The 57,671-nt window shown below is 35.1% G+C and carries 49 protein-coding genes, 5 tRNA genes and 3 pseudogenes (1 of these 57 running past the window's edge); 37 read left to right on the forward strand and 20 right to left on the reverse strand.

Annotation, left to right across the window (positions count from 1 at the left end):
* Nucleotides 1-2,376: YidC/Oxa1 family membrane protein insertase (locus C6H17_RS01645; protein WP_104731316.1), on the forward strand; the 2,376-nt coding region annotated here is incomplete at its 5' end.
* 482 nt (nucleotides 2,377-2,858) lie between these two features.
* Here C6H17_RS01645 and C6H17_RS01650 read toward each other — a convergent pair.
* Complete coding sequence (locus C6H17_RS01650) at nucleotides 2,859-4,364, reverse strand: hypothetical protein (RefSeq protein ID WP_005219353.1); 1,506 nt, start codon at nucleotides 4,362-4,364, stop codon at nucleotides 2,859-2,861.
* A gap of 183 nt (nucleotides 4,365-4,547) precedes the next feature.
* On the opposite strand from C6H17_RS01650, the gene C6H17_RS01655 reads away from it, so the two are divergent.
* From C6H17_RS01655 to C6H17_RS01680, 6 genes are all read left to right on the forward strand, one after another.
* Nucleotides 4,548-5,384, forward strand: a complete 837-nt coding sequence (locus C6H17_RS01655) for a hypothetical protein (protein WP_005219351.1) — start codon at nucleotides 4,548-4,550, stop codon at nucleotides 5,382-5,384.
* Between the two features lie 257 nt (nucleotides 5,385-5,641).
* A complete protein-coding gene (locus C6H17_RS01660; RefSeq protein ID WP_020995548.1) occupies nucleotides 5,642-6,370 on the forward strand; it encodes a hypothetical protein in 729 nt (242 codons plus the stop codon).
* A 122-nt stretch (nucleotides 6,371-6,492) separates the two neighbouring features.
* Nucleotides 6,493-7,173, forward strand: coding sequence for a response regulator transcription factor (locus C6H17_RS01665; protein WP_005219348.1), 681 nt, complete (start codon nucleotides 6,493-6,495; stop codon nucleotides 7,171-7,173).
* 271 nt (nucleotides 7,174-7,444) lie between these two features.
* Nucleotides 7,445-8,086, forward strand: coding sequence for a hypothetical protein (locus tag C6H17_RS01670; RefSeq protein ID WP_005219346.1), 642 nt, complete (start codon nucleotides 7,445-7,447; stop codon nucleotides 8,084-8,086).
* A 2-nt stretch (nucleotides 8,087-8,088) separates the two neighbouring features.
* Complete coding sequence (ung, locus tag C6H17_RS01675; RefSeq protein WP_005219345.1) at nucleotides 8,089-8,790, forward strand: uracil-DNA glycosylase; 702 nt, start codon at nucleotides 8,089-8,091, stop codon at nucleotides 8,788-8,790.
* Between the two features lie 339 nt (nucleotides 8,791-9,129).
* Nucleotides 9,130-9,207 (forward strand) — tRNA-Met (locus C6H17_RS01680).
* 215 nt (nucleotides 9,208-9,422) lie between these two features.
* Here the strand turns inward: C6H17_RS01680 and htpG are convergent.
* Nucleotides 9,423-11,261, reverse strand: a complete 1,839-nt coding sequence (gene htpG / locus C6H17_RS01685) for a molecular chaperone HtpG (RefSeq protein WP_005219343.1) — start codon at nucleotides 11,259-11,261, stop codon at nucleotides 9,423-9,425.
* 384 nt (nucleotides 11,262-11,645) lie between these two features.
* Between htpG and C6H17_RS01690 the strand changes: the two genes are divergently transcribed.
* The 5 genes from C6H17_RS01690 (at nucleotide 11,646) to C6H17_RS01710 (ending at nucleotide 16,539) form a co-directional block, all read left to right on the forward strand.
* Entirely contained in the window at nucleotides 11,646-12,665 is a 1,020-nt protein-coding gene (locus tag C6H17_RS01690) for an aspartate-semialdehyde dehydrogenase (RefSeq protein WP_005219342.1), read from the forward strand.
* Nucleotides 12,666-12,944: 279 nt separating this feature from the next.
* On the forward strand, nucleotides 12,945-13,358 hold the full coding sequence (locus C6H17_RS01695) for a toxin-antitoxin system YwqK family antitoxin (protein ID WP_005219341.1): 414 nt from the start codon (nucleotides 12,945-12,947) through the stop codon (nucleotides 13,356-13,358).
* 60 nt (nucleotides 13,359-13,418) lie between these two features.
* Nucleotides 13,419-14,102 (forward strand): toxin-antitoxin system YwqK family antitoxin, encoded by a 684-nt coding sequence (locus C6H17_RS01700; protein ID WP_005219339.1) that lies wholly within the window; start codon nucleotides 13,419-13,421, stop codon nucleotides 14,100-14,102.
* Between the two features lie 427 nt (nucleotides 14,103-14,529).
* Complete coding sequence (locus C6H17_RS01705) at nucleotides 14,530-15,354, forward strand: hypothetical protein (protein WP_005219336.1); 825 nt, start codon at nucleotides 14,530-14,532, stop codon at nucleotides 15,352-15,354.
* A gap of 9 nt (nucleotides 15,355-15,363) precedes the next feature.
* Nucleotides 15,364-16,539 (forward strand): sigma-54-dependent transcriptional regulator, encoded by a 1,176-nt coding sequence (locus C6H17_RS01710; protein ID WP_005219334.1) that lies wholly within the window; start codon nucleotides 15,364-15,366, stop codon nucleotides 16,537-16,539.
* Between the two features lie 91 nt (nucleotides 16,540-16,630).
* Here C6H17_RS01710 and mutY read toward each other — a convergent pair whose 3' ends face one another.
* Nucleotides 16,631-17,701 (reverse strand): A/G-specific adenine glycosylase, encoded by a 1,071-nt coding sequence (gene mutY / locus C6H17_RS01715; RefSeq protein ID WP_005219332.1) that lies wholly within the window; start codon nucleotides 17,699-17,701, stop codon nucleotides 16,631-16,633.
* 121 nt (nucleotides 17,702-17,822) lie between these two features.
* On the opposite strand from mutY, the gene ribH reads away from it, so the two are divergent.
* From ribH to C6H17_RS01810, 20 genes and pseudogenes are all read left to right on the forward strand, one after another.
* Nucleotides 17,823-18,290, forward strand: coding sequence for a 6,7-dimethyl-8-ribityllumazine synthase (ribH, locus tag C6H17_RS01720; protein WP_004083981.1), 468 nt, complete (start codon nucleotides 17,823-17,825; stop codon nucleotides 18,288-18,290).
* A complete protein-coding gene (nusB, locus tag C6H17_RS01725) occupies nucleotides 18,290-19,540 on the forward strand; it encodes a transcription antitermination factor NusB (protein WP_020995547.1) in 1,251 nt (416 codons plus the stop codon). Before ribH ends, nusB begins: the two co-directional genes overlap by 1 nt.
* A complete protein-coding gene (pyrF, locus tag C6H17_RS01730) occupies nucleotides 19,537-20,223 on the forward strand; it encodes an orotidine-5'-phosphate decarboxylase (protein ID WP_005219328.1) in 687 nt (228 codons plus the stop codon). Before nusB ends, pyrF begins: the two co-directional genes overlap by 4 nt.
* Before the next feature lie 34 nt (nucleotides 20,224-20,257).
* Nucleotides 20,258-20,443 carry a hypothetical protein gene (locus tag C6H17_RS01735; protein ID WP_004083978.1) on the forward strand — a complete coding sequence of 62 codons (186 nt, stop codon included), beginning with the start codon at nucleotides 20,258-20,260 and terminating at the stop codon, nucleotides 20,441-20,443.
* Between the two features lie 152 nt (nucleotides 20,444-20,595).
* Nucleotides 20,596-20,955: pseudogene (locus C6H17_RS13365) on the forward strand (DNA repair protein RadA); the annotation flags it as partial.
* A gap of 432 nt (nucleotides 20,956-21,387) precedes the next feature.
* Nucleotides 21,388-22,386, forward strand: a pseudogene (gene radA, locus C6H17_RS13370) (DNA repair protein RadA); the annotation flags it as partial.
* An 83-nt stretch (nucleotides 22,387-22,469) separates the two neighbouring features.
* On the forward strand, nucleotides 22,470-25,109 hold the full coding sequence (locus C6H17_RS01745; protein WP_005219321.1) for a PD-(D/E)XK nuclease family protein: 2,640 nt from the start codon (nucleotides 22,470-22,472) through the stop codon (nucleotides 25,107-25,109).
* Between the two features lie 165 nt (nucleotides 25,110-25,274).
* Entirely contained in the window at nucleotides 25,275-25,682 is a 408-nt protein-coding gene (locus tag C6H17_RS12730) for a hypothetical protein (protein WP_020995545.1), read from the forward strand.
* A gap of 677 nt (nucleotides 25,683-26,359) precedes the next feature.
* The gene (locus C6H17_RS01755; protein ID WP_051355095.1) at nucleotides 26,360-26,632 is read left to right on the forward strand and encodes a hypothetical protein; all 273 of its coding nucleotides are present in this window, start codon (nucleotides 26,360-26,362) and stop codon (nucleotides 26,630-26,632) included.
* Nucleotides 26,629-26,976: a restriction endonuclease subunit S gene (locus C6H17_RS01760; RefSeq protein WP_051355094.1), complete on the forward strand. Its 348-nt coding sequence runs from the start codon at nucleotides 26,629-26,631 to the stop codon at nucleotides 26,974-26,976. The genes C6H17_RS01755 and C6H17_RS01760 overlap by 4 nt, the downstream gene beginning before the upstream one ends.
* A 68-nt stretch (nucleotides 26,977-27,044) precedes the next feature.
* Nucleotides 27,045-27,284: a hypothetical protein gene (locus C6H17_RS01765; RefSeq protein ID WP_040462827.1), complete on the forward strand. Its 240-nt coding sequence runs from the start codon at nucleotides 27,045-27,047 to the stop codon at nucleotides 27,282-27,284.
* Nucleotides 27,285-27,435: 151 nt separating this feature from the next.
* Nucleotides 27,436-27,876 carry a restriction endonuclease subunit S gene (locus C6H17_RS12405; RefSeq protein WP_005219316.1) on the forward strand — a complete coding sequence of 147 codons (441 nt, stop codon included), beginning with the start codon at nucleotides 27,436-27,438 and terminating at the stop codon, nucleotides 27,874-27,876.
* Nucleotides 27,877-28,097: 221 nt separating this feature from the next.
* A complete protein-coding gene (locus tag C6H17_RS01775; protein ID WP_148374288.1) occupies nucleotides 28,098-28,346 on the forward strand; it encodes a hypothetical protein in 249 nt (82 codons plus the stop codon).
* Nucleotides 28,347-28,628: 282 nt separating this feature from the next.
* The gene (locus C6H17_RS01780; protein WP_004083969.1) at nucleotides 28,629-29,216 is read left to right on the forward strand and encodes a thioredoxin fold domain-containing protein; all 588 of its coding nucleotides are present in this window, start codon (nucleotides 28,629-28,631) and stop codon (nucleotides 29,214-29,216) included.
* A 95-nt stretch (nucleotides 29,217-29,311) separates the two neighbouring features.
* Complete coding sequence (locus tag C6H17_RS01785; RefSeq protein WP_004083968.1) at nucleotides 29,312-29,917, forward strand: thioredoxin fold domain-containing protein; 606 nt, start codon at nucleotides 29,312-29,314, stop codon at nucleotides 29,915-29,917.
* A 51-nt stretch (nucleotides 29,918-29,968) separates the two neighbouring features.
* Nucleotides 29,969-33,175, forward strand: a complete 3,207-nt coding sequence (gene ccsA, locus C6H17_RS01790) for a cytochrome c biogenesis protein CcsA (RefSeq protein WP_020995543.1) — start codon at nucleotides 29,969-29,971, stop codon at nucleotides 33,173-33,175.
* A 17-nt stretch (nucleotides 33,176-33,192) separates the two neighbouring features.
* A complete protein-coding gene (locus C6H17_RS01795) occupies nucleotides 33,193-34,140 on the forward strand; it encodes an arginase (RefSeq protein WP_005219312.1) in 948 nt (315 codons plus the stop codon).
* Between the two features lie 160 nt (nucleotides 34,141-34,300).
* A complete protein-coding gene (locus tag C6H17_RS01800; protein ID WP_005219309.1) occupies nucleotides 34,301-36,505 on the forward strand; it encodes an NADP-dependent isocitrate dehydrogenase in 2,205 nt (734 codons plus the stop codon).
* Nucleotides 36,506-36,517: 12 nt separating this feature from the next.
* Complete coding sequence (locus tag C6H17_RS01805) at nucleotides 36,518-37,339, forward strand: LysE family translocator (protein WP_005219307.1); 822 nt, start codon at nucleotides 36,518-36,520, stop codon at nucleotides 37,337-37,339.
* An 83-nt stretch (nucleotides 37,340-37,422) separates the two neighbouring features.
* Entirely contained in the window at nucleotides 37,423-37,584 is a 162-nt protein-coding gene (locus C6H17_RS01810) for a hypothetical protein (protein ID WP_223808333.1), read from the forward strand.
* 298 nt (nucleotides 37,585-37,882) lie between these two features.
* Here C6H17_RS01810 and rmuC read toward each other — a convergent pair whose 3' ends face one another.
* From rmuC to C6H17_RS01865, 11 genes are all read right to left on the reverse strand, one after another.
* Nucleotides 37,883-39,316: a DNA recombination protein RmuC gene (gene rmuC, locus C6H17_RS01815; protein ID WP_020995542.1), complete on the reverse strand. Its 1,434-nt coding sequence runs from the start codon at nucleotides 39,314-39,316 to the stop codon at nucleotides 37,883-37,885.
* Between the two features lie 31 nt (nucleotides 39,317-39,347).
* Nucleotides 39,348-40,814, reverse strand: coding sequence for a tRNA pseudouridine(13) synthase TruD (truD, locus tag C6H17_RS01820; RefSeq protein WP_005219303.1), 1,467 nt, complete (start codon nucleotides 40,812-40,814; stop codon nucleotides 39,348-39,350).
* Nucleotides 40,815-40,890: 76 nt separating this feature from the next.
* Nucleotides 40,891-41,823 carry a hypothetical protein gene (locus C6H17_RS01825; protein WP_223808332.1) on the reverse strand — a complete coding sequence of 311 codons (933 nt, stop codon included), beginning with the start codon at nucleotides 41,821-41,823 and terminating at the stop codon, nucleotides 40,891-40,893.
* Nucleotides 41,824-41,835: 12 nt separating this feature from the next.
* Nucleotides 41,836-42,054 (reverse strand): hypothetical protein, encoded by a 219-nt coding sequence (locus tag C6H17_RS01830; protein ID WP_005219301.1) that lies wholly within the window; start codon nucleotides 42,052-42,054, stop codon nucleotides 41,836-41,838.
* Between the two features lie 292 nt (nucleotides 42,055-42,346).
* Complete coding sequence (locus tag C6H17_RS01835; RefSeq protein ID WP_020995540.1) at nucleotides 42,347-42,775, reverse strand: hypothetical protein; 429 nt, start codon at nucleotides 42,773-42,775, stop codon at nucleotides 42,347-42,349.
* Nucleotides 42,776-42,985: 210 nt separating this feature from the next.
* Nucleotides 42,986-43,678: a Bax inhibitor-1 family protein gene (locus C6H17_RS01840; RefSeq protein ID WP_005219299.1), complete on the reverse strand. Its 693-nt coding sequence runs from the start codon at nucleotides 43,676-43,678 to the stop codon at nucleotides 42,986-42,988.
* Between the two features lie 214 nt (nucleotides 43,679-43,892).
* Nucleotides 43,893-44,147, reverse strand: a complete 255-nt coding sequence (locus tag C6H17_RS01845) for an HP0268 family nuclease (RefSeq protein ID WP_005219298.1) — start codon at nucleotides 44,145-44,147, stop codon at nucleotides 43,893-43,895.
* 154 nt (nucleotides 44,148-44,301) lie between these two features.
* Nucleotides 44,302-44,378, reverse strand: a tRNA-Arg gene (locus C6H17_RS01850).
* A gap of 6 nt (nucleotides 44,379-44,384) precedes the next feature.
* Nucleotides 44,385-44,461 (reverse strand) — tRNA-Arg (locus C6H17_RS01855).
* A gap of 43 nt (nucleotides 44,462-44,504) precedes the next feature.
* Nucleotides 44,505-44,581: transfer RNA gene (locus C6H17_RS01860), tRNA-His, on the reverse strand.
* A 29-nt stretch (nucleotides 44,582-44,610) separates the two neighbouring features.
* Nucleotides 44,611-44,688, reverse strand: a tRNA-Pro gene (locus C6H17_RS01865).
* Nucleotides 44,689-45,068: 380 nt separating this feature from the next.
* On the opposite strand from C6H17_RS01865, the pseudogene dxs reads away from it, so the two are divergent.
* The 3 genes and pseudogenes from dxs to C6H17_RS01875 form a co-directional block, all read left to right on the forward strand.
* Nucleotides 45,069-46,676 (forward strand): annotated as a pseudogene (gene dxs / locus C6H17_RS12735) (1-deoxy-D-xylulose-5-phosphate synthase); the annotation flags it as partial.
* A gap of 288 nt (nucleotides 46,677-46,964) precedes the next feature.
* On the forward strand, nucleotides 46,965-47,417 hold the full coding sequence (locus C6H17_RS12740; RefSeq protein ID WP_223808336.1) for a transketolase C-terminal domain-containing protein: 453 nt from the start codon (nucleotides 46,965-46,967) through the stop codon (nucleotides 47,415-47,417).
* Between the two features lie 147 nt (nucleotides 47,418-47,564).
* A complete protein-coding gene (locus tag C6H17_RS01875) occupies nucleotides 47,565-48,860 on the forward strand; it encodes a hypothetical protein (RefSeq protein ID WP_005219296.1) in 1,296 nt (431 codons plus the stop codon).
* 356 nt (nucleotides 48,861-49,216) lie between these two features.
* On the opposite strand, the gene C6H17_RS01880 is transcribed toward C6H17_RS01875, so the two are convergent.
* The 3 genes from C6H17_RS01880 to alr form a co-directional block, all read right to left on the reverse strand.
* A complete protein-coding gene (locus C6H17_RS01880) occupies nucleotides 49,217-50,557 on the reverse strand; it encodes a glycosyltransferase family 9 protein (RefSeq protein WP_005219295.1) in 1,341 nt (446 codons plus the stop codon).
* Between the two features lie 12 nt (nucleotides 50,558-50,569).
* On the reverse strand, nucleotides 50,570-51,082 hold the full coding sequence (locus C6H17_RS01885) for a shikimate kinase (RefSeq protein ID WP_005219293.1): 513 nt from the start codon (nucleotides 51,080-51,082) through the stop codon (nucleotides 50,570-50,572).
* Nucleotides 51,083-51,180: 98 nt separating this feature from the next.
* Entirely contained in the window at nucleotides 51,181-52,308 is a 1,128-nt protein-coding gene (alr, locus tag C6H17_RS01890) for an alanine racemase (RefSeq protein ID WP_005219292.1), read from the reverse strand.
* A gap of 175 nt (nucleotides 52,309-52,483) precedes the next feature.
* Between alr and nikR the strand changes: the two genes are divergently transcribed.
* On the forward strand, nucleotides 52,484-52,954 hold the full coding sequence (gene nikR / locus C6H17_RS01895) for a nickel-responsive transcriptional regulator NikR (RefSeq protein ID WP_005219290.1): 471 nt from the start codon (nucleotides 52,484-52,486) through the stop codon (nucleotides 52,952-52,954).
* A 555-nt stretch (nucleotides 52,955-53,509) separates the two neighbouring features.
* Here the strand turns inward: nikR and tig are convergent.
* Nucleotides 53,510-54,802: a trigger factor gene (gene tig, locus C6H17_RS01900; protein ID WP_005219289.1), complete on the reverse strand. Its 1,293-nt coding sequence runs from the start codon at nucleotides 54,800-54,802 to the stop codon at nucleotides 53,510-53,512.
* An 80-nt stretch (nucleotides 54,803-54,882) separates the two neighbouring features.
* Between tig and fliI the strand changes: the two genes are divergently transcribed.
* Nucleotides 54,883-56,250 carry a flagellar protein export ATPase FliI gene (gene fliI / locus C6H17_RS01905; protein WP_005219287.1) on the forward strand — a complete coding sequence of 456 codons (1,368 nt, stop codon included), beginning with the start codon at nucleotides 54,883-54,885 and terminating at the stop codon, nucleotides 56,248-56,250.
* A gap of 192 nt (nucleotides 56,251-56,442) precedes the next feature.
* Here the strand turns inward: fliI and C6H17_RS01910 are convergent, their stop codons facing one another.
* Both C6H17_RS01910 and C6H17_RS01915 read right to left on the reverse strand, forming a co-directional pair.
* Complete coding sequence (locus tag C6H17_RS01910; protein ID WP_005219285.1) at nucleotides 56,443-56,625, reverse strand: hypothetical protein; 183 nt, start codon at nucleotides 56,623-56,625, stop codon at nucleotides 56,443-56,445.
* Nucleotides 56,626-56,931: 306 nt separating this feature from the next.
* A protein-coding gene (locus C6H17_RS01915) for a hypothetical protein (protein ID WP_005219283.1) crosses the window boundary here: on the reverse strand, nucleotides 56,932-57,671 show its 3' portion. The gene runs 547 nt beyond the window's last position; the window shows 740 of its 1,287 coding nt (coding positions 548-1,287); the start codon falls outside the window, past its right edge; it ends in the stop codon at nucleotides 56,932-56,934.

Below are 57,671 nucleotides of genomic sequence, written 5' to 3' on the forward strand. Positions count from 1 at the left end.
GCTCTGCGTAGTCTTGGCGGGTTGGCTTTGCAGATTCCATTCTTTTTTGCAATGTATGAGATTATTAACAAAGCTGAATATCTACAAAGTGTCCGCTTTCTATGGATAGATGATTTAAGCAAGCCAGATTCTATTATGCTGTTTGGCTTAAGCATTCACATACTGCCTTTACTGATGACAGCTTTTACTTTAATCAATGTCTTTTATAGCTCAAAAGAGCTAGGTGCAAGAATACAAGGGAGTTTGATTGCTTTATTGTTCTTGGTGCTACTTTATAGTATGCCAAGTGCGTTAGTATTATATTGGACTTGTAATATGGCGTTTGCGTTGTTTAAAGAGATATTTAAACACAAAAAACATTCATCTTTGAGTAATCATTCGCAAGATTGTGTGTCTTTGGAGGCAGTCATTACCACTAAGGTAACTCCTGCCCCCAAATCCACACAAAACTCACAAAGCAATACTGCAATTACTAGAATGTGTGAAAGTGCGGATAGGGTTGACGTAGAATGCCAAGTTTCTAATGTTTCAAATCTTAACCAAGATACTAGAATTGCGGATTCTCAAATAGATTCTAAAATTACACAAACACCAAATCAAAATCTCTACAAACTCATTCAATATATAATTATCAGCCTAAGCTTTATGATATGCGTATCTAGCCCCTATGCCCTGTATGTAACGGATTTAAACGCCTTTGCACTAGAGACAATACCACCAACTTTAGCAGCATTGTTTGGGTTTTTTATACTTACTTCATTTATGCTTATCTACATCATAAGCTTTGTAAATCACAATAGCAGAATCTTTATCTTTATTTTATGGCTCATAGCGTGGATATTTTTAGCTCTTATGTTATTAGGCGTGAGTTATGGCTTTGTTTTGCGTGGTGATTATGGCGTTATGAGTCATTTTTTCTTTGAAAAAAGTATTGGAATAGACAGCAAACATGAGATTATTGATGGAATAATGATTGCCTCATGTTTTGTTGTAGCCTTGTTGCTATTAATCTTTAAAGTGACAAAATACATTATTCAAGCATGTAAAATATTTTTAGCTATAGTAATAGTGAATGCAACATTTTCTTTAGCAATGGCTGTGAATTATACTGCAGAACGAGATAAAGCGCAGAATTTAGTGACAGATAAGGCAACGAAAAAAACACAAATACTTGATTTTGCAAAAGAACATAACAATATTTTAGTGTTAATATTAGATAGATCCGATGGGTATGTTGTTCATGATTTGTTTAAAGAAAATGAAAACTTAAAAACTTCTTTCAAAGGCTTTATTGACTTTACAAATGCGTTGAGTACATCTGGGCTAACACTACCAACATTAACAAGTATTATTGCCGGAAAATATTATACCGCCTTAAATATTAATGCAAGAAATATTAACGATGGTCTAGCAAATGAGATTGCAAGGGGTTATGCTAGCACCTTAAATACTTTTGAAAATGCTGGTTATGCGGTGTCTAGCACACTTGATTTCCCAACAGATGAGGTGCATTTATATCCGTTGTTAAAAAATACAAACACCAATGTTTTTGATACAACTGATTTGCAAAACATATATGTCGAAAAATATTTAGGTGGAGTAAAAACTGATGAAATGCCTGTGCGACAATTGATTTCTTATGGTTTATTTAGAAGTGCAACTTATGTCATTAGAAAAGGTATATATCGTCGTGGGGTTTGGCTCTTTAGTAAGCAGGGGGTAGTGAGTATGAGTTCGCTAAGAGGTGTGGCTGAACTTAATGTGTTGGCAAAGGAAACAACAATAGAAGCAACAAAACCTACATTTAAGTTTATTCACAATAGTATTACGCATAATCCTTATGGATTAGATTCTGCCTGCATGATTAATCCAAGGGAAATCGCCTCACCACAAGATAATGTTTATGGCGTATCGGAAGGGCATTACAATAGTGAAAAGTGTGCGTGGCAATGGGTAGCCCAAATATTAGAGAGACTGCAGGAGTTGGGCGTATATGATAATACAGAGATTTTTATCACGGCAGATCATGGCGCACAAAGTAAGTTTCTCCCCACACAGACAAACTTCCACATTCCGCTATTTTACAAGCCCCTGCATTCTAAAGGCGAAATGAGACAAGATTCTAGAATCATTACAAATTATGATATCCCTGCATTATTTTGCAAGAATCTGAAAGAGGGCTGCCCCAATATAGACTCAATTACACTTGATTCCATTCCACACAAAAGAAGACTTCAGTTGATGATTATGGGGGGTGGCTGGAATCTTGAGAGTCAAAATAAAAACAGCTTTAAAGTCTCAAAGCTTTATATATTTGATGGTAGCGATATTTACGATGAAAAGGCATGGCAAGTGCAAGAAGCGGAATTAAAATAAATAAAAGAAGTGGGGGCTTAAGTATTCTTAAGGCAAAAAAGTATTACACAAATCACAAAATTGCAAAAGCATATGGGAGAAAAGATGGAGGCTTATAAAAGTTACTATTTTCAATATTTTGTCCCAGCAAGATTTTTGAAATAATTGTATCAATTCGATTTTACGCATTATGGTTGTGGGAATCTACATTTTTATTTTCACGCAAATATAGCTACCCTTGTAAGATTTTAACGACACTTAAAAGCCATTAAGCTTAAATACATCGACTTAATAAACAGCAAATTCTCCAGCTGTCTCATGCAATCTTAAGTTTTGACAGCTAAAACCACTATAAGCTAACAATATCTGTAACACAATATACAAGTCACAAAAAAAAGTAAAAAAAATGAATTATTCATAAAACTTATTATCTAGCAATATGAAAAATCACACAACACACTAAGTGTTGCACAAAAAAGAGTATATGAAAAAGGAGAAAATGTCTAGAAAGTATATTTCAATTCTGTTCTAGTCTTAAAGAAATCTATATCGCCTGCCAATGTTGCTGCTAGGAAAGAAAGCTCTAGCTTATCAAAAAACTTATAGGTAATATGTGGTGTAATCTCTACAAAACTTGCATTTTTAATAAAGCTTTGACTACCTACCTTAGCACCACCAACCCACCATGTTGGGCTAGGATTAAGAGAGCTTCCAGAATCATTTGGCGATACTTTAAGTTCTGGCATATAAGTATTACCAAACACATACGCTACATCAAGTCCCACTTTTAATGGAATCTTAAAGCCATATTCAGCTGCTATATAGGCGACATTGATACTTGAGTTTTTAAAGCTACCAGACCCTAGCATACCTAAGCCCTCATAGGTTGCTGTAAGGTTGCCATTCCATATTTTTCCTGCGGTATCAATGCCACCTTTATAGTCTAAAAGTGTGCCATAGCCATCGCCAAAGCTTCCTAGATATCCAGCTTTTAGAGAGAATTTATCAATAGCAAGTTTTGCTTGAATATTATAAAGTCCGCGAAATTTTGCTGCATTTGCCAATTCCGTATCAAATACTCTATCTATGCTTTTTCCATTTAGTCCAAGATAAAGATGGGGCTTACCATTTAATGCTGCCATGCTTGTTTGTGCAAGGATTGAAAGCTTCATAGAATCACCCAGCTTCATGCCATACTTTGCCTCACCATAAAGCAAAAAGTCCATAAAACCATAGATATTTCCCACATAGACATTAAAATCTAAAGCCTTCTTCATCACATTACCACCCATACCAAGCAATGTGAGATTATTACCTATGCCAACACCTGCGGCTGAAGTATGATCGTTGCTTGATAATCTTGTGCGGATATTATATCCTACATGATCGCCACTCCAGCTATCATAGAATGAAGCGTGGTATTTAATGCTGCCACCATCTATTTTTTGCTTTGCATTAGCCACAAAGCCTGTGCCTAAATCCACTTTATTATCACTCAGTGGTGAAGAGATATTAATCTTTCCTGCATCAATCTTTGTGCTAAAAGAACCTATATCAAATTCTTTACTTGCAAATATTTGTGAGATATTGAATCTATCTGAAAAGTTATTTGTAAATGCAGTCCCACGACCACCTTGCACAGCACCATTTGTGTTGCTTCCTACATCTGGTGTGCTTGATCCTTGAGAGAAGAAAAGACCGGCAGTCGCACTAAAGCCATATATCTTACCACTTGTTACATCAAGCTTTATTCTATACTGCTGACTTTGCCCATTTTGTCCAATATTATCAAATCCATTAATAGTAAAGAATCTCGCAAAGCCAAAGCCACTAACTTTTGCATTTGTTACTAAATCTTTTAGTTTATTCTCTTTTTTTGCAGGTGCTACTGCTACTTCTTGTGGGGCAGAATCTTGTGCTACTTGTTCGCTATTTTGTGTTTGTGTCTCTGCAAACGCCACTTGGAATAATGCTCCTGCAAGCACTACTGAAAAAACTTTCTTCATCATGATCTCCTAATCGTTGAAATGTTGGCGGTATTGTAAAAACCCTTTGTAAAAGCAAAAGTTCGTCTATGTAAAATGTGTATCAAATCTCATTTTTATATTCGTTTTGGAATCTAAATAATACAAATAGCTAAAACTTGAAATATAGCTCTTATAATTAAGGTATTTTGTATAGAAAGGATTTATATGCGTTGGGTTAAATTTATCGGCGTTGCGTGCATTGTGCTGTGTTTATTTGCGGGTGGCATTGCCTTTGATATTTTTGTGGTGCAGAAATTTACACATAAAAATGTGGTAGAAGCAACACAAAATAATCACATAGAAATCTCACAATCTATTGAAACTTCAAAGGACATTAAGCCAGATTTATTGCAAATGGAGCTTAGCATAGTAGAAAGCAAGATTCTAAAAAATACCCCCACACTTACAGAATCACAAAGAGAGCATATCACAAAAAAGCTAGATTCCATAATCACTCTAGCCCAAGCAAACAAGGATATTTGTAAATATAGCCCTTATACTTTTGGACCAACTGAAACCTATGATGACAAAAATGAAATGAAGGCTGGATATAGCATCTCTTTCAACATAAAATGCAAAATGAAAGAAGAAACTTATAAGCAATATGAAGAGTTTGTATCGCAAATAAAAAAGGTTGTATATCAAGATGAATGGCTAGATTTTAGAAATCATGCGTTTAAATTTGTTTTGTCGGATTCACTCCAAGAGACACAGAAAATTGCACTAAGAGAGCAAATCATAAAACAAGCAAATATGCTAAAAGATGAATACAGCAAGAATCTCAATGCAAAATGCAATATTGCAAATATGTCATTTCTAAACATTTCACTCTATGACAATCCAATGTATGCGGTGGATAGAAAAATACTAGGTCATAATGCAAATGATTTTACAAGTCAAGGCAATGTGGATTCTAAAATCAATATAAAAAGTCTTATGGAATCTTTTGTTGTTCCATTAAAACTTAGCATGAATGTAAAATTTACATGCAATGTGCTTTAGCTATAGTTGGGATATGTGGTAAAACAATTTTTGTAATGGGTAAATGATTAATGCAGTAGGGCTAGTTTTATATGGTTGTAAGATTGGGTTAATGAAAAGCTTATATATAAAACAAAAAAGAGTTAGAAACCCAGCAAATAACATAAAACATTAACTACAACAAGTAAATGAAATAATCTCAAAGCAATATAAACTTTTTAGATAATTAACAAAAGCGTTATACAATTACGCATTGCAAATTACAAAAAAGGAATATTATGAAGATATCTTATTTTATCTCACTAGGTCTGCTTGGATTAAGTCTCACTTCTCATAGCATGATGGCACAAGATTCTAGCAAGGTGGTCCAGAAGTTTTTAAAAGAAAATACAAAGCTAGATTTTAAGGTTATCTCTAACACACAAGAGCCATTAAAAGATGCTTCAGTTATCATTTTAGAATCTCCAAATAAAGAGAGAATGGCACTACTTGTTAGCAAAGATGGCAGCTATATGATACCTTTAGCAGAGGGCATTGCGACAAGTAATAGTGGTAGTGCTTTGCGTGCTAGTATTGATGGGGTGAATAAATATAATAAGGATATGAAAGATTCTAAAATATTAGCTTTATTTAAAAAGCATTCAAGTTCAGTCTTAAAGATAGAATCTACAAAGCCATCAAAAAACACCATATATATGGTTTTAGATACCACTTGCCCTTATTGTTTGCAAGAAATAGCACACCTTGATGACTATTTAAAAGATGCAAATCTTGAAGTATTAATGGTGGGTATATTGGGACAAAAAGCACAGAATAGAACTGCTGGATATTATCAGGAATTACAAAGCGTAAAAAACAGAGACCAAAAGATTGCGTTATTAAAAAAGGTATTTCGTGCTGATTATGCACCAAAGGTTGGCAATAATGATCTTATGACACGCATTTCAGAAGAGAGCCTTGCTGCAGGTGTGCAAGGTGTGCCTTATATTATAAGGACAACAAAATAGTTGAAAGCTAATGCCTAAGTAGCGTAGTATGCTAGATTCTGTTTCTGTGGAATTAAGGCGGTTTTTATGAAATATACTATACAATACAAGCCGTTTAAACCTAGTAATAGCAGGGGTGTATAATGTTAGAAATTTTAATGATTGAAGATGATGTTGAATTAGCCGAAGTATTGAGTGATTATCTGAAGCAACATGACATTCATGTAACAAACTATGATGAGCCATATACGGGCATGTCAGCACTTGCAACAAAGCATTTTGATCTTTTATTACTTGATCTTACTTTGCCAAATCTTGATGGACTCGAAGTGTGCAAAAAAGTCGCAAAACAAAAAAACATTCCTATAATCATATCATCAGCAAGAAGCGATGTAAATGATAAGGTAAAAGCCCTTGATAGCGGTGCAGATGACTATATCCCAAAGCCTTATGATCCAAAAGAGCTTGTAGCGCGCATTCAGTCCTTACTCCGTCGCTATTCACAAAAAATGGCAGAAGAAAAGATAGCAGATAAATCTGTGATATTTTCCATTGATAAGGACACAAGGGAAGTGTTTTTCAAAGATAAAAAGCTTGATTTAACAAGGGCTGAATATGAGATTCTAACCTTGCTTATCAGTAAAAAAGGGCATGTTTTCAGCAGGGAAGCAATCGCTATTGAATCTGAGTCTATTAATCCAGAAAGCTCAAATAAAAGCATTGATGTTATCATCGGCAGATTACGATCAAAGATAGAAGAGAATCCTAAAAATCCACAATATATCATTTCTGTGCGTGGTGTCGGCTATAAGTTAGAAGCATAAAGATTATAATGTATAGTATGCAATATGTGCATGTTTGTTGTGTGATGGTTGCATATTTCCATGCATGTTGAAAGTGTGGGTCTAAATAGACATTTTTAAGGTAAGTGAGAGGGGATTATCTCAATATGGCAAGAACTTTAGAGTGGATAAGATTCATAACCAAAGAATAAAACTTGCTTTATTATGCTATCATACTCTCTATGGTTGCTTGGAATCTTTTTTGCTTTTATGATTTTAGATTCTATAAGGATTTTGTATCTAAGGGATTTTGATGTTAAGATTTTTTATTTCAATAAGATTTGTATCACTGCTTTTTCTTGCGTTTATATTTGCAGCTTGTTCTCAAGGTAACTATAAAGCAGAATATTATTCCACCGTGTTGCCAACCTATGATTTTGATACAAATGCACCGACAATTATCGTATCAGACCCGTGGGATCTTTCATCAAAATACTATGCAGGACAAGCGTTGCTGGCCTTTAAAAAAAGGGGATTTAATAATATCTATATGCAAGGGCAGATTGATACTTCCTATGCTAGAAATGTGATCTACATTCGCGTTGCTAAAGAGCAGCTAGATCCAGCAAGTAACTACCAATATACATTTAATGCAACAGGTGTTTGTAATGTGATAAATGGTGTCCCTTCATGTAGTATTGACACGAAAAATGGCGAATCTACAAAGAAAAACACAAAGCGAGTTGTGCGAGATGCTTATCGCGTAGCATTTGATTGGTATGATGTGTATAAAAAGACTAGGGTGCTGTATGTAGCAGGGAATGCAGCCGTTGATAGTGGACAATACACAGATTTACATGTCTTTACAAACTTGATTAATGACACCGTGTCAAGAATGGAGTTTCGCAAACCTGTGCAATATATCTATAATGGCTCTTTGAGTTCTAATCATTAATCATGTTGATACCCAAAACACTTTCACCACAATGGGTTAATCTACTTAAAGATGAGTTTAGCAAACCCTATTTTTTAGAAATCATAAAGCATTATAAACAAGCCTTGCAAACGCACAAAAATGCGATATTTCCACCAAATGATCTGATTTTCAACGCATTTAATCTCACGCCACCAGAATCTGTTCGCATTGTAATCTTGGGACAGGACCCCTATCATGGTAGCATTTTTACACAAGATGGAGAAATACCGCAGGCTATGGGCTTAAGCTTTAGTGTGCCAAAAGTCGTGCCAATACCACCTAGCTTAAAAAATATTTACAAAGAGCTTGAAAATAGTCTAGGGATTTGTATGCCAAATCATGGTGATTTAACACAATGGGCTACAAAAGGTGTGCTATTGCTTAACGCTATCCTTAGTGTGCAAAAAGGCATGGCAGGTTCGCATAAGCATTTTGGCTGGGAAACTTTCACAGATTCTGTAATTCATGCTCTCTCAACGCATTTTAGTGGTATTGTATTTATGTTATGGGGGAATTTCGCTAAAAAGAAAATCTCTCTAATTGATAGCACAAAACACGCAATCATCACAGCCCCACATCCTAGCCCACTTGCTAGGGGTTTTGTAGGCAGCGGTGTATTCTTGCAGGCAAATAAAGCTCTGCAAGATATGGGTAAAATGCCTATGGATTGGCGTATTATTTAAAGGCTTTAAAATCCTATACATCTATAAAAAAGCTAAAAATAGTTTTATGAATCATGTGGTATATACACGCATAGATAAATCCCTTAGTATTTTGTTAAAAACATTGCATAAATTAATTTTATATATTATTGTTGCTCTCACTTACTTCTATGTTGCATGTTTTAGCAATTTATGCAGCATTGTGCAAAAACTTAAAATATGTTATAGTCCCACCCAAAATACCACATTAATTCCTTATATGAGAAAATACAATCAAAATATATAAATCTCATAAATGCTTCAAAGCCAAGAGACTTGACTTTGTATATATTATTGTGCTATAATACGCTTTCTCTAAATGTCAGGGTAGCTCAGCTGGTTTAGAGCGCTGGTCTCATAAGCCGGAGGTCGGGGGTTCAAGTCCCCCCCTTGACACCATATATCTGCATAATCTCTTATTAATTTTTATGAATCATAAGATCATTTCAGTTTTATTTCAGCAGTAAGTTTTTTTGTAAAGTCTTAATGGATAAATATTATCAATAGATAGATCATTTCGCAAATGCAAAAATTACATAATATAGGATTGTGTGTAAAATCTTACTAGATTCCAAACACACATTAAAATAATATCCCCTCCAATAATTACAACCCTAAATACTCTTTAACAGCATTTCATGCACGCTATCAACATAGCTTTTAGAATCTTTTAGGCTTTGCCCCTCAAGTATTTTTGCACCATTAAAGAGTATAAGGCAGTATTTATCGCGTAAATCCTTAGGCATATCTTTAATCTTTTGTATCAATTCATGGTTTATGTTAATCTCTACATTCTTTTTTGGTTCTGGCATTTCCTGCCCCATTTGCCGCATGATTTGCTCCATATAGCTATTTTGCATACCTTCATCAGTGAGTGCTAAAGGTGAAGTGAGACTATCGCTAAGATTTACTTCATTTACACCATCTAGCCCTTTAAAAGATTCTATAAGAGTTTCAAAAGCTTTCTTTTGCTCTTCACTAATCTCACTTTTGATACCCTCACTTGCCTCTTTACTATTAATATCAAGCAGCTTTGTGCCATCAAACTCGCCAATTGTAGGAATGACAAAGTTATCCACCTCATCGGCAAACAACAGCACATCATAGTCTTTAAATTTCTCTAACACAGGATTATTTTTCAGCGTTTCTAAATCCTTGCCTATTGCATAGAATATACCTTTTTGATCTGCACTCATCGCTTCTTTATAGGCTTTAAGGCTTATATACTCGCCCTTTTTCAGCGAATACGCACGCATAAGTTGCAATAGCTTCTCTTTATTTTCATAATCGCCATATAGCCCCTCTTTTAGCACTTTGCCATATTTTGTATAAAAATCTTTATATTTTGCTTCATCTTTTGCAAGAGATTCTATCATGCTTAATACTTTTTTAACTGATGCACTTTTGATTTGTTCTAGAATCTTATTTTCTTGCAATATCTCTCTGCTTACATTTAATGGCAAGTCATCGCTATCAATTATCCCATGTATAAATCGCAAGTATGAAGGCAATAATTCTTTATCATCATCAGTTATAAACACGCGTTTTACATACAGCTTCACATGTGATTTATAATCCATTCTTTGCATGTCAAATGGCGGTGTTGCGGGGATATAAAATAGGCTTTTATACTGCAATTTCCCTTCAGCATGAGTGTGTATATAGCTTATAGGCTTTTCTTTGTCATAGGCAAGTGTGCCAAAAAAGTCTTCATAATCCTCTTTTTTTAACTCACTTTTTGACATCGTCCAAAGGGCTTTTGCTTTATTGACTTGGTCTTCTTTCTCTTCCTTAATAGTCTCTTCTTTGCCCTCTTCTTTTTTCTCTTCTGTGTATTGCAAAAATATAGGGAATTGAATATGATTTGAATATCGCTTAATCACATCTTCAATACTCCATTTGTTGCAATACTCTTTTGCATCATCTTTAAGATAGAGTGTGATTTCTGTGCCATAGTCTTCCTTACTTGATTCTAGAATCTCATATTCACCATCGCCACTACTTATCCATGTATATGCTTTTGTATCAAGAGCCTTTTTTGTATTTACAACCACTTTATCAGCCACCATAAAGCTTGAGTAAAAACCTACGCCAAACTGCCCGATAAGATTAGAATCTTTCTTTTTATCGCCACTTAGATTCTCTAAAAAGCTTTTTGTGCCACTTTTTGCTATCGTGCCAAGATGATTATTTAGGTCATCTTCATTCATACCGATACCATTATCAGCGATTTTTAGAATCTTTTTTTCACTATCAAAGCTAATGGTAATCCTTGGGTGAAACACAAGGCTTTTATACGCATCATCGCTTAGTGTGAGATGATTTAGCTTATCGAGAGCATCACTTGCATTTGAGATAAGTTCGCGTAAGAATATTTCTTTATTAGAATAAAGAGAATGTATCATTAAATCAAGTAATTGCTTGATTTCTGTTTGAAATGCTTTTTTTGCCATATTAAACTCCTAATTTCATATTTTGAGTTAGCAATTATAACATAAGTTTGATAAATAAATACAACCTTTAGTCAATATTATTAACTTTAATTAGTATATTGATATAATGTTTTTTTAGTCATTAATTATAATATACTGCTATGTTTCTATAATGCAGGGATTAAAAGGATTTATCAGCATACATTATGCCTAGCTTTACAAACAACATAGGGATAAATGGAGAGAATCCGCATTTTTGAAGTAAAAAGTGTAATTGAAGCATAAGGATATGACTTTTATAAACATGCTACACCAATTGTGTCGCATAAAAGTAAAATCAATTTGCATTATTTATGGTTATAATTATAAAATTCATAAAACACAGCAATACATTAAAGGATAAAAATGTCAAAAAAAGAATTTGTAGTAGGCATTGTAGGCGTTACAGGTGCAGTTGGTGAGGAATTGTTACGGATTTTAGATGAGAGAGACTTCCCGGTGAAAAGGCTAGTCCCACTTGCTAGTGCGCGTAGTGCTGGTGATAGCATAGAGTTTAAAAATCAAAAAATAAAGGTTTTAGAGACAACAGATTCAGTATTTAAAGATGAAGGCATAGAGATTGCCTTTTTTAGTGCTGGTGGGAGTGTGAGCGAGAGATTTGCTAAGAGTGCGGTGGAAGCTGGGGCTATTGTGATTGATAATACGAGCTTTTTTCGTATGCAAGATTCTATTCCGCTTGTTGTGCCTGAAGTAAATCCAGAAGACATTAAAAAAGATTCTACAATTATTGCAAATCCAAATTGCTCCACCATACAAATGGTGCATGTATTAGCCCCTTTGCATAAGGCATTTGGCATTGAGCGAGTAGATGTTAGCACCTATCAAGCGGTAAGTGGAGCGGGTAAAAAAGGCATGGAAGAACTCATCATGCAAATGCAGAAATTCTTTGCGTTTGAGCTTGATTCTGTTATCCCAAAAGCCTTTCAACACAGAATCGCCCTAAATCTTATCCCCCATATTGACACATTCCTTGATAATGGCTTCACAAAAGAAGAGATGAAAATGATAAATGAAAGTCAAAAGATTATGCACGCAAACTTTGAGATTTCAGCGACTTGTGTGCGAGTGCCGATTTTACGCAGTCATAGCGAGACTTTAAGCATTCGCTTTAAAGATGAAGTGAATGCAGACAAGGCAAGAGAGATTCTAAAAAAGGCTGAAAGTGTCGTAGTGATAGATAGCCCAAGTGATAATGAATACCCAATGCCACTCATCGCCACAGATACCGATGAGACCTTTGTAGGCAGGATAAGAGTGGATAACTATGATAAACGCATTTTACATTTATTTTGCGTAGCAGACCAAGTGCGTGTTGGTGCGGCGACAAATGCTGTGCGTATCGCTGAAAAGTGGATTGCCCTGTAACATATATCATTGTAACACATATCATTACATAGCTATATATCATAGCTTTACTCACCACAAAGCTTAATGCGACTTATACACAATAGATACATCTCTCTTTAATCTTTAGTAGCTACTCTAAAGATTGGCTAAGATTCCACACTTTTAACATATAAGATAGCTTTTATGGACGCCTGAACCCAAGCATACAAAACTAAACAAATAGATAAAATACCTTGATTTGTTTTTTTTGTAAAATGGCACGCATTCTAGCGAGATAGGCTACTTTAAAGGAAAACTATGAAACATTATATAAAACTCGCCCTAAGTGTTATCATCACATGCAGCATGGGCTATGCAGAGAATCTTAAGGAATGTCTAAGCGAAGAGGATAAGATACAAGGATGTGTTAAAAAACTTTGGTTTTCTAATGGATATGGTCTAGTATTGGAAACTCCATATAAAGATGGCAAACTAGATGGTATTGAAAAACGGTATTATCTAAATAATGGGAATCTAGAACAAGAAACTCCATATAAAGATGGCAAACTAGATGGTATTGAAAAATATTATTCTAAAAATGGCAATCTTATCGCAACGATGACCTATAAAAAAGGCGAAGCAATCAGTGCTAAATGTGCTAATGGGAAAGTATTAAGCGGTGAATACCCCTTTAGTTTGGACGAGATTGATATGTATAAAACCTGTGGGTAATGCAACGCTCTAAATTGTCATAACAATAAATTGTCTTTAATCTAAATAGAGAGGAAAACTATGAAACATTATATAAAACTTGCCCTAAGTGCTATCATCACTTGCAGCATAGGCTATGCAGAGAATCTTAAGATATGTCAAAGCCAAGAGGATAAGATACAAGGATGTCTTGAGAGAATATATACAGGAGCGGCTTTGATACCTTATCAGTATGGTGCTTTTATGCGGACAGCTTGTGATTGTGCTTATGAGTTCCCATATAAAAATGGTAAGATTGAAGGTATTGCAAAAGCTTATAGTGATAAAAAACTAGTAGGAACATATCCATATAAAAATGGCAAACTAGATGGTATTGCAAAATGGTATTATGAAAATGGGAATCTAAGAATCGAAACTCCACATAAAGATGGCAAAAAAGATGGTGTTAGAAAATTGTATTATGAAAATGGGAATCTAGACCAAGAAACCCCATACAAAAATGGTAAGGAAGATGGTATTGAAAAAGGGTATGATGAAAATGGGAATCTAGAACGAGAAACCCCATATAAAGATGGCAAACAAGATGGTGTTGAAAAATGGTATTATGAAAATGGAGATTTGATTGCAGAGATTACCTATAAAAATGAAAAAATAATAAGTGGCAAATGTGGCGATGGCAAGGCTTTTAGCAACGCACATTTACATAATTTAGAAAAGCATTATGATATAGATTTCATTATTAAAAAAATCTGTGAAAAGCCCTAATATCTTCATATCGCATTATTGCCTTTTATTTGCCATAGCTTATAATCTCTTGGCTATTTAGCATGATAGCAAAGATTATTGACTTGTCATTTTTGTCTTTTAATAATAAAAGATTTTTTACTACAACGAAGTTTTATTTGTAAAACGAGAAAAATAATAAAAGAGATAATATCAAACAATATAAAGTGATTTAATCTTCTAAAATCCATGCAATCTATTCATAACTACATATCTTTAAAGCTTGGTTATTATAGAATCTCATCACTTTTTATCACACTAGATTCTATATTGCTATATTTAAATCTTAATCTCTCTCAATCCCTTTGCCTAATCCACAAAGAGATAATAAGAGATAGCAAATATACATAAGCTTTGCTATAATTAAAACTTCATATATAAATCTTAATATACATAATAAGGCAACATTATGCGTTCATGTGGCAAGATATGTTCTATACATACTTATATCATAATTTATTTTTTTTGCTTTTATATCCCACTTCACGCAGACACAAAAACACTTATGCAAAATACACAAAGTCCCGAGATATTAAATCTAGAGAGATTAAATACACAAGATTCAATATACAACTCACTACCAGCAGATAGCCTGAAAGAAACACAATTGCCAAAAGACCCAAGCCTACTCAAAATGCAGCAAGACCAAATGGACTTAATGCGTAAGGAATATCGCGGCAATCCCGCAGAAACAGACCTTATCTACTACAAGCAAAGGGAAGCACAAAAAGAGATACAAAAAGATAGCACACTAAAGATTAAGCCAGAATATGGCATAGATGAAGATAGTATAGCGACAACAGAGCAATATGAATTTATCATGCAGTATTTTTTCAAAATCATTGATGAAATACCCTATGGCGAGGACTATAAAATCTCTGTGCCACTGCATTCATTAAGGCTAAATCAAAAGAATCCCGCAAAAACTTGTGAGATAAATACAAAAGAACACTCTCTCACACTCACGCATTACAATCACTACACAAAAGCAGAAATGCAAGCAAGTGTGAGAAAACAAACACAATATTTATTGTATAATTTGCTACAAGAATACAAAGCGGAAGTGTTAGAATGCCTTATGTTAAACCAAGCACACCTTGATGATATGAATACCGCCCTAAATCTAGAATCTCGCACCAAAACACTCACAAAAGTGCGTTCCTATGTGCTTGTGGATTTTCATGGTGGCATTTTAACCTTGCAGGTATTTAATCCGCCAAATAGAAAACATTAAAGGAAAGTCATGAAAATAGCCATTGTCGAAGATGATATTAATATGCGAAAAAGCCTCGAATTCTTTTTTTCAGATTACAAAGACCTAAATATCGTAAGCTTTAAAAACCCAAAAGATGCGCTAAAATCCCTTGATGATAGCTTTGAGCTAGTCATTACAGACATTAATATGCCTCAAATGGACGGGCTAGAGTTTCTTAATAAACTCAATGGGCGATATGAAGCCATCGTAATCACAGGCAATGCTACGCTTAATAAAGCTATAGAATCTATCCGCCTTGGCGTAAAAGACTTTTTTCAAAAGCCATTTGAACCGCAAGAATTACTTGAAGCCATATATCGCACAAAAAAGCTAGTGGAATTTAATAAAAATCATAAGCAAACACCACAAAGCACAAAAAAGATTCTAAGCAAAGAAAAGCTTTTTAAATCAAGCTCAAAAAAGCTAGAAGAAGCAAAAACACTAGCTCTCCGTGCCGCCCCAACTGATGCAAGTGTGCTGCTACTTGGTGCAAGCGGTGTGGGTAAAGAAGTCTTTGCGCGTTTTATCCATGAAAACTCAAAGCGTAAAGACGCGCCATTTCTAGCATTAAACATGGCTGCCATACCAGAAAATCTTTTAGAATCTGAACTCTTTGGCTATGAAAAAGGTGCATTTACAGACGCTACAACCCCAAAACCCGGTCTCTTAGAATCTGCACAAGGTGGAAGCATATTTTTAGATGAAATCGGTGAAATGCCTATGGGACTGCAAGCAAAGCTATTGCGAGCCTTACAAGAGAGAGAAATCATGCGTCTAGGCAGTGCAAAGCCCATAAAAATTGATGTGAGATTTATTGCTGCTACAAACGCAAATATACAAGAAAAAATCGCAAATCAAGAGTTTAGAGAAGATCTTTTCTTTCGATTGCAAACCGTGCCTATTAAGATTCCACCACTAAAAGAACGCACAGAAGAGATTTTGCCACTTGCCCTAAGCCATGTAGAAGAGGTTTGCACGCATTATGGCTTTCAGCAAAAGACTTTTAGTAAAGACGCACAAGAAAAAATGTTAGCATACACTTGGCCGGGTAACATACGAGAACTTTTAAGTGTCGTTGAGAGATCGTGTATTCTAAGCGAGGGCGATATTATAGAAGCAAATGATTTATACCTTGATGAACGAGAAAAGGGATTGTTTAACTAGGAATGATTGTGTTCTTATGGGATTCTAAAATAGCTTTTATGTTGTTAGGTTTAAAACAATGTATCATTTTTTGTTGCTGATTGCTTAGAATCTACACAAACCCTAATGCCTTTTTACAGAGTGATGAAAGCGGTTTAGTTTCTAACTCTTTTTGTGAGAGAAAATATAGCTTTATGTGTGGCAAGGATTGCGTTAATATCTCTAAATGTTTAGAATCTAGTTTATATACATTTGCGGTGATAGCGTATTTTGTGTAGTGGTGCTTGAAACTGCCGCATTTGTAGAATCCTTGCTTGTTTGTAACCGCCCCCGTTTCAAGTTGTGGGAGATTGTATAAGCCTTGATACAAGCCACCTTTATCCCCTTTTTCATACACAAAAGCAATCCTGCCTTGAGAATCTTTATATAACAAAAGATGAAGTGTGAGTGGGGTTAAAGAAGAAGTTTTTGGAGTGGGATAGAGCGTAGGATTTACCTTGCCATTGCAGAGATTTTGCACGGGGCAGATAAGGCAGCTAGGCGATTTTGGTGTGCAAATCATCGCACCTAAATCAAGCAAGGCTTGATTATAATCAAAACTATGTTTTGTGTCTAAAAGCAAAAATGCAAGCTCGTCTAAAAGCTTTTGGTTAGGTTCGCGTAATGCAAAGATTCTACACAAAACTCGTCTAATGTTCCCATCTACAAAACTCACACTTTGATGAAAACCAAAGCATAAAATCGCCCCTGAAGTATATGCACCAATTCCGGGCAATGTAAGCAAATCTTGGCGTGTATTAGGCAAAGTAGCATTATGCTTTTCACAGCAAATAATAGCAGTTTTTTGCATATTTCTCGCACGGGAGTAGTAGCCTAAGCCCTCCCATTGCTTGAGTATAGAATCTAGATTTGCTTTTGCTAAGGATTCAAGTGTGGGAAAGGCGTTTAAAAATGGGGCAAAGTAGTGTTCTTGCACTCTTTTTACTTGCGTTTGTTGCAGCATTATCTCGCTTACATACACGCCATAAGGGGCATTTTCGCCTTTTAGATTTCGCCAAGGAAGAGAAATTCTGCCCTGTATCGCATACCACTCTAAGAGTTGAATCTGCCATTGTTTAGCAATGTCTTTTGCTTTGTGTGCGGAATCTTGTGTGATTTGTGTGGGAAAAATATTTGCATTCATAAAGAGAAGTATAGCAAAAATATTATTCTCTTAAAATAGCAGATTGTGCGTAAAACTACTAGTTATTTTATTTTTTATTGCTACAATTATGATTTTATTTTGCGTATTGAAAGGTTTATATATGAAGATTTTAGAAGGTAAAATCGCTTTGCAAGGCAATGAGCGGATTGCTGTTTTATGTAGTCGCTTTAATAGTATGGTAACTGAAAGATTGATTGAGGGGGCTAAGGATTGCTATTTGCGACATGGTGGGAGTGAAGATAACTTTACTTTGATACGAGTGCCGGGGGCTTTTGAGCTGCCTTTTGTGCTTGAAAAAGTGCTTGAAAATGGTGATTATGATGGGGTGTGTGTGCTTGGGGCGATTATCCGTGGTGGCACACCGCATTTTGACTATGTCGCAGCAGAATCTACAAAGGGCATCGCAAATGTAACGCTAAAGTATGGTGGGGCGGTTAGCTTTGGTATTTTGACAACAGATAGCATAGAGCAAGCCCTAGATCGTGCGGGCTTAAAGGTCGGTAATAAGGGCTTTGAAGCGATGGCAAGCCTTATTGAACTCATCGATATATATAGGCAGCTTGACTAATGGCGACAAGAAAACAAGCAAGAGAAGCTATCATTCAGATTCTATACGCAAAAGAATTGGGCAATGATAAGGCGATAGAACAAGCAGAAGCCTTTCTCAACGCACAAAAAATACGCAATAAACAGCAAGATTTTGCCCTTAATCTACTGCATGGAATCTGTAATGAAGAGAGAAAAATCGCAGATATTATTAATGTATTCTTAAAAAGTTGGGATTTAAGTCGTTTGGGCGTGATTGAGAAAAATATCATAAAGCTTGGTGTGTATGAGCTGCTGCAAACAAATACGCAAAAAGCAGTGATTATCAATGAAGCTATTGAGCTTACAAAGTCGTTTAATGTGCAAGATGCGTTTAGACTAGTTAATGGCATACTTGATTCTGTGGCAAAGACAGATTCTAAAACGCTAGATGAATTGATACAAAAACAAGAACAAATAAATACTGAAAAATTAACACAAGATTCCATAAAACAAACTCGTATAGAATCTAAAAAGCCCATAAAACACAAAATAGATTCTACACATTCTACAAAAAGACAAAGGGTTAAACAAACTATACAAAAAGAAATAAAGCAAGATTCCGCACAAATACCAGCAAAAAAGACAGATATGACTCATGTAAAATCAATCCAAATAAGTGCGAGTAAAAAAGATAAAGAAGCACAAGATTTAAATATAGAATCTAAGCACGAGAGAATGTCTAAAAAAGCTAGTCATGTTAGTCAATCTAAAGATTCTAAGCGAGTAAAAGATTCTAAAAGTAAATTAGAATCTAAAAGTCATAAAGATACTAAACCATTAAAAGATTCTAGGCTTAAGTTAGAATCTAAACACGATAAAACAAACGATTCTAAAAACAATTTAGAATCTAAAACTACACAGGCTATAAAATCAGCAAAACAAACTTCGCAAAAAAAAGATTCTAAACAAGCTAAAGATTCTAAAAACAATAAAGCAAAACATGCGATAAGAGATTCTAAACAAGCAGAAAATTCTAAAAACAATTTAGAATCTACAATAAAAACCGAATCTAAAATCCACAAAGATTCTAAAACAAAACAAGAAGCTATTCAAACTAAAGACTTTCAAAAAAAATCAGATTCTAAAAAAGCAAAGGTTTCTAAAGTTAGTTTAGATACTAAGAGAGTAAAAGAATCTAAAACTAATTTAGATTCTAAAAACAATAAACAAAAAGATTCCAAAACAACAAAAACTAGCAAAAAGAAAAACACAAAAAAAGGATTAGCATGAAGTTATGTATCGCCCTTGATATGCCAAGTATGCAGGAAAATCTTGCTTTAGCAAAAGAAGTTAAAAAGCATTTTAGTAACGAAGAGATATGGCTAAAAGTTGGACTGCGTAGCTTTGTGCGTGATGGCAGGGATTTTGTGTGTATGTTGCAGGATTTAGGTTTTAAAATCTTTTTAGATTTAAAGATTTATGATATACCTAATACCATGCTTGATTGCGTTTATGAGTGTCATCAACTCGGCGTAGATATGATGACTATCCATGCAAGTTGTGGTAAAGAGGCGATGAAGTCTATTGCTAAATTTTTACGCACAGAATCTTCAAATATGCGTGTTGTAGCTGTGAGTGCTTTAACAAGTTTTGATGAATCTGGCTTTAAAGAGATATATAACATCTCTATCAAAGAGGGTGTAAAATCCTTTGCAAATATCGTGTATGAAAGCGGTATAGATGGGCTTGTATGCTCAATTGATGAAGTTTCACTCATAAAAAGCATATCAAATACGCTATGTTGTGTAACGCCGGGCATACGATTAGAAGATTCTAATAATGACGATCAAAAACGAGTGGCAAGTGTAAGTGTAGCAAAAAAAATGGGGAGTGATTTTATAGTTGTTGGGCGACCTATTTATAATGCAAATGATAAATTCAGCGTGATTAAGCGGATTTTAAGTGATATGTAGCTATAAGTATTCTACTTTAAAATAAGGAATGGCAATGATTACGCAAGTGCAAATATTTACCGCGAAAACAACAGAAGAGTTACAAAAAAAGATGAATGAATTTTGCGTGGATTTTTTCCCCGAAGAGATTGTAAATTTTAAGGTAGCAAAGATTTATACACAAGCACAAGAAGAAGAACAATGGCTAGGCTATATCGTGTATAAAAAGAATGAATACTAATTTTGTATTAGTGCAAGATTTATTTGCTTGAGTATAAATTAAGCAAATAAGAGATTCTTACCCTACAAGGCAAAATCTGCAAAGCAAAGTCTATTGTGTGCTAGAATATCAATGAACCTGTGAGTGAATCTATCAATCAATAAAGGCATATAATGAAAGCTAAAAAAAGCACACTTTATGAATGTCAGCATTGCGGTTGGCAAAGCAGTAAATGGCTTGGTAAATGTCCAAATTGTAGTGCATGGGAAAGTCTTATCGAGTTAAAGGGTGAAGCGTTAAGCTACGCATATTCTAGCAATAACACACAAACTACACACTCTAGCACAAAAGCCCTGCCTATCACACAAGTGCAAGAAGAGGTGCTAGATAGATTTAGCTCCACACAAAGTGAGCTTGACATTGTGCTTGGTGGTGGGATAGTGCGAGGTGGGCTTTATCTCATCGGTGGGAGTCCGGGTGTTGGTAAATCTACTTTGCTTTTAAAGGTGGCAGGTGGATTGGCAAATGGCGAGTCCTATAATATAGATTCTAATCCTTACACAAATAATCTAGCTTTAAATACAGAATCTAGTGCTACTTTTCATGCAAATAATACAAATTTAGATAATCAAGCAAATTCTTATAATAGCTTTTCAAATACAATTCAAAGTGAGAAGCAACGGAATCTAGATTCTAATCCTTGTCATGTTGAGCGTAGCGAAATATCTAGCATAGAATCCAACAAAGATATTTCGCCTTTTTCAAAGGCTCGCACGAGCAAAGCTCTTGCCCATACTTGCAAATATGACAATATGCAAAATTTAGATTCTAAAAATTACACCCTAAACCCGGCAACCCACCCAGATTTGACACAGAATCTAGAATCTAATCAAATAACACAAAAAGCTCCGCACCAGCCCATAAAGACAGAAAAACTAGATTCTAAATCCACACAAACAAAAGGCAGAAAAGTGCTTTATGTAAGCGGTGAAGAAAGCCTTAGTCAAATACATAATCGTGCGAAAAGATGTCATTGCTTGAGTGATAATCTCTATCTATTAAGCGAGATTAATATCTTAGAGATTAAGGAAAATCTGTTAAATGGTGGCTTTGAAGTTTGCATTATAGATTCTATACAAACGATTTATTCGCCTAATCTCACAGCAGCACCCGGCTCTGTCTCACAAGTGCGAGAGATTACATTCGAGCTTATGCGGCTTGCAAAAAGCTTTAATATCGCCATGTTTATCATTGGGCATATTACAAAAGATGGGCAGATTGCAGGTCCTAGAGTGCTAGAGCATATGGTTGATTGTGTGCTATATTTTGAGGGAGAGAGAAGCAATGAGCTAAAGATTTTGCGAGGGTTTAAAAATCGTTTCGGCACGACAAGCGAGATTGGAATCTTTGAGATGAAAGCACATGGTTTAGTGAGTGCAAATGAAGCAACAAAGAAGTTTTTTAATGCAAAAAAGGATATGTCTGGTAGTGCAGCAGTAGCGATTATGGAGGGAAGCAGATGTATAGTCGTAGAGATTCAAGCCCTAACTTGTGAGAATGAGTATGGTGTGCCAAAACGCCTTACAAATGGCTTTGATAGCAATCGATTAAATATGATTCTAGCCTTGCTTGAGAAAAAGCTAGGTATCCATTTGCATAAACATGATGTCTTTGTGAATGTTGCTGGTGGGATTAAGATTAGTGAAACAAGTGCGGATTTAGCCCTTATTGCAAGCATTTTATCAAGTTATAAAAATCGCCCATTAAGATCAAGCACAGCTTTCATTGGTGAAGTGAGTTTGATTGGTGATATTAGAGAGGTGGGTGGGCTTGAGTTGCGATTAAAAGAGTTGGCAAACTTTGGCTTTAAAAATGCCATAGTCCCAAATATCCCAAAAGGCTATAAGGGGCAGGTAAAATGCACTCAAGCATTAGAGGTGGCACAGATTATTGAGTGGATGTGATTTTTATTGGGTATTGGTATATTTTATTCGGGCGTAACAAAATATTTTAATGCTACAATTACACGCAAAAATAAAGGAATGTTATGGATAATGTTACGCAATTACAGAATCTTTTTACCACAAAACAACCCTTATTTATATTAAGTAGCACAAGATCTAAAAAGGAATTTTACCTGCATTTTAAGGCGAAAAGCAGTTTAGATTTTAACCTGCATTTAAACACAGAATCTAATGAAATACTCAATAATTGCTTTATGCTATTTGATACAAAATCTCATCAAACATTTAATAATAAAGATTCTATAATTCTGCCTTACGCCCTAAGTATAGATGAGTTTTTCACAAAAATAACCTTTAGTGATTACGCTATGATACCCAATAATGTGCGTGATTTTTTCATGTTTCAAGCCCTGCAAAATGTAAAGCAAAAAACAAAAAACACACAGAAAAAAACACAGGACTTTTTAAACTTTGAAACAAGCTTTATGCTATTTTTGCAAACTTCTTCTGTGTTGTTACAATTTTATGATGAGTTAAGAGAGCATAAGATTGCAATAACAAAAGAGAGTTTAGAAGAGTTTGCAAATATCGATAGCTATGAGGAATATAGCGAGCAATTAAGCCTTTTAGCAGAGATTTATGAGGAGTATAATTTATTATTAAAGGCAAATGAACTCACAGATTCTATATACAGCGACACGACACAAAGCTATAATATCTTTAGTGAATATATACAGAGTTTTTCAAGCATACATATAGAGCTAGAGGGCTTTATATCGCCACTGCAATATGAGATTCTAGAGCGTGTGAGTAGCATTACCCCAACCTTTCTTTACTTTAAGACAGATAGCTACAATATGGGGCATTTTCAGTTTCTAAAGCAAGAATTAGAATCTTTTAAAAGCTATATTTATAATTTGCAGACTAAAGATTTATTTACACAAGACACAAAAAGATTAAAAAGACAAAATATTAAACTCTACAAAACTACAAAAAGACTAAGTCAAGCAAACCTAGCCCTAGCCCTAGCGTATAAATGGCAAGAAGAGATATTACAAAACAAGGCAAGTGAAAATGACTTTGCGATAATTTTACCTAGCGAGAGTTTCTGTAATCACTTATTAACACTAGATTCTAATCATATCTTTAACTTTGCGATGGGGATACATATCGCCTATTTAGAATCTTATAATCTATTATTATCCTTATATGATTCTTATATGCAAACAAAAGTGTTTGATATAGCCCCGCTTTTAGAAAGTGATAGCTATGATACACAAAAGCTTAATGCATTAAAAGAGCAATGTTTGCAAGATTCTACAATTATTTCTAATCCAAATATATTGCATTTAGAAAAGATTCTAATGCTATTATTTGAAAATGAAGAAGTGCTATTAGCACAAATAGCACAAATACTCTCAACCTTTAATCATATCGCAAATAGAAACTTTTTTAATGTCAATACATTGCATTTTGAGAATCTTTTTACTTTATTTATGCGAGAAATTGCAGGGTTAAAAATCAATCATGTAGCAGGTGGTAAGATAAAAGTCATTGGCACACTAGAGGCAAGAAATCTGCATTTCAAAGAAGTGCTAATACTTGATTTTAGCGATGATTTTGTCCCAAATGTTACGCATGATGATATGTTTTTAAACTCTAAGATTAGATCTCATTATGGTATGCCGACAAGAAAAGATAAAGAAAATCTCTATAAGCACCACTACTACAATATTATGAAAAACACAGAAATAACGCATATTAGCTTTGTAAATAATGAAGAACAGATAGAATCAAATATGCTATTTGAAATCGGCTGCAATACAGAATCAGCCCAATCTATTGACACACTTTATAGCTACTATGATATGACTAAACAAGCTAATATAACATTTTATGAAGATGAATACAAACCATTTGGGAAAGTAGAAAATTTAAGTGCTACCGCACTGAATGTATATAATGAATGCACGCGTAAATTCTACTACCGCTATGTTGAGGGTTTGAAAGAAGAGAGAACGCAAAGTCAGTATTTTGGTAGCATTATACATGAATGGCTTTTTGAATCTTATAAACCTTATATTGAAGAGACATTAACACTAGATTCTATAAATGCAATCGAATCTAGCTTTTTTTCTAAATTTTATGCCCTAAATACTTTACTTACACAAAATAATCAAGAAGAAAGCATAGAAATAGATATGAAAACTTTCGTAAAACTTGATAGCTTTACCCCATATATGAGAGCCTTTTTTGAGTATGAAAGAGAGAGGGTAAAAAAGTATTCTATAAAGATTCTAGGACTTGAATATACTTTTCGTATAGAAAACTTCCGCATAAATGCCACGCAAGATACAGGCTATACACTCAATGGGGCAATAGATAGGATAGATATGGTGGATAATGAGATTGTGCTATATGATTATAAAAGCGGGGCTAGCTTGCCTAAGAGTTCTGATTTACAAATGCCTTTTTATGCGATGTGTGCGACTGAAATGCCACTCTTGCAACCACATAATGGCTTACATACAAAATTAGCATACTATCATCTTGGAGCAAAGGATATAAATAAGATTCTAGTATTTAATGATGAAAAGAAATTGAATGAGAATATACAAAAGATTCAAGAAATGCTTAAGACTTTTGGTGAAACAAATGAAATGACAGAGAAATTATCTACATGCAAAGATTGTCAATATGCCCTTTTGTGTAATAGAACATAGGGGGGGGGGGGGTTGGAATCTAAACTTTGCTAGATTGAGTATTATTTTTTATCAGCCATACCCGATCTAGCAAATAAAAAATAATTAACTTTGGAATTCAGTAAAAAAATATGTTAGAATACAGACTTTAATTCTTACAAAGGGTTACTTGCCAAAGGGATTTATATGGAAACAAATGTGATTGTTATCGTTGGAAGCTTTGTCGTTGTTGTTGTGCTGTTTATCTTCGCACTTTTTAAGTTTGTGCTATCGAATAAGCCAAAAGAAAGAGAGTTTGACATTGATTTAACAGGTGGATTTAGTGTTGAAAGTGTTATGATGGTGCTAGATTCTAGCTCTAGCACACTAGAAGACTTACAAGAAGTGCTAGATAAGCTTTTTAGCGAATATGATAAATTGGAACTAAGCAAACTACAAATTAAAAACATTCTCATTGCCCTATCTCTTCACAAAAATGCACAAAAAGATATTATCATTGAAACTCAAAAAAGATTTGAAGAAAAACACCCAGAACTTGCTATGGAGTTTGAACGATCTGTAAAAAAGGGGCTTGATGCAAGGGGGAGAAGATAGGGGGTTATAGGGAGAATTTTAACCATTTCTATTTGATAATGCTTTGGCTATCAAAGTTTTTTACGATTTTATTTTATTTGTTTATAACTTTCACTACATAAATTTCTTTTAGCTTTAGAATCTAATGGGCTAATAACTTCAACGACGAAATCTCTAACTAATACACATAACCACTTATTCAACAGGCATTGCATTTATAAAAATTTGATTGTAAGTGACCATTACGCATATAGAGATTTATCTAAAAATCCCATTTTCATACAATGATAAGGGGTTGTGTTATGAAAATATACAAAAATGTAAAGTATTTTTTACATTTTTATTGACAAATAACTATTTTTTATGTATAGTTTCATCGCGTTCCTAATGTTAGGGCGTAGTTATTAGGTTAGGTTACCCCCTCCAATTTCCCTACACCTAATAGCTTCAAAAACTTTGCTGAACCCCACAAATTGTGAAGTTTTTGTTACTCTCCACTCCTTTTATAGGCTCCTTTAGGAGCTTTTTTTATTTTTCATTTTACTCCTTTGTTTTATTTAAGATTTATTCTTTTGAGTTGAAAAACTCAAGAGATTTTTGTCATATTATCCATGAGAAAAGATATAACAAGTTTATGAAGTTGCATGATGATTAAAAAATATTCATAGAAAATAAGCAGAACTAAGCAAAAGAAAGTTATGGCAGAGGGGAAGGGAGCGACTTCGCAATTCAAGCCCCCCCCCTCTCATCAAAAAAGTGGAAAATGGAAAATGGGAAAATTGGGGGATTATGTGAGAATAGAATTAGGCGGCACCCCAAATACTGCAAAAAGTGAATATTGGGGAGGTGATATTGCTTGGATTAATTCTGGAGAAATCAATAAATTTAGAATCGTTAAGCCAACAAAAACTATTACAAAATTAGGATTTGAAAATCAAATACAAAGCCTTTACCTAAAGGGAGCGTTGTGATAGCAATAACAGGTGCTACATTGGGACAAGTAAGTTTGCTAGAAATTGATTCTTGTGCAAATCAATCTGTTGTGGGTGTTATACCAAATGATGATTTTTCTAATGAATTCTTGTGTTTATGGATAAAGTTTAATATTGATGAAATTATTTTAAATCAAACAGGTGGAGCACAACAACATATTAATAAAAACGATATAGCTAATTACCATATAATCAAACCCGACAAAGAATCTTTAGCAAGTGTAAATCTAAAAACATATTTTGAGAAAATATCTCATAATGCAAAACAGATAGAGAATCTCCAAGCAATGCGGGATATACTATTAAAGGCAATATTTGCTTAGGTGTTGTTATGGCTTAAGGGGATATTTCTAGTAGATATTTATAACAGATACTTCGCCTACGGCTCAGTATGACAATGTCCCCACTTGTCATATCAAAAGTCTTGCCACCTTGTCATACTGAGCGTAGCGAAGTATCCCAAAACATAGAATCTAGTATAGATTCTAAAAGAGATTTTTCGCTAACGCTCAAAATGACAAGGAAAGGGTTACTCAAAATGACAATGCCCCCACTTGTCATACTGAGCGTAGCGAAGTATCTACAATGGAATCTAGATTTTTCGCTATCGCTCAAAATGACAAAGAAATAATATTAAACGACAAATATAATAAAGTATAATAATGAAATCTTTTGAATTTTTTATTTGTTATGTTGATTTTACTTGCCATACTAAAGCCTTGCCACCTTGTCATACTGAGCCTTTAGGCGAAGTATCTAAAACTTTATAACGGAGTGTAATAATGGAATCTTGTAATACAGAATCTAGCTTAGATTTACCTTTAGAATCTCTCTCTTTACAACCCTTTCTACAATCTCTCCATAAAGAGCAATGGCAGGAAGTAAGGCTTGGGGAAGTTGCAGAAATCACCTCAAGCAAAAGAATTTTTTATAGCGAATATGTAGAATATGGAATCCCCTTTTATAGAAGTAAAGAAATTATAGAATTTAGTAAGGGCAATAATCCACAAAATGAATTATTTATTGATGAAAATAAATACAACGATATAGCAAATAAATTTGGAGTGCCACAAGCAAATGATATTCTGCTCACTTCAGTTGGGACTTTGGGGATTCCCTATCTTGTGCCAAAGGATAAAAAGTTTTATTTTAAAGATGGTAATCTAACTTGGTTTAAAAATTTTAAAAACATTACAAGCTTATTTTTGTTTTTATTGGTTTAAATCTCCACAAGGAAAAGAAAAGTTAGATTCCATTGCTATTGGTAGCACTCAACAAGCTTTAACTATCGCAGCATTAAAAGCAGTTAATATACACCTTTCGCATACAGATATTATAAGAATACTGAACGAACAATTAAATAGCATTCAAAATAAGATTGAAAATAACTCAAAGCAGATTCAGAATCTCCAAGCAATGCGGGATATGCTATTAAAGGTAATATTTGCTTAGGTATTATTATGGTTTAAGGAATATAAAGGGATACTTTGCCTACGCTTTAGTCATGACAATGTCCCCACTTGTCATATCAAAAGCCTTTCCACCTTGTCATACTGAGCGTAGCGAAGTATCCCATAATACAGAATCCACAACAGAATCTAAAAGAGATTTTTCGCCTTTTTCAAAGGCTCAAAATGACAAAGGGGAGAGGACTCAAAATGACAAGGGGGGGGGGGGGAACGGCTCAAAATGACACGCATAGAGATTTTTCGTTTGCTACGCAAACTCAAAATGACAATGTATTTTATGATGATTAAAGCGTAGTGAAGTATTTAAGCTTAGATTTTAAACTTGTCATAACTAAGCCCTAGATGAAGTATCACAAAATATAGAATCTAAGCTAGAGATTTTGCCTTATAGTTTGGTAACTTATTGCATTTTAAACATAGAATCTAAGCAAGTTTATTAAAGTTTTATTTCCTTTAAGATTGTAGAATACAAGCTTTTATGCTTTGTGGATAAAGGGAGTATCAAAATGGAATGTAAGATACGCACAATGCTTTTATGTTTGTTAGTTTTTGGTGTGTTTGGAATCTTGCAAGCAAATGCAAATCATAATGAAAATGCTATGGCAAAGCAAGAAGTGGCGAATGTGAATATAGATGATGATTTAGATTCTATCTTTCTTAATAGTAAAAGCATTCAGCTTGGTGATAAGCCTGTGATGATAGTCTTTGGCAAAGATGATTGCTATCATTGTAGCATTTTGAGTGCAAGTTTAATCGGTAATGATGTGATACAAGGCTATATTACGCTAAATTTCTTGCCTTATTATATCAATCTAAGCGATAAGAAAAGGCACTCTATCCCCTATCTCAATCTCTCTGGGTTAAGCTCACTTGATACCGCACGACTCTATAAGTTAGAATCCCTGCCTTTAATCGTGTTTGTAAGCACTGATGGTAAAGAGATTATGCGTGTAGCTGGATTCCCCGGGGAGAAAAGGATAATACATTTATTAGAATTTATCTACAATGATATTTGGAAAAATTATAATAGCCCAAAAGAGCGTGTGGCTGGATTCTTGGAATATGAAGAGGATTTAGCAAAAGGTGCAAAATAAGATTCTATAAAATCAAGATAAGATTCTATAAAATAGGGTAGGGCGACTAAAGTCTAAAAAGCGTTAAAGGTTTATTAAATATAAAAAGGATTGTTGTGAATAAAGTTTTTAAGAAAAGTTTAAGTATAGCAATATTAGGTTTTTGCTGTGTTATGTCTGGCTGTAAAGATGGTAATATCTCAATTAGCGATGGAGAACAAAGCACAAAAGAGCTAGATACAAAGCTAGAAAATATCGATGTGGCTGGATATAAGGGACTAGAAGATATTATCAGTAATAATGTGCGTATAGAATCAGATTCTAAGCCTATTATGCTTATCTTTGGTGTGAATAATTGTAAATATTGCGAGATATTAAAGCAAGATATGCGTGATAATCAAAAATTGCATGACTTTATAAAAGATAACTTTGTAACCTATTATGTAAATACGAGTTATAGCAAAACACATGAAGTAGCCTATATGCAAAAAAGTCTAAAAAGTGATGATTTAGCAAGATATTATGGTGCGGTGAAAACTCCACTTATTATATGGCTAGAGAGTGATGGGACTAGGATTCTAAAACTTGATGGATATGATCCTAATTATTTTAATGCCATGTTACAATTTGTAAAAAACAAAGGTTATGGTGATGAAAAAAATAGTGAAAAGCGTATGGCTATGTTTATAGAGCAATACACGCAGGGCAAATTAAATTTTTAGGGTTAAACTTTTAGAGAATCTCTTTTGTAGTGAATTGTAAGTGGAGATATTATGGCAAAACTTTCTGTATTGTTTAAGGCACTTTTGAATAATCTTTTTGCGTCCATGCCTCTTAGCATTTTTCTCATGGTGCTTTATGCGGCTTGTATCGGTTGGGCTACTTTTGTAGAGAAAGAGTATGGCTCTATTGTCGCACATGATGTGATTTATGCGTCATGGTGGTTTGAGTTACTTAATGCGTGGCTTGGGCTTAGTCTATTTGGCTGTATGCTAAAGAGTGTGAAATATAATGGCTTTAAAGTCAGCGTGCATACTTTCCATTTTGCTTTGATTGTGATTATTATGGGGGCTGGTATTACGCGATATTATGGCTTTGAGGGGAATATGGTGCTAGAAGATGGGGGAAGTAGTAGCTTTATAGAATCTAGGGATAACTTTTTAAATGTGCTTGTGAGTAATGATGTGGGAGAGAATGGCACACAAAGTGATATTTTGCCGCTCGATAGCTTTAAAAAAGGCTATGATATTTCACTTAGTCCTTATGTGAGATTCTCAAAATTTAGCTTAGATACAAAAGAGGCTTTTGATAAACCTTTAAGTATTAAATCCGTTTCTATTATTAACTATTCTTTAAGCTCTCTTTTTGAACAAGCAAAAAATGAGAATAGAGAGATAGATCCCAAAGAAATTGATGCGAAAAAAAGAGAGAATCATTATTTAGCAAAATTTGAAGTAACCTATGATGGTATCACACATACCATGCTTTTATCAAATCGCGGTGAAAGGGCAATTGCTCGTTTTGGCAATCGCTTTATTACGCTTTCATGGGGACCAAAGTTTATACAACTTCCATTTGAATTAAAGCTTGATAAATTTGAAGTGATAAATTATCCGGGCTCACAAATGCCATCAAGCTTTGCTTCTTATGTGCGTGTGATTGATGAAACACATGGCGAATATCCATTTAAGATATTTATGAATAATGTGCTTGACTACAAGGGATATAGATTCTTCCAAAGTGAATATCGTGTAAAAAGAGATGAAGAGGGCAAGGAAATGCACGATGAAAATGGAATGCCCCTTTATGCAGCAACTATTTTGTCAGTCAATAATGACCCCGGAAAGATTCCAACATATATAGGCTATACGCTTTTAATACTTGGGGCTTTATGGCTTTTATTTGACAATGACTCTCGCTTTAGAAAGTTAAGCAATTATGTAAAATCGCAAAAGGTATTAAGCATTGCTTTTCTTTTCTGCGGATTAGCCTTATTTCAACTAAACACACCTTTATATGCAAATACAGAATCTAAAAATATAGAATCTGATACAAGCAAATTCTCACAAGAACTACCCCGCAAAAAATCGTTAGATAGTGTTAATAGTGAGAAAAAATCACATTTAGACAAGCAATTAAGAGAAAAATATATACAAGCAAATGAAGATTTCATAGCACATATTGCAACAAGCAAAGAAAGTGCAGAAAAAATAGCCCCCATTTTTGCAGATATGAGCGATGAAGCTATAAGAGAGAGAATAGAGGGGCTCAAAAAAATCCCTAATAAGACTTTAAAGCGTTTCGCAAAGATACAGATACAGGGCTTTGATGGGCGTATTAAACTGCTTGATACTTATAGTGATGAGATTATGCGAAAAGTTACAGGTAAAAAAGAGTTTAAGGGCTTAAAGCATAATCAGTTTTTACTAGGACTTATGACTATGCCAGAGGATATGGCAAAGCTAAGGTTAATCAAAGTAACAAATAAAGAAATACTTGATATTTTGGGCGTTAGGGATAGCTATGTGTCGTTTGAAGATTTATTTCATAAAGATAGATTAAGCGATGTATATGCCTTTAGTATATCGCCTAATGCAGAGAGATTGGAGAAGTTTGAGAAAGCATATAAGCTTTATCATTTTGTAAATACGGCACTTAAAAAAAGAGATTCTGAACGCAATGAGTTTGATAAGCAAATCTTAAGATTACATGAGAAAATGGACTTGCTTATGCCATTTTCAATATGGCATTATTTGCGACTAATTCCAGCAGATGGCGACTCGTGGATACCTTTTGGTAATCCAAATATGCTTGATATAGCACAAATTCAGCAAAGTAATCCAGAGGATAGAAAAGAGCTAACACTGCTTGTCTATTTCTTAGAAGATTTTCGTTTGCAAACACGCGTAGGTGTTGCTTTAGGCGAATGGGAGAAGTTAAATGAAACACTCCTTTTTTACAATCGCTATCAAGCCCTTGTAGGTGGTAGCTTGTATCTTAATCCCACGCTTGTAGAATCTGAACTTTTTCTTAATAAAACAGATGTGTTTCCAGTATCACAATACTTTTATTTAGCGCTTGGCATGTTACTATTTTTTGTAGCTTTTATTGCGATTTTGAGTAATAAACAGATTCCAAAATGGCTTGGCAAAACTTGCTATATCTTGCTTTTTTGTGTGTTTGTCGCACATACTTTAGGACTTATTTTGCGTTGGTATGTCGGCGGACATGCTCCATGGAGTAATGCCTATGAATCTATGCTCTATATCGCATGGGCTAGTGCTTTATCGGGTGTTATTATCTTGCGTAAGTCTTATTTTGCTATGTGTGGGGCTAGCTTTCTTGCGGGTATGGCTCTAATGGTAGCACATTGGGGCTTTATGGACCCACAAATTGGCAATCTTCAGCCCGTCTTACAATCATATTGGCTTAATATCCATGTTGCAGTAATTGTAGCAAGTTATGGCTTCTTAGGACTTTCTTTTATGCTTGGCATTACAAATCTTATCCTTTTTATCTTCCGTAATCAGCAGAAAAGACCACAAGTAGATTCTGCCATTCTTGCCTTAAGTGCGATCAGTGAGATGAGTATGATTATTGGGATATTAATGCTTGTTGTTGGCACATTCTTAGGTGGTGTATGGGCGAATGAATCTTGGGGTAGATATTGGGGTTGGGATTCTAAAGAGACTTGGTCGCTTGTATCTGTTGGCGTGTATGCGTGTGTGCTGCATGTGAGATTATTAAAACCGCTTTATTTACCTTATATCTATAATGTCCTTGCAGTGCTTGCTTTCTCTAGTATTTTGATGACATATTTTGGGGTGAATTTCTATCTTGGCACAGGTATGCATGCTTACGCGCAAGGTGAGGGCGATAGTGTAAATAGGCTTATTTTCATTTCATTGGCATTAATTTTTATATTAGTCGCTTTAGCTTTTATGAAAAGAAAATTGCTTCATACAAAAGAGACACATTAATATTAAAAGGGTAGGGCATGATAGAGATTCTAGGAATAGCTTCTGATATTGCAGGGGGGAAGCTTGGCTCGGCAAAAGGTGTTGCGTTGCTATGTGAGTATATGAGAGAGAAGAATCTTGCTATTTTGCATGATAAAAATTATCTCTCTTTAGATAGTAGCATAATCCCACCGGCACAAAAAGATGACTATACAAAGCATATTGATGTATTGTATGATTTTTTTAAAGATAAAGTCGCTAAAAGGGCTGAAGAGATTATTTGTGAGAATAATTTCCCATTTATTATTAGTGGGGATCACTCAAGTGCATTGGCAGTAGCACAAGGCATTCAAAACGCACTGCCAGATGAGAGAATAGGCATAATTTGGATTGATGCACATGCAGACATTCACACACCTTTTAGCACCTTTAGTGGTAACTTACATGGTATGCCCTTAGCTGCCATCATAGGACATAAAGCACCAAATAAAAACACACTCACACAATCACAAGAAGAATCTTGGGAAAAGTTAATGAATATTTCAAAAGATTCTATACAACCAGAAAATATCGTGTATTGCGGTATTAGAAGCTTAGAGAAAGCAGAACAAGATGTTATAGATTCTAAAAATATATGTGTCTTTAGTGTGGAATCTTTACAAAAGGGCAGGGCAGACTGCATAGAAAAGATGAAAGAAGTCTTAACTCAAAGCACAAAGATTTATGTGAGTGTAGATATAGATGTGCTTGATTGTAGTGAGTTTCAAAGCACAGGTTGCAACGAGTCAAATGGGCTGTATATGCAAGAGCTAATCATGCTTACTAAAGATATTATAGAATCTTTTTCACATAAAATCATCGCCTTTGAGCTGAGTGAATTTAACCCAACCTTAGGCAATACAAAAGAACAAGACAAAGCCGCAGTATGCAACTTTTTACATGAGGTTATAGAATCTTTAACAAATAATGTTGTATTGCAAAGATAGTATATGGTAGCTTTATTGCCTTACATCTAAAACATTATGCATTGCTACCTATCCGCCCTTATCACACCAAAAGTTTAAAAAAATCTTGCCTATTATTCCAAAAATAATGATTTTTGCTATACTAAAAACACTTTTTAATTTCACGACAAAAGGACACACAATGAAAATCACTTACACACTCACAGATGAATCCCCAGCCCTAGCGACCTACTCATTTCTGCCTATCGCAAAGGCTTTTTTAAACCACGCAGACATCAAAGTAGAGAGTGCTGATATTTCCCTAAGTGCTAGAATCTTAGCGCAATTCCCGGAGAGTTTAAATCCAAATCAACGCGTAGAAGACGCCCTAAGTCAGCTTGGTGAGCTTGTCAAAACGCCAAATGCCAACCTTATCAAAACCCCAAATATCTCCGCTTCAATCCCCCAGCTTAAAAACGCCATTAAAGAGCTGCAAGCAAAGGGCTATAATGTGCCAGATTTCCCAGATGAGCCAAGCAACGAGCAAGAAAAGGCAGTGAAAGAAAAATACCAAAAAGTGCTAGGCTCAGCAGTCAATCCTGTTTTAAGGCAAGGCAATTCCGATCGCCGCAGCACCAATGCGGTCAAATCCTACGCACAGAAAAATCCCTACCGAGTAACGCCCTTTGATAAAAGCTCAAAAAGCTGTGTGAGCTATATGAAAGAGGGCGATTTCTTTGATAATGAAAAGGCGGTGCTAATAGAATCTCCCACAACGGCAAAGATTATTTTCAAAGATTCTAGCGGACAAAAAGTGCTAAAAGATGGGCTAAAACTAGAGGCAAATGAGATACTAGATGCCACCTTTATGGACGCACAAAAGCTAAGTGAGTTTTACACAGAGCAGATTGAATCGTGCAAAAAGCAAGGCATACTCTTTTCACTGCATTTAAAAGCTACGATGATGAAAGTAAGCGATCCAATCCTTTTTGGCTATGCGGTGAAGGCGTATTTCAAAGAGCTTTTTACTGAGTTTAAGGACGAGTTAGAATCTTTAGGTGTGAATGCCAATAATGGCGTGAGTGAGCTACTTACAAAGATAGAATCCAGCCCCAAAAAAGCGGCAATTCTTGCGAAATACAATGAGATTTTAGAAAAATCCGCCAAAATCTCTATGGTAAATTCCGACAAAGGCATTACCAATTTGCATATCCCAAGCGATGTGATTGTAGATGCCTCAATGCCTGCTATGCTAAAAAATGGCGCGAGATTATGGGATAAAGACGGCAAGGAATGCGATGCAAACGCTGTGATTCCCGATAAAACTTATGCGACTATTTATGAAGCCGTGATTGAAGATTTAAAGGCTAATGGCACTCTTAATCCTGCGACTTTAGGCAGTGTTAGCAATGTAGGCTTAATGGCGAAAAAAGCCCAAGAGTATGGCTCACACGATAAAACCTTTGTAGCCCCAAATGATGGGGAGTTTATCATTGTGGATTCTAATGATAAAGTGCTACTTACTCATCGCGTGAAAAAGGGCGATATTTACCGCGCTAATCAAGCGAAATTTGATGCGGTGCAAAACTGGATTGATTTAGGGATTGAAAGGGCGGATTTAACGGGGGATAAGGCGATTTTTTGGCTTGATTCTAAAAGGGCTAGTAATAAAATTATGATTGATTTAGTTAAGAAAAGACTACAAGAAAAGGGCAAAGACATAGCCATTTTAGCCCCAAAGGAAGCGTGTTTAGAATCTTTACGCCTTATCCGCGCTGGTAAAAATGCTATCTCTATTACAGGCAATGTTTTGCGTGATTATTTGACCGATCTTTTCCCCATTTTAGAGCTTGGCACAAGTGCGAAAATGCTCTCCGTCGTGCCTATGCTAAATGGTGGGGCGATGTTTGAAACCGGGGCTGGAGGCAGTGCGCCAAAGCAAGTGGAGCAGCTCGTGGAAGAAAATCATTTGCGTTGGGATAGCTTGGGCGAGTTTTTAGCCTTGCAAGCAAGTCTAGAGTTCTACGCGCAAAAGCAAAATAGCCCTAAGGCAAAGGTGCTAGCAGACGCGCTAGATGTGGCTACTTCACAATGGCTTGATAACAACAAAGCCCCCTCACGCAAAGTGGGCGAAGATGACAACCGCACAAGCCATTTTTACTTGGCGATGTATTTTGCTAGGGCGTTGAGTGAGCAAAAAGCGGATTCTACTATCGCGGCATTCTTTACGCCTATTGCTAATGAGCTAGAATCTAAGCAAGATTCTATTAGGGCTGAATTTAACTCCGCTCAAGGCGTGAAAGTAGATCTAGGAGGATATTATAAATTTGATGACAATAGGGCTGAAAGCGTTATGCGACCAAGTAAAAGCTTTAATGCGATGATTGAAAGGATTGCTAAGAAATAGTTTGCAGCTAAAATGCTAGATTTGACTTTGTTTAGTGCGTATTTGGGTGCTGTTATTACACTCATCATCACGCCCGGTCCCGTTGTTGCCCTTGTGCTAAAAAATACGCTCAAAGGGCAAGATTCTAAGACAAAAAGCACACAAGCCTTAAAAACAATCTGCGGGACAAATCTAGGCTCACTCCTGCTTATCGCTGTAAGCATTGTGGTGATTTTGGGCGTGGCTAAAGTTTCAGAATCTCTACTTGGGATTATGAGTATTGTGGGCTGTGGCTTTATACTCTATCTTGGCTCTAGCTCACTTTTGGGATTTTTTAAGCAAAGGAAATGTGGAGATTCAGCACAGCCTTGCCATATTGAGCCTTTTCATATTGAATGTTGTCATATTGAGCGTAGCGAAATATCCCACAAATCTCATCAGGATTCTAAACCCAAAGGCTCTCAAAGCGAAGTCCCTTTAGAAAACGCAGTAAGCGGTAGTGAGCAAGCACGAAAAGCAAACTCCCTTAAAAGCACCAAAAAGACAACGCAAATATTACATACCCCTTTCTTACAAGGCTTACTTCTAAGCCTATCAAACCCCAAGGACATTTTATTTTTCATCGCCTTTTTTCCGCAGTTTTTAGGTATAACGCACTCCATTTATCTTAGCATTACAGTCCTTACGCTATCGTGGATAGCCCTTGATTTTAGTCTGCTTCTTCTTATAAGCTACATTTCTCAAAAGATACAACTAAAGCGATTTGAAACGCTCATAGCCCCACTTAGCGACATTGTGCTTATAATGGTTGGAATCTTTGGTATTGTGTATGGTTTCCTATCTTTAATGCCATAATAATTGATACAAAATTATCTTATTAGCAGCCAAAGTTCAAACAAATAAATATATTGAAATATCCTTACTTTATGGGGATTTGAGTGTATTACACCAAGTTGGTTACCCTTGTGCTAAAAAATACGCTAAAAGGGCAAGATTCTAAAAGCAAAAGCACACAAGCCCTTAAAGACAATCTGCGGGACAAATCTAGGCTCACTCATACTTATCGCTGTAAGCATTGCGGTGATTTTGGGCGTGGCTAAAGTTTTAGAATCTATGCTTGGGATTATGAGTATTGTAGGCTGTGGCTTTATACTCTATCTTGGCTCTAGCTCACCCTAGAATATCTCAAACAAAGAAAATATAAGAAGGTCTTATCTTATCATATAGATTCTGTAGATTTCAATCCACTTTTATCTACTTATTTTGATTTTATTTCAAGTTGCGCTAATTTAGAGTGAGTAATCATTTTTATTTTATTGTGTCATATTGCAATATCATGCATTTATTACCCGTGATCAACTCATATTCATGTGTGTAAAAGAGAGATAAGAAGCTAAACTACAATGCGATTCTTTCATCTTCTGTGGTTTCTGGCATAGTGTCATTTTGTATATGTTCTTCTTCCTCTTTGTTAATATGTGATTCTAATGTTTCATTGTTTTTTGGGCTTGTTTGTGGTTTTGTATCCGTTGTGATTTGGGACATGTAGTTGTCTAGATTCTTGATATAACTGCCAAGTGAGCCGCGACCTCTTATCTGAATTTCGGCTTTTTCATACGCATTTTGTGCGGTTTCTAAAGCACGGCTAATTTTTTCCATACTCTCTGTAAAGCCATCAAATTTTTTAATAAGTTTTACGCATTCTTGCAGAATCTTTGTGATATTTTTATCCTTTGCTTCATTACTCCAAATATGATGGATAAGTCGCAAAATCACCATAAGAGTCGTTGGGGCAGCAAGGATAATGCCCTTATTATAAGAATCTAAAAATAGCTGCATATCATGCTGCAAAATCGCACTATACGCCCCTTCTAATGGCATAAACATAATCACAAAATCAAGCTGTCCCCCTTCAATGCAGTGCTGATATTGCTTAAGTGAAAGGCTTTTTATATGATTTTTCACACTCTCGATATGTGCGTTTAGGTGCATTTCTTTAGAATCTGTCGCATTGAAAAATCTCTCATACGCACTCAAACTCACTTTAGAATCCACAACTACAAAGCGATTATTCGGCAAATGTATCACAACATCAGGTCTCAAAATCTCTTTTGCTTCATTCTTCACAAATACCTGCGTATAGTATTCCCTATCCTTTTGCAAACCGCTAGACTCAAGCAATCGCTCTAAAATCACCTCGCCCCATTGCCCTTGCAGTTTAGAATCTCCACGCATTGCGTTTGCTAGATTGGTCGCATCGGCTGATATTTTAAGGCTTGCTTCTTTTAGGTGCTTAATCTCGGTATTCAAGGCAATGTGTCGCTCTTGATTATCCTTTGTGTGCTGTGCTATCTCTGTTTTAAATCGCATAATCTCATCGCAAAGTGGCTTTAAGCTATCGCTTTGTTTTTCTTGGAATTGGCGATTTTTCTCTTCTAATAACTGCTCGCTTATTTCATAAAATCTTTGTGTCATTAATGCGGTGTGTTTCTCTTGGTTAGTTTGTAGTAGCTCTTGCATGAGTTCTTGCTTTTGTGTGTATTGGGCTTTTAGGGCGTTTTCCCTTTCTTGCAAGGCATTTGTTAGGCTTAGGATATGTTCTTTTTTAAGTGATTCTAATTGTGCTACATGCTCGTTTTTGGTGGTTGTTAATGTATGTTGTAAGTCTTGTATTTTCTCTTCATAATGTTTATTTGTAAGCAAAATGGCTTGTTCGTTTAATGCTTCTTTTATGCGTAAAGCCTTTATTCTCTGTCTGTATAAAACAAGCATGATAAATAAGCAAATAATGGCACAAATATAAAGTGTGTGTATGATATATACAGATTGCATATTATTCCTTTATTGAAGTTATTTTTTTACATTAAAATTCTCGCACATCGCCGTTTTTGATATAGGATAAAAAGCTTGTGGCATACGCACCGCTTGGGAGTGTAAAGGCGATTTCTGCTTGTGCTTTTTCTGCGTTGTATTTGATAGATAAGTCGCTTGGATATACCCATGCGTATCGCCTTGCTCCATTTGCCATGATGGGATAGGCAAAGTTTTTTTCTATTCTACATGCGTCTTGCTTTGCTAGTCTTATTTTGTGATGATTGCTTTTAGATTCTAGGTTTTGTGTTGTGTGAGACTTTAGATTTTGTGTAGATTCTGAAATCTTGTCATTTTGAGCCATAGGCGAAAAATCTATTCTAGATTCTAAAGTGTTAGGTGTTTTGCTACGCTCAACATGATAATTCTTAGATTCTATATTCTGCTTAAAATCCACTTTATTTAGATTAATCTCTCGAATCTTATTCTGCCCTTTAAACTCACAATCGCATTCAAACAAATGAGATTCTAGAATCTTTTTACACTCCATACCGCTTAATAGCCCTGTGATACTAATATCCCCATTCTTTAGTCTCTCTGTATCATTCAATATAGTCTTAGCATAATTTATCTCTTGTATGTCATTTAATCTTTTATCCCCGAAGTAGAAAAATTTCCCATGTGGATAGTGCATACATACATCGCCTATGAGTGGTGTGAGTGGCAGGGCTTGTGAGTGCAAAATCTCAAAAATCTCTCTATCCATAGTGATATTATACATGCTAGAGAGTGCTTGTATAGAATCTTTAAGATTGAAACTTTGCATGATATTGCTTATTTTTAGTCGTTCTTCAAGCCATAGATTAAAGCATACGCTTTGCAGACTTGATATAAGCAGTTGCTCTAATGGATTTTGTTTATTTGGGGGCTTTTTAATCTGTAATGCCTGCATATAGTTATCCCCAAAATTGCCAAATCTTTGATAGCCAAAAAAGTTTGGAAAGCCCTGCTTTTGTGCTAGAAGTGCTTCTTCTTTTAGCCGCTCAAAGCTTTGTGGGGTAACCTTTTTTAAGCGGATAAAAAACTTATTGCCTTGTAAATGTCCTATTTTTATTTTATTCCCATGCAGATAAGATTCTAGAATCTTTATTTGATCTATCTTGTGTAGATTATTTTCATAGGCTTTAAATGCTTTATTTGGGACTGAAATGTGCTGATAAGTAAGGGCGTGTTTATCCTTTAGTCCAGCATAGCCGATATCCCTTTCTTTGATATGTAGGGCTTGTGCGATAAGCTTCACACACTCTAGTGTGCTTATATTCTTTTTTCTCACTTTTAAGATTCTATGCTCTCCGGTATTACTAAAAGGATAGAGTGGAATCTCTTCTACGATAAAATCTCTCTCATTATGTGAAAATACAAATGGAATCTTAGGGTAAGATTTACCATAGAATCTTTTTTGTGTGGCGTATTGCTCTAAGAGTGTTAGTATCTCATCATTTGGCTTTGTATCGCTCATCAATTCTCGTCCTTACGAAATATTAAGATACAATTAAAGCATAAAATCGCTAATAACTTAGCCCTGCATTATAAATCTAATACACAAACTCATAATCTTTCAATGCTTGTTGTGGTGGAAGCAAAACTTTACCAAAATTAAGCGATACGCCAATCATAAAGTTTGATGCGGGCAAGTCTATATCATTTGCTTTAAGCATATAGTAACGCAAAAGTGGTGCGATACTCAAACTTCTAAATAGCTTTGCATCAATGCGAGTTTCAAGCAAAAGTTGATAATCAGGCGAGATTCTAGAATCTTTCGCATTGAAAATATACTTTTTATAGTTCATCGTATAAGTCCATTTCACATTCTTATTTAAGCTATACTCTAGCGATATACCCACTTCCAAACCTGCACCATTTAGCTTTGTCATGGGATTAAAATCATGTTCGCCAAAGAAGTCAAAATAAAGATTTTTCACATATCTACCATCAAAGAGCTTTGCCCCTGCCATGTAGTTTATGATATGTCTGCGACCTATACTTGGCGTTGGATTAAACTCTGTTTGATAGGAAGCCCGCACATAAGGACCCATCTCAAATATCTCAAAACCCCAGTCAAAGTCCCACATTCTTTGCGTATAGTCTGTTGAAAATACCATTTTATCAAGGTTTTTGTTGGTAACAACGCTTTTGTTTGTTTGTGTGATTTGTGTAAAGCCATATTCTGCATAAGCGGTGTTAAAGACTACAAATCGTGGGGCATAGAAATTGCCATTTAGAGTAAAAAAGAATTGCAGTGCAAGTTGGGAGTTACCCTTTAGGTTACTATCAGAAAAGCTTGTGTAGAGCTTTTGATTGCTAAGAGAGCTTTGTGTGAAGTTTAGGGCAATGCGGTTTAGATCCACCTCCCAGCCTACTTTATCTTCATTAATATCTGCTTTTGCTTGAATGAAAGGTAGAAGCGGTGCGGCTTGCATAGAGCAAGTAAGCATGAAAAATAAGGCAATAAGAAACTTTTGTCGCACAAAGATTTCCATTTAAGCATTATTCTCAATAGAATCTAGCGTAATCTTAGTATTATCCATGAATTCTACGCCATCTCCATGCTCCAAAATAATATCTGCAATGCTTTGCGTGATAATATCTTGCAAATATTGCTGTTTGCATTCTATATTTATTAGCACTTCATGGTAAGTCTGCTGTGCTTGTGGATTCTGTGTGGATTTTATAGTGGAATCTTGTATAGTGTTATTCATAATTGCCTTTCTATATTAAACTCGTTTGATTTAGATTCTAAAAGATTTATTTGTATTATAATAAAAAGGCGTATTATATCATTCTTTTTGTAATATATATGAGATTTAGATAGCTAGAATTGCATTCATTTTATTGTTGTATAGTCATGGAATCTTGTTGCAATATTACATAGTGCAATGATTGTTATCTGAGATTGTAAGCGTTTATTAAGTCATCAAGGCATATCAACTTGGTTAAAAAGATTTAAATATGATATTGGCTTTAGAGTTTGTGTTGCTTTTTATTTTATTTTTATTTGCAAGCATTATCCACGATTTTATTTGCAATGACATGCAAATTATACGCTTCATAACGCAAAGATTTAAAAGTTTGACTTTTGCCAAACTTTTGACATTCTTTTAGCTTTAGACACTCTTCAAGCACTCTTGCGCTTTCGCAGATTCTATGAAAGTTTGCATGAAGTATTGCTACTAAATCTAGCCTTTCAATCTCTGTGTCAATGCTGCCTTTTGCAATATCGCATTCAACATCGCGTGCTTGTAACAGCAAATCTGTATGCTGTAAAATAGCTTTATGTCGCATTTGCTTTAGCGTATAGGTTATTTCCTTGTTGTCATATACATAGCGAAATATATCCTCTACTACACGAATGCCCTCTTGCAATCTATTGAGATTTGCATCTAATATACGCAATATTGTATGAGTTTTATCTGTATTCATAAAAGATCTTTAATTATAGAATGAAAAAGCAAGTGAATGTAAAGCTAAAAAATGAATATTTTTGAATCTAGGTTTCTACTTTGCAAATCATACATAAGCGGGTAGCTTTGATTTATCATATTGAGCCATTGGGCAAAGAATCTCATGGAATCTAAATTTGAGATATTTTGCTACACTCAAATATGATAAAAGTATCACCTAGATTCTAGATTAATCCTTATTTGAAAGACCTAATATCTGCAGTAATGCAGTAAAGATATTCAACACATCAAGGTATAAAGAGATAGCCGCCATAATAGGATTATCATAACGACCTCTTACAATATTTTGTGTATCATAGGCGATATACAAACTAAAGATAAGCACTACTGCACTTGCAATTGCAAACTGAAACATAGGGCTTTTGAAAACAAACATATTTAAAAGACCAAATACAAAAATCACAAGCACTGACCAAAATAATGCAGTCCCCATATTTGCCAAATCTTTTTTAGTTTTCAAAGCAAAAATACTCATGATACCAAAAATAATAGTAGTCATAGCAAGAGCTTGAGCTACAATCGCCGAATTTTTCGCCATCACAAACGATAAAAGCGGGACCAAAGCCAAACCACTAATGAAAGCAAATGCAGCAAATACAGCCAGATTAATACCGGGCTTATCTTGCACAAAACCCAGACCAAAAATCAGTGCAAGTTCAAGCACAAAAATTGGAATTCTATATTGCGCAACCAAAACAGGATCATAAAACCCAACCAATGCACCTATTGTTGCTAAAAGCAAACTGCCTGCAAAAAATTTATATGTCGTTTTTACAAAATTCACAAGAGCAGTATCACTATATGAAGATTGATAATCTACTTCTTGTGTATTTTGAGTGTAATTTCTATCATAAATTCCCATAATTTCTCCTCATAATAAAGAATTTGCGAGATTTTAACCAAAAATTATTAACCAAGCAACAAAATGCATTACTCCACAAAAGCCCAAACTATGTATAATCAAAGTTATTTGACTTTATAAAGTAGTCCCACCCTGCTGGACCATCCTAGATTCTTTGGCATGTAGGGTAAATGAGACACTCATTACCGCATGGCGATATGAAACAACATTTAGCTTATAAAATATGCACTTCGTAAATATAATCCTTTGTATCCATGCTATAACGCAATTCTCGTATAAGCGTGTGATGATTTTTCCCTTTGAAAAAGCTCTCAAGTTTTTTCAAATCTTTTTCCGCATTTTCTCTATCAAGATAAAATATTGCACCTTTGCTACCGCTTTCTTCCACCTTTTTTGCCATTGCTTCAAATGTAATGGTGTTTGCCTTGATATCTGCCTTGAGACTTTCTTTAGCAAGTTTTAGTTCCATGTATATCCTTTTTCACATATTTAAAATGAATGGTATTCTATCTTAATCTTGTTAAGATGTTAGCATTACAGCATAATAAGATTATTATCTCCGCAACGCCACGCAACATGCGAAAAAATACTTTGTATGGTTAATTGAATAATTCAGAAAGAAGTGGTACGCCCAAGAGGATTCGAACCTCTGACCTACGGCTTAGAAGGCCGTTGCTCTATCCAGCTGAGCTATGAGCGCATGAAGTGGTACGCCCAAAGGGAGTCGAACCCCTAACCCCCAGATCCGAAGTCTGGTGCTCTATCCAATTGAGCTATGGACGCATAAAGCTTCGCTTATATTATGCTTTGTAACAATGTAGAAATATGGGGTGGATGATGGGGCTCGAACCCACGACCCTCAGAGCCACAACCTGATGCTCTAACCAACTGAGCTACACCCACCATACATGCCTTAATACGCTAAGTGAAAATGGTCGGGGCGAAAGGATTCGAACCTTCGACCCCTTGGTCCCAAACCAAGTACTCTAACCAGACTGAGCTACGCCCCGACACAAAAAAAGAAGTGATTATAAGATATTTTTATAATAAAGTCAAGATATTTTTATTATTTTAAGTTTAGTTTTTTTGTTTGTTCTCAAATGTTGTTTTATAATAGATATAGCAAAAACAAGTAGAGTTAGGCTTTTATGGAGAATCTGTGAGAGTTTGTTTCTATAGTAAAAAACATTTATACTATGTTTGTATCTGTTGTATTATATTTTTGCTCTCTCTGCAAAAATTCGAGTTTCTCGACAAACATAAAACTACAATATAACGCTATAATATCAAGGAACAAAAAGGAGAGATAATGCGGCAATCTATATCCACAACTAGCAATACGGCTTTACCTATTGATACACTTGTTGATACTCTTACTGATAATCTTGATATGCAAATTGATACTGCAAAGCAAGTAGCCACACCTTGTAGTATCACACAAAAACTGCTCAATAATGAAGACATTCATCATTTATTGCCACATGCAAGCATAGCGGAGTTAAAAAGCATAGCAGAGTTAATACGACATAGAATCTTAGAAGTGGTGAGTAAAAATGGTGGGCATTTAAGTTCTACGCTTGGAGCGGTTGAATTGATTGTGGGAATGCACTCGGTGTTTGACTGCTCTTTGCACCCATTTATCTATGATGTGAGTCATCAAGCCTATGCACATAAATTGCTTACAGGGCGATACAAGGCATTTGAGAGTTTGCGTCAAATTGATGGCATAAGTGGTTTTATCGCACCTTATGAAAGCAGTCTTGACTACTTTATAGCAGGGCATAGCTCGACTTCACTCTCTCTTGCAGTAGGTGCTGCTAAGGCTAAAAAGCTAAGAAATGATCCGCATAAGCCCATTGTAATGATAGGCGATGGCTCCATGAGTGCGGGGCTAGTCTATGAAGCGTTGAATGAATTAGGGGATTTAAAACTGCCTGTAATCATTATCTTAAATGATAATGAAATGAGTATTGCAAAGCCTATTGGTGCGATTTCTAAGATTCTATCAAAGACTATCGCTAGTCCGCTGTATCAATCCATGAAAGAAAAAGTGAAAAAAATCGTGGATAAAATGCCAAATGGCACGACTTTTATCGCAAAACGATTTGAAGAGAGTTTTAAACTCATTACGCCCGGATTATTATTTGAAGAGTTTGGGATTGACTATATAGGACCAATTGATGGCAATAATATAGAAGAAGTCGTTACTACGCTAAAAAATGTCGCCTACTTAAATCGTCCCGTATTGCTGCATTGCCAAACTATAAAGGGCAAAGGCTATCAAATCGCTGAGGGTAAATATGAAAAATGGCATGGCGTTGCCCCATTTGATTTAAATACAGGACAAGCGATTGCAAAAAGTGCGATTAAAAGTCCAACTGCTGTGTTTAGCGATACGCTTTTAAGTATGGCACAACTCAATGAAAAAATCGTAGGCGTAACCGCAGCTATGCCAAGTGGCACAGGGCTAGATAAACTCATGGATATAATGCCAGAGAGATTCTTTGATGTCGCAATAGCAGAGCAGCACGCAGTAACCTCTATGGCAGCTATGGCAAAGGAGGGCTTTAAGCCCTATATTGCTATCTATTCTACTTTTTTACAACGAGCATTTGATCAGATTGTGCATGATACTTGCATTATGAATCTCCCCGTTGTATTTTGCATTGATAGAGCTGGGATTGTGGGTGAAGATGGTGAAACGCATCAAGGCTTACTAGATATTGCCTATCTACAAAGCATACCAAATATAACTCTCATCGCCCCAAGAGATAATAGCACGCTTTCTCTGCAACTTGAATATTCACAATATGTAACTTCACCACTTGCTATCCGCTATCCTAGAGGGCAGTTTATGCTAGAAAAATGCTATATGCGTTTAGATTCTATTATAAAGGATTATGATACAAAAGCAAGGCAAAATATAGAATCTAATAATTGTTATGTTGAGCGAAGCGAAATATCTCAAAGTTTAGATTCTAATAAACACATAACAGAATCTACAAAAAGCACTAAAGAGACAACGCAAACAGATTCTAAAACAACCGCTTGTCATACTGAGCCTTTAGGCGAAGTATCTAATACAGAATCTAAAAAAGATTCAAATAAAGATTTTTCGCTTTTGTCAAAAACTCAAAACGACAAGAATCTAGAATCTCAACCATTTGGGCGGGTGCAAGGCATTGGGGTGCAAGATAATGAGAATTTAGAATCTTGTAGAATAGTCCTGCAGAATCTTCACAACACACAAAACTATAACACACACCTAAAAGCACACAAAGCACAAATGCTATATGATAGCTTAGTGCATACAAAAGATTCTATACAACATAACACAGAATCTAGCAGGAAAAAGATTCTACTCATAGGCTATGGCAATGGTGTGGGTCGTATGCTTGATGTATGGCTTAGTTTGCTAATAGAGCATAATATCCATGCTTCACTGCTTGATATAATTAGCTTAAAGCCGCTTGATACTGATATGCTTACTATGTGTTTGAGAGACTATACGCATATTTTTGTTATGAGTGATAGTTATAAGCTAAATGGTGTTGGTGCATGTATCATGCAGTTTGCATTTAGCGAGTTAGAGCGTGGCAATCTAGCACAGATTCCAAAGATTATAAGCTTTGAGATAGAAGATATTTTTGTAAAACATGGAAACACACAAAAGATTGAAAAACAGCTTAATATAGACACAGAAAGTTTGGTGTCTAAAATTTTAGAATCTTACTTTTAGTTCAATGTAAAATATTAAACTTCTATATCATGCGATCATCTCAACATATTGTTTCAATGCTTATACAAGCAAATAAAGACAACAAGAACTTTACATTTTTATCATACAATGCAATGCTAGAGATAATGGCAACAAAATAGGTAGATAATGACAACAAAACATGGCACAAAACGCAAGGTATATGACTATACACATAGAGTTCAAACGCTAGATTCTATAAATTATCTTAAACTACATGCGACTTTTTGCCTTATTTTACTGCTTGATGTAGCCTTGTTTTGCTTCATGACTAGCCAAACGAGCATATATATTAGAGAAGCACATGATTTTTTTAATAAAGATACTCTTCCAAGCTATCTTGCAAATATCGGCGTATCTTTTATGCAACACTTTTTTCATAATCCATTGTTCAATGATTATGGTATGCGTCTGCCTTTTATATGTCTGCATATACTTAATTGCATACTGATGTATAGCATTTCACTACATATCTTGCATAAAAGTAGCGATTCGATTGTATGTGTGCTACTTTTTATGGCGATACCGGGCGTATCAGCCCAAGCTTTAGTTCTCTCTTACATGGGGGTTTTAACACTTTTATGCTTACTTATTGTGTATTTTCAAGTGCGTTACAAACGCATTGCTTATGAGTTATTTATCATTGCTGTATTTTTAGATTCTGGTGCGGCGATCTTGTGTTTAGCTCTCTTTTTTTACGCACTCTTAAAGCGAAAAGCCTATACAATGGTTTTTAGTATGATATGTTTTGGTGTTAATATGTATCAATTTGCACCTATACATGGCGTCCCAAATTCATATTTTTTCGATACTTTGGGGCTTATGTCGCTGGTTTTTACGCCTGTATTGTTTGTATATTATGTCGCTGCTACCTATAGCTACACTTTTAAAAAGTCCCCATTATTATTGCATCTCATACCATTTGTTGGATTTTTATTCATCATGCTGTTTTCAACACGGCAAAAGATTGAAATTGAGAGTTTTTTGCCGCCATTATGCGTTGGGATTCCATTTTTTATGCAAAAGATTCTCTTTGACTTGCGTTCTCGTTTGCCACAATTTAGAATGCGATATAAGATTCGCATTTATGGGCTTATTTTATTTTTACTATTTGGAAATATAGCGCTTTTTGGCAATAAAATTACCTACTATATAAGTGATGTGCAACATAACTTTGCCTATTCGTTTTATGAAGCAAAAGATATAGCAAAGGAATTGTATAAGCGAAATATAACACATGTCAATGTGCCAAATAGTGATTTAGCCCTGCGACTTAACTTTTATGGTATCAACACAGACATAAAAGACAATCCGCCAAAATACACACTCACAGCAAACAATAAAGGCTCTATCATAATAACTTATGGCAACACTAAAGTTGCACAATACGCCCTTATCCCTTATAAAATCACGCATAAAAAGTAGGGATAGATTCTTATGTGATTTTACCTTGTAGTTGAATAGAATCTTTAGAGGTTATGCAAGTGTTATTGTGTAATCTTAATTTATCTCAGTTTTTCATGCCCCAATCCCCTAGTCTAATACTAAGAAAATATCTTTTTTACTCTTTATGCAACCCTTTAAAACTTAATCAAACATATTTTTATAAGAAAGTATTGAAAGTAATGTAATTTTGCCTTATCAATATGTTTTTTAGTTATAACAAATATATGAGAGATTAATAGAATTATGTAAAACTTTTAATGTAGGGCTTTGGAGTATTGATACTTTTTTACATTGGTTTTTTAGGTGCTTGTAAGGTTAAGATATTAGTAGGGTAATTACCCTCTCTCATCAATAATACTTGCTTGTCTTGTGTATGTAAGGCTAGATTCTGTAATATCTAATCTTTGGTTTGGTTGTGTGGTTTTAGAATCTTGCAAATTTTTAGAATCTTGTAAGTTAGCAGAATTACTCGCATATTTAGAATCTTTTGTATTTATAGAATCTTGTGTAATTTTTGAGTTTTGTAGATTGTTAGAATCTTGTATAATGTCTGTATTAGATTCTGTGTCTGCTTGTGATATTGGTGCGTTTAGATTCTGCAATAAAATCCGCTCATCTAAGAAGAATTTTGCCTGCAATATGGCTAATACAATATCAGGTGTAATGCTATCCATATTCAATCCATAGTCGCTATACTCATGAGAATCTTTTGGGTTAAATAGACCAAAAGGCGTGCAAATTACATGCTTTTTGTTTTGACTGATGGGGGCATATCGGTGCGGATTTATCGTATTTTTATACGGGAATATTGAAAAGGTGCTAGTATCAAGTGCGGCAGCAGCGTGTAAAAGCGTGTTATTATTAGCGATAAAAAGGCTACTTAGGTGGATTAGGGCTAGGATTTGTGTGATAGTATTTGTTTTTGTCGTGCTGTCTTGTGCTGTGCTAGAAAAAAGATTTTTTTGTGAGAGATTTGGGAATTGTGAAAGCATAGCTTGATAACCTTGCATTTCATCAATTGGGGCTAGTATCAATACATTATGAAACTTAGCGAGGGCATTTGCAATGGTGAAAAAATGCCTACTCTTCCAGCCTAGCTCTTGCAATCCATAACTTGGACAGATTGCAATATAGCTAGTGTCTAGGGTTGTGTCAAACTTCTGCGCGATAATCTCTTGGGCGGTGGCTATATCGCTTAGTTTTAGATATAGCTTTGGATATATGAATTGTTTGCATTGCAGAAATCGCAGTAAATCAAAGTTATATTCAGCTTCATGTTTGTTATTTAATGTGCGTTTTTGCTTAATTTTATAGTTAAAAAGAAGTGAATAAAAGTGTGAAAATACACCTATTCTAGCTTTAATCCCAGCACGAAATAATGCTATTGTGCTTTTTTTATCAGCTACAAGTGAGAGTGAAATATTAATCTTTGCATTTTTTAAGGATTTTGCTAGATTTGGGTCTGTGTCAATGCAAAAAATCTTGTGTATATGTGGATTATTTTGAAAAAAGTCTTGCATACTTGAGTGCAAAAGAAAGCTAATTTTAGAGTTTGGAAACTCATTTGCAAGGGCATTTATGCAATGCAGGGAGAGTATAAGACTTGCACCATTTTTATACTCATTGCAATGAACGAGTAGAAAATGATAAGGGTTATTTGTATTTAGTGTTAGCATGAATATGCCTTTTTATTGTGGGTGTATAGGTTTTGTGTGCAGTAGAGATATGATTCTATCAACTATTGCTTGTGTATCTTGTCTAGAATCTATAATGTAATCACATGAGTTTTCATATATTTTAATGCGTTCATTATAGAGGGCTTTGGCTGTAGATATGTCATCAAATAGAGGTCGTGTGTTTTCTTTTGTGGCTTCTTTTAAAATGCGTTGTGTGATTGTATCAAAATCGCTTTGCAAATAGAAACATACACCAAGCCCTCTTACATTATTAAAGATTGGCATACCACCACCTGTTGCGATAATATACCCTTTTTGTGTGGAAAAAGATTCTATAAAAAGAGATTCTAAATGGCGGAAATATGCCTCGCCTTTATATGTGAAAATATCTTTAACACTGCTTTTTTCCTTCTTCGCTATATATGTATCACTATCTATAAAGGGCATATTTAGGGCTGTTGCAAGTAGCTTTGCGATGGTGCTTTTACCGCTACCCATAAAGCCTATTAAGATGATATTATCCATTGCTTGTCTCTCTTTTGTTTTATTAAAGCGTTTTTCGTGGTGGTTTTAATTGAGTATTATAACAAATATTTGGGGTTATATGATGAAGAACAAGCATACTATACATACACCCTTGCGACGCGTTTTGATACTGCACAGGTAAGCTCATAATTAATCGTGCCTATGTGTGCGGCTAGCTCATCTACGCTAAGAATATTGCCAAAATCATCATAGCCAAACAACACAGCACAATCTCCCACCTTCACTTCTTCTATATCACTCACATCAACCATGCATTGATCCATGCAGATATTACCTATAACCCTTGCTCTTTTACCGCGTATTAAAACTTCTGCTTTATTAGATAAAAGTCGCATATATCCATCAGCGTAGCCCACTGGTAATGTAGCGATTTTAGTTTTCTTATGTGTGATAAAAGTGCCACCATAACTCACACATTCATTCGTATCAACTTCTTTAATATGCACGATATGCGCTCTAAAACTCATAACAGGTTTTAACTCTAAGCCTTGCATATCCATCGCAAAAGATGGCTTTAAACCATAGGCAATGATACCAAGTCTTACCATATCTAAATGCGTTTTACTCGCATTCATAATACTTGCACTATTAGCACAATGTAGCAGTGTATCTTCATGCTTAGGAAGCAAAGATACAAAAGCACAAAATCGTTCATACTGCAGATTCAAATATCCCAAATCACAATCTGCACTCGCAAAATGCGTAAAGATACCGCGTATAAAAACATTTGAGAGTTTTGCTATTTCATGGATTTCATTGAGACTTTTTGAATCGCATTGATAGCCAATTCGATTCATACCAGTATCAAGCTTGATATGTATTTTTGCTTGTTTATTCTGTCTTTTTGCACTTTTATTTAGCTCTCTTGCCATGTCTATATCATATACGCATAGCTCAATGTCATGCTTAATCGCCTCATCAACGACAGAAGGCGGCGTATATCCCAAGACTAGAATCTTAGCTTGTGTTAAATGCTCTCTTAGCTCCATTGCCTCATCAAAAGTGGCAACACCTACTTGATAGATTCCGTGTGTTAGGGCGAGTTTTCCCAACTTTAATGCGCCATGCCCATACGCATCAGCCTTTAAGACTAACATTAAATATGTGCGTTGTGGCACATATTCGCGTATCAGCTTTAGATTATGTAGAAAATGGTCTGTATGAATATTTGCATAGACATAACGCTTTAAATCTTTATGTGCCATTGTGTTGCTTTCGTGGTTTGATAATATTTTGTAATTCTACTTAAAACTTTGCTAAGTGTTGTTAGCTTTTCATTTGTAATATGGCTATGAAATATTTAATTTATATAGAGTTTGCTATAATTATGCGAGTTTTTGAGTGATTTATAAACTAGATTCTAAATAAAATGAGATAGATATGCGACAGGTAAAGAGTGAAAAAACACAAGAAAATAAAGATTCAATTATTCGTTTTTCTGTGTCCTTGCCATTGGGGTTGCTTGATGAGCTTGATAGTAAGATTACGCAAAATGGCTATACTTCGCGTTCAGAACTTATCCGCGATATGATACGCGAAAAGCTAGTCGATGAAAAATGGGATAAGGGCGAGAGTGAGGGGACAAAAGAGCATTTAGGTGTGTTGGTGTTGATTTATGATCATCATCAAAGAGGGCTAAATCAAAAAAAGAATGAAATAGAACATAATAATCATTTAGTGCAAATTATCTGCACAACGCATGTGCATGTCGATCATCATAATTGCCTTGAAACCATTATCCTTAAAGGCAAGAAAGAAGATATTGAAAAGCTGTGCATAGAGATTGGTGGATTACTTGGGGTTAAATTTGCAAAACTCACACGCACTGCAAGTTTTATGGAGCAAATGTAGTTTTTGTGTTGTGTATTTATCCGCAATAAATTAAGATTCTGAATTTCCATAGATATAAGTTATGTCATGTTGTGTAATGCGTTAAAGTCTTGGAATAAGGACATACAATGTGTTTTTAGAGATCAAGTTGCTATTTAAAAGACTTTTTGTTTGTGATAATCTTGTCAATTACATGGCTTTGAATAATACACATGTTGTAATTAAGATAGAGAAACTTTTTATATAGAATCTCATATTTATAAAAACTCTGCAAAAAGCCGCTCTAGCGATATAATGCAATTAATTAACTGCAAACTAGTTGCAGAAAAAAAGAATAAGAAATCAATCAATATAGCTATATACAATTAGTGAGAGTGGCAATCGTGCAGGCAGCTAATAAATTTCTCAAACAATACTTCTTAAAGATTATCAAAAAGGTTGGCATTTCTGCAATTTTTAGTAATTAATGTAATTTTATGAACAATCAATAAAAAGAAAGAACAAACAAACAACGCTAGTTCCAACTTTATATCAAGCAGGAAGAGCATGTTTTAATGCGTATATTGTAGGCAATTTCTACTTAATCCCATTATGCTTATCAAGCAAGTGCGTGATAACTCTATCTTCGATGATTGCCATTTTTACTGCTGGTAGAAGGTTGTTCTTGCGATAATGCTCGATTACTTCTTGTGGATTTTGTCCGCTCATCATAGATTCATAATAAAGCGTTTGAAATACTTCATTATCATCTACGCTGATTTTCTCTTGTTTTGCGAGTTTATCCACGACAAAAGTAACTTTTACACTCATCTCAGCCTTTGGTCTTTGTGCTTCTCTTAGCTCTTTTACCTTATCTTCATTGCCCCTTAAAGCTTCAATTTCTTCTTGCTTCATGCTAGATATTTCATTATTAAGCAATACATTCATTTCTTGCTCTAAAATATTTTCCGGTAAATCAAATGTGAATTTCTTTGCGATATTTTCTAGGGCTTCTTCTTTTAGCTTTTCATTATAAAGCTTCATTTTAGATTCTCTCTCTAAATCTTTTTTGATTTGATCTTTTAGTGTTGCAAGAGTATTCTCTTCTTTATCACCTAGAATAGCCTTTGCAAAGGCATCATCAATAGTTACTTCATCTTTTTGCTTGATAGCATGTAATTTTACCTTAAATTGCACGGCTTTTCCTGCAAGGTTTGGGGCTTGATAATTCTCTGGGAAAGTTACATCAATCATCTTTTCTTCACCCACACTCATGCCAATCAAAGCATCTTCAAAGCCGGGGATAAACTGATTGGAACCGATTGTTAAATCAAACTTTTCTGCCTTGCCACCATCAAATGCCTTGCCATCTAAAAACCCTTCAAAATCAATATGCGCTATATGTCCGCTTTTTAGCTTTTTAGCTTTTGATGGCACGACTGGAGCACGATTTTTTGCGAGTTGCTCTAATCGCTCATCTACTTGCTTGTCAGTGATTTTTTCAGGTTTAAACTTTGGCATACAAGAGATTGCATCATCGACGCTAAATGTCGGTGTAATGCCAATTTTAAGCTCAATATCAATACCACTTTCACTTTCTTCAAACTTTGAGATAAGCGGCTGCCCTATTACATCTTTTTCGGTGATATTTAATGCCTTAATAGCATTCGCAAAAAACTCATTAATGCTTTGCTGACGAGATTCTTCAAGCAGACTATCTCTATATCGCTCTTTTACAATACGCACTGGGACTTTACCTTTTCTAAAGCCATCTAGCTTCATAGTCTTTGCATACTTACTTGCAAGTGTTTCAATGTGTTTATTAATCGTTTCAATAGCGATTTTTCCACTTGCTTTTGCATTTGCTTCATTAATTCTTTCTGTATTCATAACTATCCTTAAGGGTTTTTAAGTATAATTTCGTATTGTAACCAAATTTTTATTGTTTGTAAATCTTTTAAGGAGCAAAAATGTCTAAAACACATGATAACAACGCAAAACAACAAACTATTAAAATTGCTTCTATTGAGAATCTAAAACAAAAATTAAGCCTTACAACGAATCTTTCGCCAAATTTTGGTGAGATTATCTCTGTGGAGACAAATATCATAAAAGCGGTGGGTTTATCGCCGAGTGTGGGCGATGTCGTATGGCTTATCCGCGGTAATGATACACGCACAGAGGGCATTGTAATCGCTACGCATAAGGAAGTCTTTAGCATTAGTCCTTTCAGCTTTACAGAAGGCTTTAAAAGTGGTGATAGAGTAATGATTGCAAAAGAGGGTTTAAATATCCCTGTGGGCGATGAGCTTTTAGGGCGAGTGATAAATCCTTTAGGTGTGCCACTTGATAGTCTTGGGGCGTTATATGCGAGTGCTTGCACCCCTATCATTAACGCACCTATTTCTGCGTTAAAACGGGGGCTTATAGATGAAGTCTTTAGTGTGGGGGTAAAAAGCATAGATTCTTTACTTACTTGCGGTAAAGGGCAGAAAATGGGAATCTTTGCTGGGTCTGGTGTGGGTAAATCAACACTCATGGGTATGATTGTAAAAGGGAGTGCCGCACAAATAAAGGTTGTCGCACTAATCGGGGAACGGGGCAGAGAAGTGCCTGAATTTATTGAGAAAAACTTAGGTGGGAATCTTGAAAATACCGTGCTTGTCGTAGCAACGAGTGATGACTCGCCGCTTATGCGAAAATATGGGGCATTTTCAGCTATGGCGATAGCGGAGTTTTTTAAGGATAAAGGGCATGATGTGCTATTTATCATGGATTCTGTAACGCGTTTCGCAATGGCTCAAAGAGAGATAGGACTAGCTTTAGGAGAGCCACCAACAAGTAAGGGCTATCCGCCTTCAGTTTTAACGCTTTTGCCGCAGTTAATGGAGCGTGCTGGTAAGGAAGAGGGTAAAGGTAGCATTACCGCATTTTTCACTGTGCTTATGGAGGGCGATGATTTAAATGATCCTATTGCCGATCAAAGTAGAAGTATTTTGGACGGGCATATTATGCTTGATAGGAATCTAACTGATTTTGGAATCTATCCGCCTATTAATATACTAAACTCATCATCAAGGGTTATGCACGATATTATCTCACAAGAGCATAAAAATGCTGCAAGGAAATTTCGCCGTATGCAAGCTCTTTTGAAAGAAAATGAAGTGCTAATCCGCATAGGCAGCTATCATAAAGGCAATGATGTCGAGCTTGATGAAGCGATTGATAAAAAAGCATTAATGGAAGAGTTTCTAGGACAAGATGAAAATATACAATCAAGTTATGAAGAAAGCATTACGCAAATGATAGAGATAGCAAATAGTGGTGGTATGCAGTAAAATTTTGTTTTGGTTTAGAAACTAGAGTAAAACTTAACTATTTTAATGTTTAAGGCTATACAGAATGTAGGGTTTGGCTGCAAATCTATCATGATTCTAACTTATAGATAGATTTGCATTGTAGTTTTTATTAAAGCTGTGTTGATTCAAGCTTTAATGCTGTGGTAAGAGACTTAGACTTAGCAGATTATCTTATAATAATCCTCTTTTTCTAATCTCCGCTTCAAGTATTGCTCTAACCCTATCACTCTCGGCATTATTATAGCGATCCAACAACTGAGAATCACTCATGTTAGCAGCTTGTTTTCTCACTTGACTTTCCATCGCATCAACAGCCGAATCCATAAAGCCCTTAGCCTTATCCCAAAATCCCATGTTTATCCTTTATAATAAAATATACGCACATGCGGCGCAACTGAATTCTACAAAAAAAAAAAAACAAATCAAGGGCATAAAGTCTTTTTTATAATAAAACCATAATGACCATCAAAGTATAAAGAAAATGTAGTGCAAATGAGAAAAATAGCAAATAAAGGCATGAAAGACAGGGTTGTTTAGTTCTATAATATCTACAATAGTTTTATCCATAAAACAAAAATTACAACTTCATGAAGCTTTTACCCTTTTATTTCAAAGGTTCAAAATGACAAGAAACTCGAGATTAAATATCACATAAACTCCCTATTTCATTGCATTTTGATTTATCGCATTGCGTGATGCAATAAGGTTATTAATATAAGTTTCATTCAATGTGATTATATTGATTTTACTTTGCATATCTTTTGCGTAAGCGATATAAGCATAAGTTCCATGAGTAAGTATTTTTGGATTTATAAAGCTCCCTTTTGTGCTTTTATCAAGTTCTTTTAAAGTTATAAAATCACTGCCATTCCATACGGCTAGATTGATTGTCGTATTCTCTCTATTTGTATAAAGTAGCACGATATAGCGTCCAAACACTGCTGCACTCATAGCCCCAACGCTTAGGTTACTACTCTCTTGCATATCTTCAAATTGCAATGAGCCATTACTTATCTTGCAAAGTTGATGGGCTAGATTTGGCGACTCATCTTGTATTGTTTTATTGCTATATAGGGCTAAACATTGATGTGTTGCAGAATCATCTGCTGGATTATTTATATCATAGATAGGATGCAATGGGAGTATAATCGGGTTTGTATAAAGTATGTTATCGTGTGGTTTTACTACCTCTTCTAGTTGGAGTTCTTTATTAAAGATTCCAAAGAATGCTTGATCTTTTTCTATATGTGTAAAAAATGGTAAGATTATGCCTTGTATAGTATTATTTGTGCCAAAAAAAGTGCTTGGTTTATGCGAGAAAAACGCATTTGTCCTTGCAAATAGGCTTAATGCTGGATTTTCATGCAAGCTAAAAAGTGGTTTTGCATGCTCTTGTGTAG

Source organism: Helicobacter rappini, assembly GCF_900198625.1.
GTDB classification, from domain to species: domain Bacteria; phylum Campylobacterota; class Campylobacteria; order Campylobacterales; family Helicobacteraceae; genus Helicobacter_A; species Helicobacter_A rappini.

Coding starts and splice junctions, on each gene's coding strand:
- C6H17_RS01745 (WP_005219321.1), top strand. CDS start 22,470: ATGGATAATGTTACGCAATTACAGAATCTTTTTACCACAAAACAACCC.
- alr (WP_005219292.1), bottom strand. CDS start 52,308: ATGGCACATAAAGATTTAAAGCGTTATGTCTATGCAAATATTCATACA.
- C6H17_RS01795 (WP_005219312.1), top strand. CDS start 33,193: ATGATAGAGATTCTAGGAATAGCTTCTGATATTGCAGGGGGGAAGCTT.
- C6H17_RS01910 (WP_005219285.1), bottom strand. CDS start 56,625: ATGGGATTTTGGGATAAGGCTAAGGGCTTTATGGATTCGGCTGTTGAT.
- C6H17_RS01710 (WP_005219334.1), top strand. CDS start 15,364: ATGAAAATAGCCATTGTCGAAGATGATATTAATATGCGAAAAAGCCTC.
- C6H17_RS01735 (WP_004083978.1), top strand. CDS start 20,258: ATGATTACGCAAGTGCAAATATTTACCGCGAAAACAACAGAAGAGTTA.
- htpG (WP_005219343.1), bottom strand. CDS start 11,261: ATGGCAAAAAAAGCATTTCAAACAGAAATCAAGCAATTACTTGATTTA.
- C6H17_RS01705 (WP_005219336.1), top strand. CDS start 14,530: ATGCGTTCATGTGGCAAGATATGTTCTATACATACTTATATCATAATT.
- C6H17_RS01805 (WP_005219307.1), top strand. CDS start 36,518: ATGCTAGATTTGACTTTGTTTAGTGCGTATTTGGGTGCTGTTATTACA.
- truD (WP_005219303.1), bottom strand. CDS start 40,814: ATGAGCGATACAAAGCCAAATGATGAGATACTAACACTCTTAGAGCAA.
- C6H17_RS01765 (WP_040462827.1), top strand. CDS start 27,045: ATGACAATGTCCCCACTTGTCATATCAAAAGTCTTGCCACCTTGTCAT.
- C6H17_RS01780 (WP_004083969.1), top strand. CDS start 28,629: ATGGAATGTAAGATACGCACAATGCTTTTATGTTTGTTAGTTTTTGGT.
- ccsA (WP_020995543.1), top strand. CDS start 29,969: ATGGCAAAACTTTCTGTATTGTTTAAGGCACTTTTGAATAATCTTTTT.
- C6H17_RS01650 (WP_005219353.1), bottom strand. CDS start 4,364: ATGATGAAGAAAGTTTTTTCAGTAGTGCTTGCAGGAGCATTATTCCAA.
- ribH (WP_004083981.1), top strand. CDS start 17,823: ATGAAGATTTTAGAAGGTAAAATCGCTTTGCAAGGCAATGAGCGGATT.
- C6H17_RS01690 (WP_005219342.1), top strand. CDS start 11,646: ATGTCAAAAAAAGAATTTGTAGTAGGCATTGTAGGCGTTACAGGTGCA.
- C6H17_RS01835 (WP_020995540.1), bottom strand. CDS start 42,775: ATGAATACAGATAAAACTCATACAATATTGCGTATATTAGATGCAAAT.
- C6H17_RS01830 (WP_005219301.1), bottom strand. CDS start 42,054: ATGAATAACACTATACAAGATTCCACTATAAAATCCACACAGAATCCA.
- pyrF (WP_005219328.1), top strand. CDS start 19,537: ATGAAGTTATGTATCGCCCTTGATATGCCAAGTATGCAGGAAAATCTT.
- mutY (WP_005219332.1), bottom strand. CDS start 17,701: ATGAATGCAAATATTTTTCCCACACAAATCACACAAGATTCCGCACAC.
- C6H17_RS01700 (WP_005219339.1), top strand. CDS start 13,419: ATGAAACATTATATAAAACTTGCCCTAAGTGCTATCATCACTTGCAGC.
- C6H17_RS01655 (WP_005219351.1), top strand. CDS start 4,548: ATGCGTTGGGTTAAATTTATCGGCGTTGCGTGCATTGTGCTGTGTTTA.
- rmuC (WP_020995542.1), bottom strand. CDS start 39,316: ATGCAATCTGTATATATCATACACACACTTTATATTTGTGCCATTATT.
- C6H17_RS01885 (WP_005219293.1), bottom strand. CDS start 51,082: ATGGATAATATCATCTTAATAGGCTTTATGGGTAGCGGTAAAAGCACC.
- C6H17_RS01695 (WP_005219341.1), top strand. CDS start 12,945: ATGAAACATTATATAAAACTCGCCCTAAGTGTTATCATCACATGCAGC.
- nusB (WP_020995547.1), top strand. CDS start 18,290: ATGGCGACAAGAAAACAAGCAAGAGAAGCTATCATTCAGATTCTATAC.
- C6H17_RS01660 (WP_020995548.1), top strand. CDS start 5,642: ATGAAGATATCTTATTTTATCTCACTAGGTCTGCTTGGATTAAGTCTC.
- C6H17_RS01840 (WP_005219299.1), bottom strand. CDS start 43,678: ATGGGAATTTATGATAGAAATTACACTCAAAATACACAAGAAGTAGAT.
- C6H17_RS12405 (WP_005219316.1), top strand. CDS start 27,436: ATGGAATCTTGTAATACAGAATCTAGCTTAGATTTACCTTTAGAATCT.
- C6H17_RS12740 (WP_223808336.1), top strand. CDS start 46,965: ATGCTATATGATAGCTTAGTGCATACAAAAGATTCTATACAACATAAC.
- C6H17_RS01665 (WP_005219348.1), top strand. CDS start 6,493: ATGTTAGAAATTTTAATGATTGAAGATGATGTTGAATTAGCCGAAGTA.
- C6H17_RS01755 (WP_051355095.1), top strand. CDS start 26,360: ATGGCAGAGGGGAAGGGAGCGACTTCGCAATTCAAGCCCCCCCCCTCT.
- C6H17_RS01845 (WP_005219298.1), bottom strand. CDS start 44,147: ATGGAACTAAAACTTGCTAAAGAAAGTCTCAAGGCAGATATCAAGGCA.
- C6H17_RS01875 (WP_005219296.1), top strand. CDS start 47,565: ATGACAACAAAACATGGCACAAAACGCAAGGTATATGACTATACACAT.
- C6H17_RS01800 (WP_005219309.1), top strand. CDS start 34,301: ATGAAAATCACTTACACACTCACAGATGAATCCCCAGCCCTAGCGACC.
- ung (WP_005219345.1), top strand. CDS start 8,089: ATGTTGATACCCAAAACACTTTCACCACAATGGGTTAATCTACTTAAA.
- nikR (WP_005219290.1), top strand. CDS start 52,484: ATGCGACAGGTAAAGAGTGAAAAAACACAAGAAAATAAAGATTCAATT.
- tig (WP_005219289.1), bottom strand. CDS start 54,802: ATGAATACAGAAAGAATTAATGAAGCAAATGCAAAAGCAAGTGGAAAA.
- C6H17_RS01880 (WP_005219295.1), bottom strand. CDS start 50,557: ATGCTAACACTAAATACAAATAACCCTTATCATTTTCTACTCGTTCAT.
- fliI (WP_005219287.1), top strand. CDS start 54,883: ATGTCTAAAACACATGATAACAACGCAAAACAACAAACTATTAAAATT.
- C6H17_RS12730 (WP_020995545.1), top strand. CDS start 25,275: ATGGAAACAAATGTGATTGTTATCGTTGGAAGCTTTGTCGTTGTTGTT.
- C6H17_RS01670 (WP_005219346.1), top strand. CDS start 7,445: ATGTTAAGATTTTTTATTTCAATAAGATTTGTATCACTGCTTTTTCTT.